Source organism: Janthinobacterium sp. LS2A (genome assembly GCF_036543145.1).
Classification (GTDB): Bacteria; Pseudomonadota; Gammaproteobacteria; order Burkholderiales; family Burkholderiaceae_D; genus Janthinobacterium; species Janthinobacterium aestuarii.
The window spans coordinates 1-57,020 of sequence record NZ_JAZHPB010000002.1; the positions used below are offsets into that span (position 1 = coordinate 1).

Annotated in this window: 52 protein-coding genes and 2 tRNA genes (1 of these 54 running past the window's edge); 39 read left to right on the forward strand and 15 right to left on the reverse strand. The window is 63.4% G+C overall.

Annotated elements, in window-relative coordinates:
* The first annotated feature begins 66 nt into the window (after window positions 1-66).
* On the forward strand, window positions 67-162 hold the full coding sequence (locus V3C40_RS05810; RefSeq protein ID WP_331777334.1) for a PEP-CTERM sorting domain-containing protein: 96 nt from the start codon (window positions 67-69) through the stop codon (window positions 160-162).
* A gap of 57 nt (window positions 163-219) precedes the next feature.
* On the forward strand, window positions 220-1,011 hold the full coding sequence (locus V3C40_RS05815) for a hypothetical protein (RefSeq protein ID WP_331776858.1): 792 nt from the start codon (window positions 220-222) through the stop codon (window positions 1,009-1,011).
* Between the two features lie 27 nt (window positions 1,012-1,038).
* On the opposite strand, the gene rmuC is transcribed toward V3C40_RS05815, so the two are convergent.
* Both rmuC and V3C40_RS05825 read right to left on the reverse strand, forming a co-directional pair.
* The gene (gene rmuC / locus V3C40_RS05820; protein ID WP_072455416.1) at window positions 1,039-2,400 is read right to left on the reverse strand and encodes a DNA recombination protein RmuC; all 1,362 of its coding nucleotides are present in this window, start codon (window positions 2,398-2,400) and stop codon (window positions 1,039-1,041) included.
* A 4-nt stretch (window positions 2,401-2,404) separates the two neighbouring features.
* Entirely contained in the window at window positions 2,405-2,800 is a 396-nt protein-coding gene (locus V3C40_RS05825; RefSeq protein WP_034754244.1) for a group II truncated hemoglobin, read from the reverse strand.
* Window positions 2,801-2,931: 131 nt separating this feature from the next.
* Between V3C40_RS05825 and V3C40_RS05830 the strand changes: the two genes are divergently transcribed.
* From V3C40_RS05830 to V3C40_RS05840, 3 genes are read left to right on the forward strand one after another with little or no spacing between them, the layout of a single operon-like run.
* A complete protein-coding gene (locus V3C40_RS05830) occupies window positions 2,932-4,200 on the forward strand; it encodes an MFS transporter (RefSeq protein ID WP_331776859.1) in 1,269 nt (422 codons plus the stop codon).
* Between the two features lie 12 nt (window positions 4,201-4,212).
* Window positions 4,213-4,560, forward strand: coding sequence for a GIY-YIG nuclease family protein (locus tag V3C40_RS05835; protein ID WP_331776860.1), 348 nt, complete (start codon window positions 4,213-4,215; stop codon window positions 4,558-4,560).
* A gap of 57 nt (window positions 4,561-4,617) precedes the next feature.
* Window positions 4,618-5,085 carry a MarR family winged helix-turn-helix transcriptional regulator gene (locus V3C40_RS05840; protein WP_331776861.1) on the forward strand — a complete coding sequence of 156 codons (468 nt, stop codon included), beginning with the start codon at window positions 4,618-4,620 and terminating at the stop codon, window positions 5,083-5,085.
* Window positions 5,086-5,088: 3 nt separating this feature from the next.
* Here the strand turns inward: V3C40_RS05840 and cqsA are convergent, their stop codons facing one another.
* Complete coding sequence (cqsA, locus tag V3C40_RS05845; protein ID WP_331776862.1) at window positions 5,089-6,333, reverse strand: alpha-hydroxyketone-type quorum-sensing autoinducer synthase; 1,245 nt, start codon at window positions 6,331-6,333, stop codon at window positions 5,089-5,091.
* 163 nt (window positions 6,334-6,496) lie between these two features.
* Between cqsA and V3C40_RS05850 the strand changes: the two genes are divergently transcribed.
* Together V3C40_RS05850 and V3C40_RS05855 are read left to right on the forward strand one after the other, a co-directional pair.
* Window positions 6,497-7,816, forward strand: a complete 1,320-nt coding sequence (locus V3C40_RS05850; RefSeq protein WP_331776863.1) for a sensor histidine kinase — start codon at window positions 6,497-6,499, stop codon at window positions 7,814-7,816.
* 3 nt (window positions 7,817-7,819) lie between these two features.
* Window positions 7,820-8,827 carry a response regulator gene (locus V3C40_RS05855; protein ID WP_070303594.1) on the forward strand — a complete coding sequence of 336 codons (1,008 nt, stop codon included), beginning with the start codon at window positions 7,820-7,822 and terminating at the stop codon, window positions 8,825-8,827.
* Window positions 8,828-8,835: 8 nt separating this feature from the next.
* Here V3C40_RS05855 and V3C40_RS05860 read toward each other — a convergent pair whose 3' ends face one another.
* Window positions 8,836-11,367 carry an ABC transporter permease gene (locus V3C40_RS05860; RefSeq protein WP_331776864.1) on the reverse strand — a complete coding sequence of 844 codons (2,532 nt, stop codon included), beginning with the start codon at window positions 11,365-11,367 and terminating at the stop codon, window positions 8,836-8,838.
* Window positions 11,368-11,403: 36 nt separating this feature from the next.
* Window positions 11,404-12,435, reverse strand: coding sequence for an adenosine deaminase (locus V3C40_RS05865; protein ID WP_331776865.1), 1,032 nt, complete (start codon window positions 12,433-12,435; stop codon window positions 11,404-11,406).
* A gap of 579 nt (window positions 12,436-13,014) precedes the next feature.
* On the opposite strand from V3C40_RS05865, the gene V3C40_RS05870 reads away from it, so the two are divergent.
* The 14 genes from V3C40_RS05870 (at window position 13,015) to V3C40_RS05935 (ending at window position 30,094) form a co-directional block, all read left to right on the forward strand.
* The gene (locus tag V3C40_RS05870) at window positions 13,015-14,937 is read left to right on the forward strand and encodes a PrkA family serine protein kinase (protein WP_034754154.1); all 1,923 of its coding nucleotides are present in this window, start codon (window positions 13,015-13,017) and stop codon (window positions 14,935-14,937) included.
* 72 nt (window positions 14,938-15,009) lie between these two features.
* Window positions 15,010-16,278: a YeaH/YhbH family protein gene (locus V3C40_RS05875; RefSeq protein WP_219327646.1), complete on the forward strand. Its 1,269-nt coding sequence runs from the start codon at window positions 15,010-15,012 to the stop codon at window positions 16,276-16,278.
* Window positions 16,278-17,879, forward strand: a complete 1,602-nt coding sequence (locus V3C40_RS05880; RefSeq protein ID WP_072455730.1) for a SpoVR family protein — start codon at window positions 16,278-16,280, stop codon at window positions 17,877-17,879. Before V3C40_RS05875 ends, V3C40_RS05880 begins: the two co-directional genes overlap by 1 nt.
* A 539-nt stretch (window positions 17,880-18,418) precedes the next feature.
* Complete coding sequence (locus tag V3C40_RS05885; RefSeq protein ID WP_034754161.1) at window positions 18,419-19,075, forward strand: energy transducer TonB; 657 nt, start codon at window positions 18,419-18,421, stop codon at window positions 19,073-19,075.
* A gap of 86 nt (window positions 19,076-19,161) precedes the next feature.
* Entirely contained in the window at window positions 19,162-20,094 is a 933-nt protein-coding gene (locus V3C40_RS05890; protein WP_181878028.1) for a MotA/TolQ/ExbB proton channel family protein, read from the forward strand.
* Window positions 20,095-20,099: 5 nt separating this feature from the next.
* Window positions 20,100-20,528, forward strand: coding sequence for an ExbD/TolR family protein (locus V3C40_RS05895; RefSeq protein ID WP_034754165.1), 429 nt, complete (start codon window positions 20,100-20,102; stop codon window positions 20,526-20,528).
* Between the two features lie 105 nt (window positions 20,529-20,633).
* Window positions 20,634-21,065, forward strand: coding sequence for an ExbD/TolR family protein (locus tag V3C40_RS05900; RefSeq protein WP_176741207.1), 432 nt, complete (start codon window positions 20,634-20,636; stop codon window positions 21,063-21,065).
* Window positions 21,066-21,143: 78 nt separating this feature from the next.
* Window positions 21,144-22,355 (forward strand): tetratricopeptide repeat protein, encoded by a 1,212-nt coding sequence (locus V3C40_RS05905; protein ID WP_034754169.1) that lies wholly within the window; start codon window positions 21,144-21,146, stop codon window positions 22,353-22,355.
* Window positions 22,356-22,597: 242 nt separating this feature from the next.
* Window positions 22,598-23,569, forward strand: coding sequence for a bifunctional riboflavin kinase/FAD synthetase (locus V3C40_RS05910; protein WP_034754171.1), 972 nt, complete (start codon window positions 22,598-22,600; stop codon window positions 23,567-23,569).
* A 67-nt stretch (window positions 23,570-23,636) separates the two neighbouring features.
* Window positions 23,637-26,537: an isoleucine--tRNA ligase gene (gene ileS / locus V3C40_RS05915; RefSeq protein WP_331776866.1), complete on the forward strand. Its 2,901-nt coding sequence runs from the start codon at window positions 23,637-23,639 to the stop codon at window positions 26,535-26,537.
* Window positions 26,538-26,620: 83 nt separating this feature from the next.
* Window positions 26,621-27,130, forward strand: coding sequence for a signal peptidase II (gene lspA, locus V3C40_RS05920; protein WP_034754175.1), 510 nt, complete (start codon window positions 26,621-26,623; stop codon window positions 27,128-27,130).
* A gap of 17 nt (window positions 27,131-27,147) precedes the next feature.
* Window positions 27,148-28,368, forward strand: a complete 1,221-nt coding sequence (gene coaBC / locus V3C40_RS05925; RefSeq protein ID WP_331776867.1) for a bifunctional phosphopantothenoylcysteine decarboxylase/phosphopantothenate--cysteine ligase CoaBC — start codon at window positions 27,148-27,150, stop codon at window positions 28,366-28,368.
* A gap of 35 nt (window positions 28,369-28,403) precedes the next feature.
* Entirely contained in the window at window positions 28,404-28,853 is a 450-nt protein-coding gene (dut, locus tag V3C40_RS05930) for a dUTP diphosphatase (protein WP_034754180.1), read from the forward strand.
* 137 nt (window positions 28,854-28,990) lie between these two features.
* Window positions 28,991-30,094: a M48 family metallopeptidase gene (locus tag V3C40_RS05935; protein WP_331776868.1), complete on the forward strand. Its 1,104-nt coding sequence runs from the start codon at window positions 28,991-28,993 to the stop codon at window positions 30,092-30,094.
* A gap of 31 nt (window positions 30,095-30,125) precedes the next feature.
* Here the strand turns inward: V3C40_RS05935 and V3C40_RS05940 are convergent, their stop codons facing one another.
* Window positions 30,126-30,266, reverse strand: a complete 141-nt coding sequence (locus V3C40_RS05940) for a hypothetical protein (protein ID WP_175444556.1) — start codon at window positions 30,264-30,266, stop codon at window positions 30,126-30,128.
* Between the two features lie 98 nt (window positions 30,267-30,364).
* Between V3C40_RS05940 and V3C40_RS05945 the strand changes: the two genes are divergently transcribed.
* The 5 genes from V3C40_RS05945 to V3C40_RS05965 all read left to right on the forward strand — a co-directional run bounded on the left by V3C40_RS05945 (window position 30,365) and on the right by V3C40_RS05965 (window position 34,118).
* Complete coding sequence (locus V3C40_RS05945; protein ID WP_331776869.1) at window positions 30,365-31,372, forward strand: XdhC family protein; 1,008 nt, start codon at window positions 30,365-30,367, stop codon at window positions 31,370-31,372.
* Between the two features lie 80 nt (window positions 31,373-31,452).
* Window positions 31,453-32,364, forward strand: a complete 912-nt coding sequence (locus tag V3C40_RS05950; protein ID WP_331776870.1) for a DNA-3-methyladenine glycosylase 2 — start codon at window positions 31,453-31,455, stop codon at window positions 32,362-32,364.
* Window positions 32,365-32,421: 57 nt separating this feature from the next.
* Window positions 32,422-32,793 (forward strand): COG4315 family predicted lipoprotein, encoded by a 372-nt coding sequence (locus tag V3C40_RS05955; RefSeq protein ID WP_058050557.1) that lies wholly within the window; start codon window positions 32,422-32,424, stop codon window positions 32,791-32,793.
* A gap of 21 nt (window positions 32,794-32,814) precedes the next feature.
* Window positions 32,815-33,330, forward strand: coding sequence for an RNA polymerase sigma factor (locus tag V3C40_RS05960; RefSeq protein ID WP_331776871.1), 516 nt, complete (start codon window positions 32,815-32,817; stop codon window positions 33,328-33,330).
* Window positions 33,327-34,118, forward strand: coding sequence for an anti-sigma factor family protein (locus tag V3C40_RS05965; RefSeq protein ID WP_331776872.1), 792 nt, complete (start codon window positions 33,327-33,329; stop codon window positions 34,116-34,118). Before V3C40_RS05960 ends, V3C40_RS05965 begins: the two co-directional genes overlap by 4 nt.
* On the opposite strand, the gene V3C40_RS05970 is transcribed toward V3C40_RS05965, so the two are convergent.
* Entirely contained in the window at window positions 34,115-35,335 is a 1,221-nt protein-coding gene (locus V3C40_RS05970; protein ID WP_331776873.1) for an MFS transporter, read from the reverse strand. The two genes, V3C40_RS05965 and V3C40_RS05970, sit on opposite strands and share 4 nt — an antisense overlap.
* Before the next feature lie 137 nt (window positions 35,336-35,472).
* Between V3C40_RS05970 and V3C40_RS05975 the strand changes: the two genes are divergently transcribed.
* Complete coding sequence (locus tag V3C40_RS05975) at window positions 35,473-36,435, forward strand: LysR family transcriptional regulator (protein ID WP_331776874.1); 963 nt, start codon at window positions 35,473-35,475, stop codon at window positions 36,433-36,435.
* Here the strand turns inward: V3C40_RS05975 and mug are convergent.
* A complete protein-coding gene (mug, locus tag V3C40_RS05980; protein ID WP_331776875.1) occupies window positions 36,368-36,889 on the reverse strand; it encodes a G/U mismatch-specific DNA glycosylase in 522 nt (173 codons plus the stop codon). The two genes, V3C40_RS05975 and mug, sit on opposite strands and share 68 nt — an antisense overlap.
* 152 nt (window positions 36,890-37,041) lie before the next feature.
* Here mug and V3C40_RS05985 point away from each other — a divergent pair, with 152 nt between their 5' ends.
* Both V3C40_RS05985 and V3C40_RS05990 read left to right on the forward strand, forming a co-directional pair.
* Window positions 37,042-37,518, forward strand: coding sequence for a (2Fe-2S)-binding protein (locus V3C40_RS05985; RefSeq protein WP_331776876.1), 477 nt, complete (start codon window positions 37,042-37,044; stop codon window positions 37,516-37,518).
* Entirely contained in the window at window positions 37,515-39,821 is a 2,307-nt protein-coding gene (locus tag V3C40_RS05990; RefSeq protein ID WP_331776877.1) for a xanthine dehydrogenase family protein molybdopterin-binding subunit, read from the forward strand. Before V3C40_RS05985 ends, V3C40_RS05990 begins: the two co-directional genes overlap by 4 nt.
* Here the strand turns inward: V3C40_RS05990 and V3C40_RS05995 are convergent.
* Entirely contained in the window at window positions 39,818-41,011 is a 1,194-nt protein-coding gene (locus tag V3C40_RS05995) for an MFS transporter (RefSeq protein ID WP_331776878.1), read from the reverse strand. The two genes, V3C40_RS05990 and V3C40_RS05995, sit on opposite strands and share 4 nt — an antisense overlap.
* Before the next feature lie 110 nt (window positions 41,012-41,121).
* On the opposite strand from V3C40_RS05995, the gene V3C40_RS06000 reads away from it, so the two are divergent.
* Window positions 41,122-41,910, forward strand: a complete 789-nt coding sequence (locus V3C40_RS06000; protein ID WP_331776879.1) for a helix-turn-helix transcriptional regulator — start codon at window positions 41,122-41,124, stop codon at window positions 41,908-41,910.
* Between the two features lie 94 nt (window positions 41,911-42,004).
* Here the strand turns inward: V3C40_RS06000 and V3C40_RS06005 are convergent.
* A tRNA-Met gene (locus tag V3C40_RS06005) sits at window positions 42,005-42,081 on the reverse strand.
* Window positions 42,082-42,210: 129 nt separating this feature from the next.
* Window positions 42,211-42,287: transfer RNA gene (locus V3C40_RS06010), tRNA-Met, on the reverse strand.
* 185 nt (window positions 42,288-42,472) lie between these two features.
* On the opposite strand from V3C40_RS06010, the gene V3C40_RS06015 reads away from it, so the two are divergent.
* From V3C40_RS06015 to V3C40_RS06025, 3 genes are read left to right on the forward strand one after another with little or no spacing between them, the layout of a single operon-like run.
* A complete protein-coding gene (locus tag V3C40_RS06015; protein ID WP_034747557.1) occupies window positions 42,473-43,051 on the forward strand; it encodes an NUDIX hydrolase in 579 nt (192 codons plus the stop codon).
* Window positions 43,052-43,062: 11 nt separating this feature from the next.
* Window positions 43,063-43,779, forward strand: coding sequence for a leucyl/phenylalanyl-tRNA--protein transferase (gene aat, locus V3C40_RS06020; protein ID WP_331776880.1), 717 nt, complete (start codon window positions 43,063-43,065; stop codon window positions 43,777-43,779).
* Window positions 43,780-43,833: 54 nt separating this feature from the next.
* Window positions 43,834-44,556, forward strand: coding sequence for an arginyltransferase (locus tag V3C40_RS06025; protein WP_219327656.1), 723 nt, complete (start codon window positions 43,834-43,836; stop codon window positions 44,554-44,556).
* Window positions 44,557-44,680: 124 nt separating this feature from the next.
* Here V3C40_RS06025 and V3C40_RS06030 read toward each other — a convergent pair whose 3' ends face one another.
* Window positions 44,681-47,992, reverse strand: a complete 3,312-nt coding sequence (locus tag V3C40_RS06030) for a S41 family peptidase (RefSeq protein WP_331776881.1) — start codon at window positions 47,990-47,992, stop codon at window positions 44,681-44,683.
* A gap of 203 nt (window positions 47,993-48,195) precedes the next feature.
* Between V3C40_RS06030 and V3C40_RS06035 the strand changes: the two genes are divergently transcribed.
* The 3 genes from V3C40_RS06035 to V3C40_RS06045 all read left to right on the forward strand — a co-directional run bounded on the left by V3C40_RS06035 (window position 48,196) and on the right by V3C40_RS06045 (window position 53,011).
* Window positions 48,196-49,245, forward strand: coding sequence for a quinone-dependent dihydroorotate dehydrogenase (locus V3C40_RS06035; RefSeq protein ID WP_128142159.1), 1,050 nt, complete (start codon window positions 48,196-48,198; stop codon window positions 49,243-49,245).
* On the forward strand, window positions 49,245-50,291 hold the full coding sequence (locus V3C40_RS06040) for an aldo/keto reductase (protein WP_331777335.1): 1,047 nt from the start codon (window positions 49,245-49,247) through the stop codon (window positions 50,289-50,291). Before V3C40_RS06035 ends, V3C40_RS06040 begins: the two co-directional genes overlap by 1 nt.
* A gap of 296 nt (window positions 50,292-50,587) precedes the next feature.
* Window positions 50,588-53,011 (forward strand): TonB-dependent receptor plug domain-containing protein, encoded by a 2,424-nt coding sequence (locus V3C40_RS06045; RefSeq protein WP_331776882.1) that lies wholly within the window; start codon window positions 50,588-50,590, stop codon window positions 53,009-53,011.
* An 84-nt stretch (window positions 53,012-53,095) separates the two neighbouring features.
* On the opposite strand, the gene V3C40_RS06050 is transcribed toward V3C40_RS06045, so the two are convergent.
* Window positions 53,096-53,647 (reverse strand): PEP-CTERM sorting domain-containing protein, encoded by a 552-nt coding sequence (locus V3C40_RS06050; protein ID WP_331776883.1) that lies wholly within the window; start codon window positions 53,645-53,647, stop codon window positions 53,096-53,098.
* 397 nt (window positions 53,648-54,044) lie between these two features.
* On the opposite strand from V3C40_RS06050, the gene V3C40_RS06055 reads away from it, so the two are divergent.
* The 3 genes from V3C40_RS06055 to V3C40_RS06065 all read left to right on the forward strand — a co-directional run bounded on the left by V3C40_RS06055 (window position 54,045) and on the right by V3C40_RS06065 (window position 55,660).
* Window positions 54,045-54,623 carry a hemerythrin domain-containing protein gene (locus tag V3C40_RS06055; protein WP_175444482.1) on the forward strand — a complete coding sequence of 193 codons (579 nt, stop codon included), beginning with the start codon at window positions 54,045-54,047 and terminating at the stop codon, window positions 54,621-54,623.
* 75 nt (window positions 54,624-54,698) lie between these two features.
* Complete coding sequence (locus tag V3C40_RS06060) at window positions 54,699-55,310, forward strand: immunity protein Imm33 domain-containing protein (RefSeq protein WP_331776884.1); 612 nt, start codon at window positions 54,699-54,701, stop codon at window positions 55,308-55,310.
* Entirely contained in the window at window positions 55,307-55,660 is a 354-nt protein-coding gene (locus V3C40_RS06065) for an MmcQ/YjbR family DNA-binding protein (RefSeq protein WP_331776885.1), read from the forward strand. Before V3C40_RS06060 ends, V3C40_RS06065 begins: the two co-directional genes overlap by 4 nt.
* Here V3C40_RS06065 and V3C40_RS06070 read toward each other — a convergent pair.
* Window positions 55,657-56,589, reverse strand: coding sequence for a CysB family HTH-type transcriptional regulator (locus V3C40_RS06070; protein ID WP_070301441.1), 933 nt, complete (start codon window positions 56,587-56,589; stop codon window positions 55,657-55,659). The two genes, V3C40_RS06065 and V3C40_RS06070, sit on opposite strands and share 4 nt — an antisense overlap.
* Before the next feature lie 14 nt (window positions 56,590-56,603).
* Window positions 56,604-57,020, reverse strand: partial view of a sulfate/molybdate ABC transporter ATP-binding protein gene (locus tag V3C40_RS06075; RefSeq protein WP_072455473.1) — the 3' end only. The gene runs 654 nt beyond the window's last position; only the last 417 of its 1,071 coding nucleotides appear in the window; its start codon lies off the right edge, out of view; the stop codon is at window positions 56,604-56,606.

Sequence of the window (57,020 nt, forward strand, 5' to 3'; positions counted from 1 at the left end):
ATCATCGTGCCGCCCACCGTGATCATCCCTACCTTGCCACCGACCGTGCCGACCGTCTTGCCGGCCGTGCCGGAACCGCAAACCTGGGCCATGCTGCTGGCGGGACTGGCGCTGACAGCCTTCGGCGCCAGAAAACGCCTTGCCAGCAAGCATGCCGCTTGAGGCGTAGCCAGCCGTATGCGGACTTGTTACTATGGTGCATTCCAGACAAGGACCGCCATGCCCGACATCGATAGCCGTTCGACACGTCTCGTTGCACTGCGCAACGAAGGCCGGCACGCGGAAGCGCTGCCGCTGCTGCAACAGCTGTTTGCCGAGGCCGGGCAAACCCTGAATCCGGCAAGGTCGAGCTATTTCATTGTCATGCTGGAGTGGAAGTTTTTGGCCGAGGCATACGCGCCAGCGTACGCCGCCCTGCAGGCGGAGCGTGATGCGCAAATCCAGTTGCTGCTGTCGGGCCAGCATGATTTCGGCCACCACGACAGCCGCGCGCCACAGGCAGGCAGCACGTTTGGCCGCAGGTCGCGCTTCTCTCTCATCGCCGAGATGAACGACACGCTGGGCGATGCCCGCTCCACCGCCGACCTGTTCGCCCAGCTGGACGCCAGCGCCCCCGAACTGGCGCGCCAATACGCTTGGCAAGCCCTGCCAGCTGTTGTCGAGGCGGGCAATTTCGCGCTCGCGGACCGCTATCACCGCGCCCCGCTGGAGCACCTCGATATGGTCAATGCCCTGTCCGCCAGCCTGCCCTTGTTTCCTGCGCCGGGCACGCCTCCGCGCCTGGCGGCGGAGTTGATGAATCTGGCAAAAGACGTGCGGATCGCCGCTGCCATACTGCGTGGACACGGGCAAGGCGCCGAGGCGGACGCACTGGGCGCTGCCTTGCTTGCCGGCCTGGCGAATGACGCCATGCGCACACTGGCACAGCGCGAACTCGAAGCGCCAGGCAGCATCACCGCTGAACTAGTCAACCATCAGATGGCGCAAGAACAGCAAGACCAGCAGACTTAGCCGGCCGCTGCGGCGAACGAAGCGGCGCTATTCGGCGTCCGCCTTACCCAGCAGCAAGGCGGCTGCCTCGCCCGGCAAGGCTTCCACCGATTTCAATTTGCGCGCCATCTGCCGGCTGCGCACTTCCGCGCTTTCGATATTCTTCGCCGCCTTTTCCAGGGTCAGCCGGGTTTGCGACAGCACCTCGCCGAACTTGCCGAATTCCGTCTTGACGGCGCCCAGCACCTGCCACACTTCCGATGAGCGCTTTTCCAGCGCCAGGGTGCGGAAACCCATCTGCAAGCTGTTGAGCAAGGCCGTCAGAGTGGACGGCCCGGCGATGCTGACCCGGTGCACGCGCTGCAATTCGTCGGCCAGTCCCGGGCGGCGCAGCACTTCCGCATACAGCCCCTCGGTAGGCAGGAACAGGATGGCAAAGTCGGTGGTCAGCGGCGGCGCCAGGTATTTCTCGGCGATGGTTTTCGCTTCGCCCCGCACGGCCCGCTCCAGTTCGCGTCCGGCCAGGGCCACGCCGTCGGCATCGGCCCGCTCGGCCGCCTCGACCAGACGCTCGTATTGTTCCTTGGGGAATTTCGCGTCAATCGGCATCCACACGGGCGGCCCGCCGTCGACCATGCCCGGCAGTTTCAAGGCGAATTCCACGCGCGCGCCGCTGCCCGGCAAGGTTTCCACATTCTTCGCGTACTGGTCGACAGTGAGTACCTGCTCCAGCAGCATTTCCAGCTGCACTTCGCCCCACGTTCCCCGCGTCTTGACGTTGGTGAGCACCCGCTTCAAATCGCCCACGCCCAGCGCCAGCTGCTGCATCTCGCCCAAGCCCTGATGGACTTTTTCCAGCCGCTCCGACACTTGCTGGAACGAGGCGGACAGGCGCGTTTCCAGGGTCGCGTGCAGTTTCTCGTCGACCGTCTTGCGCATCTCTTCCAGACGCGCGCCATTGTCGGCCTGCAAGTCGCGGATCTTGTTTTCCAACGTGGCACGCACTTCCAGCATGCGCTGGGCATTCGATTCCGTCAGTTGCGCCAGAGTTTGATTGGTACTCTCGGCAAAGCGCGCCAGGCTTTGCGCCTGTTCTTCGCGTCCGACTTTGCCCTGCGCCTGCATCTGCGTGCGCAGGCTGTCGAGCTGTTGCAGGGTCGCCGCCTGGAATTGCGCCAGGCCCGCCGCCAGGTCTTGCCGCGTGGCCTGTGCCGAGGCCTGCAGCTGCAGCCGCACTTCGCGCTCGACCCGGTCGATGCGCTCCAGGCTTTGCTGCTGGTGCTGCTGCACCAGGGCCAGGGTGGTGGCGCCATCGCCAGCCGCGCCACGCGGGCGCAGCAAGATCAATAGCAACAGGACGATGGCGACGATGGCGGCGCCCAGCAGGCTGTAGAACTCGATTGGGCTCATGGGATCAGTCAGGTTTGTTGCGCATCCAGTCGGCCGTCTGATAGAACGATTCCATCAGGCGCACGCGCAAGGACTCTTCGATACCCGTGTCTTCCATGGCCCAGGCCATGGCGCGCAGCCACTGGTCGCGTTCGCTGGTACCGATGGCATACGGCAAATGACGGGCGCGCAGGCGCGGGTGGCCGAATTTCTCGATATACAAATCCGGTCCGCCCATCCAGCCCGTCAGGAAAAAATACAGCTTGTCGCGCGAGCCGTCCGTCGACGGCGGATGCATGACGCGGATGCCGGCGAACTCGGGCTCGAGCTCCATCAAGTCATAAAAACGGTCGACCATTTCGCGCAGCACGGGGGCGCCGCCGATGGTCTCGTACAGGGTGGGGGCAGTGGTATCAGTCATGGCCGCCATGATAGCGCAAGCGCTGGCGGCCCATGCGGCGCCAGCCCCCTCTGCCACAATAAATGGCAATATACTTGACTAATCAAGCTTTTATCAAATATCATGCAATTTTTAACGAGAGATAAAACAGCATGTCAACCGCCGTCCAACCTCCTTTGCTACGCAATACCAATTTCCGCTGGCTGCTCGGCGGCGGCCTCGTGTCGATGCTCGGTGACCAGTTCAGCATGCTGGCCCTGCCTTGGCTGGTGCTGAGCCTGACAAACGATAGCCTCAGCCTGGGCATCGCCGTGGCCCTGATGGGCGCGCCGCGCGCCGTGCTCATCTTGTTGGGCGGCACCATCGCCGACCGTTACTCGCCCCGGCGCGTGCTGCTGCTGAGCAAATATGCGAACGCCGCCATCCTGCTGGCACTGTCCGGCCTGCTGATGCTGGACCAGGCCAGTGTGGCGCTTGCGTATGCGGCCGCGCTGGCGCTGGGCGTCGCCTCCGCCTTCGGCATTCCCACCGGCACCGCCATCCTGCCGCAAGCCGTGCCGCCGCAAGTGCTGCAAACGGCCAACAGCCTGCAGATGGGCGCGCGCCAGTTGTCCTTGCTGGCCGGCCCGCTGCTGGCGGCGCTCGTGCTCGGCGCCCGCGATGGCGGGCAGCAAACCGGCATGGCGGCGCTGGCCGCCGCCTTTGCCATCGATGCGCTGACGTTTCTGTTCTCGGCCTGGACCTTGCGGCAAGTCAGCCTGCGGCCACTGGCAGCGGCCACGGCGGCGCAAGGCATGTGGCGCGACATGGCGGCGGGCCTGTCCATGGTGTGGCGCGACATGGCCTTGCGCAGCTGCTATGCCTACTGGGCGGTGGTGGCGTTCTTCGTCATGGGTCCGCTGCAAGTGGCCCTGCCCGTACTGGCCAGCGAGCGCCTGCACGGCGCCTCGGCGCTCGGTTTGCTGATGGGCGCGCACGGCGCCGGTACCCTGGCCGGCATGCTGGCGTCCAGCCTGGGTGGCGCCTGGCTGCGCCGCCGCTTCGGCGCCACCCTGCTCGCCGTTGACGCCATCGTCGCCATCCTGCTGATGGCGCTGGGGCAAATCGATACAGCCTGGCAAGGCGCGGCCTTGCTGGCCGTCACGGGATTGCTGGGCGGCTACGTGCAGGTGGCCATCTTTACCTGGATACAGCGGCGCGTGGCGCCCGCCATGCTGGGCCGGGCGATGGCGCTGTTCATGGGTATCTTCCTGGGACTGGCGCCGCTGTCCGCAGCGGCCACGGGCGCGCTGCTGCGCCACCTGAGCGTGGGCGAACTGTTCTGCGCCGGCGGCGCCCTGCTGCTGGCCGCCGCCATCGCCGCCGCCCTGCTCACGGATATTGCGCGCATCGCAAGCACCGATTACATCACCCAAGCTTGAGGACGTCTCACCATGGATAAAACACAGCAAGCTGCCTTGAAAGCAGCTTACCGGCAACAAGCACCCGCGCTGGGCATCATCGCGCTGCACCACCTGCCCAGCGGCCGCACCCTGCTCGAACGCAGCCGCAATGCGCCCGGCGCGCTGAACCGCCACCGCTTCGAACTCGCGCTGGGCTCGCACCGCAATGCGCGCCTGCAGGCGGACTGGCGGCGCGACGGCGAGGCGGCTTTCCGCTTCGACATCATCGACACCGTCAAGCCATCGGCCGATCCCGGTTTCGATGCGGATGCAGAACTGGACGCCCTGCTGGCGCTGCACCAGGCGCAGCTGCTGGAACAGGGGCAATCACGCTATTGAGCGGCCATGCTTTACACTTGCGCACTCACGCACTGCGCAGCAAATGAAAAGGATGTCATGACCGATCTCACTCCCCCGCCGCCGGACGGCGGCAGCGCGCTGGACTTTTGCCTGCGCCTGGCGCGCGCCCAGGCCATGCTCGTGCGCCGCTTCGACAGCACCCTGGGCAATCTGCATGGCCTGAGCTTTGGCGATTATCAATTGCTGTACCACTTGCAGCGGGCGCCCGGCGGACGCCTGCGCCGCATCGACCTGGCCGAGCGCCTGGCGCTGACGGCGTCCGGCATCACGCGCTCGCTGATGCCGCTGGAAAAAATAGGACTGGTGGCGCGCCAGGCCGATGCGCGCGATGCCCGCGTCGGCTACGCCGCCATCACGGCCGCAGGACTGGCATTGCTGACGCATGCGAATACGACGGCGCAGACGCTGGGCCAGGAATTGCTGGGCAATGCCAGCGCGGAACAGCTGGCGCCCCTGTCCCTGCTATTGAACGGCATCGCCGGCAACCAGCCCGGCCAAGTCTGAGGTCTACACCAGCGCCAGCTTGCGCAGGCGCCGCGTCGATGGCCAGCGCGCCATGCCCGTCTCGTCGCGGATGGCGGCGCAGGCGGCCAGCACCCTGGCGCACTCGTCCTCGCGCAAGCCCGCATTCAGGGTCAGGCGCACCAGCGAGCGGTTCTTCGGCGTGGCCGGCGCGCAGAAGACTGCGCCAAAGATGCCGTGCCGTTCCAGCGCCTTGCGCAGGATCAGGGTATCGGGCTCGCTGCCCGCTTCCAGCGCGATGATCTGCTCGGTGCCGTCGCTGACGTTGTAGCCCAGATCCATCAGCCCCTGGCGCAACCGCACGCTGTGGCGGTGCAGCGCGGCGCGGCGGCCATCGGCGGCGCGGATGAAGTCGAGCGCCGCGTCGAACCACGCCAGCTCGTGTTCGAGCAGGCAGGAACTGAAGATGGCGGGCCGCGAGGCGGACAAAAAATATCCCTTGAAACGGGCCGAACAGGTAATCAGCCCGGCCCGGCCCGCAAACGCCTTGGCCAAGGACGCCGTGCGGAAATGCACGCGTTCGGCCAGCCCCAGCTCCACCACCAGCCCCGCGCCCTGCGGGCCGTGCGTACCCAGCGAGTGCGACTCGTCGACGATCAGCATGCTGCCGCTGCGCTCGGCGATTTCCACCATCTCCAGCAGCGGCGCCACGCTGCCATTCGTGCTGTACAGCGCATCAACGATGATGATGCCGGGGCCATGCTTGTCGATCTGGCGCTGCAGGTGGGTGCCATCGTTGTGCAGAAAAGCAACAGGCACGGCTTGCGCCGATTGCACGCCCTCCCACAGCGAAGCGTGCGCCTGCATATCGAGGTACACGGGGATGCCGGGCCCGGCCAGGCTTTGCAGCAAGCCCACGTTGGCGGCCCAGCCCGACTGCGCCAGCACGCACGCTTCGCTGCCCAGATAGTCCGCGAATTTTTGTTCCAGCCGGTGCTGGCGACTGCCTTCCTGCAGGAAGACGGACGACATCAGCATGGCGCCGCCGCCCTGCAAGACGCGCGCCTGGGCCGCCAGCAGCGCCGCCTCGCCGGCGATGTTCAGGTAATCATTACCTGCCAGCATGACCGCACTGGCCGGCATGGCTTGCCATTCATGCAAATGCTGGCCGCCAAGCAGCTTCTCGATGCGCTCGACGTAGTGTTCATCCATGCGCGCATGCACGAAGGCGGGCATCCGTTGTTCGGCGTGGATGGCGCGGGACGACAGGGGGGAAATGGCGTTTAACATAGGAACTCCTGATTGGTTGCGAGGGAACTACCGCATCCAACATGCGCGAGCCATCGGGCAAGAGTTTGATACAGCTCAACAGTTATGCCGATATCCTGCTGATACAGAGGGAACCCGCCGATCATGTTGCATTGACACGCCTCAACGAACGCGCCCCCTGATCATGAAGCATGCGCAGTCCCCTTCCGGAAAACGATGGCAAGGCAAGCTGCTCCAGCCTTTCCTGCATTTCCACGACGCCATCGAACACACGCCTGTGCGGCGCGCACAGGTGCGTAAGCTGGCGCTCATCGGTGCGCTGGGCATGCCCCTGTACTACGCGCTGTGGCATTATTTTTTTCCGCAGGAATATGAATCGTCGCTGCTGCGCATCGTGGCGGCGCTGCTGTTCCTGCCCGCGCTATGGCCCGACCGCTTCAGCAATACCTGGTTCAGCGTCTACCTGTTCCTGGGGCTGACCTTCGAACTGCCGTTTTTCTTCACGTACATGTTCCTGATGAACCATGCCTCGACCATGTGGGTGCATTCGCTGCTGGTGGCGCTGGTCGTGCTGTTTCACTTCGATACGCGTATCGCCATACTCGCCTACCTGAGCGGCACCCTGCTGGCCTGCCTGGCGTTTGCCGTGGCCGGCGATCCCGCCTTCCTGCTCAGCGGCGACGTCTTGCAGCAATTACCCGTGCACTGGTTCACGATTGCCGTGCTGTCCGTGGTCAAGGTGGGGCGCAACGTGGGCGCACAAGAGAAACTGGCCGGGCTGGCGGCTGGCCTGGGCAGCGTGGCACACGAATTGCGCACGCCCCTCGTCAGCGTCGAGGCGAACGTGCGCGGGCTGCAGCGCGGGCTACAGCAAAACATGCAAGACCAGCCACCCGACGCGGCCAGCCTGGAAGCGCTGGCGCGCATCCAGTTCGAAGTGCGCCATATGCACCACATGATCGATCTGTTCCTGCTCAGTGCCAGCGCCGTCAACCGCAAGCTCGAAGCGAACGAAGCGGTGGCCATGCACGACAGCGTGGCGGCCGTGCTGCGCCGCTATCCGTTTACCAGCACGGCCCAGCGCGACATCGTCAAGGTCGACGTGCGCGCCGATTTCACGTTTCCCGGCCAGTCGGAACTGTGCGTGGTGATCCTGCTCAACCTGCTGCGCAATGCCTTGAAAAGCATCCACCGCGCGGGCAAGGGCCGCGTGCGCATCATCATCGATGGCGCCCATCCCGTGCCGCGCCTGCTGTTCATCGACACGGGCTGCGGCATCGCCACCAGCCGCCTGCCGCTGATCTTCGACCGCTTCTATTCGTATCCCTCGCACAACGGCAGCGGCATCGGCCTGGCCCTGTGCCGGCAAATCATGCAAGCCTGGCAAGCGCGCATCCGCTGCGTCGCGCGCGAAGGCGCCTACGCCATCTTCGTGCTGGAATTTCCCCAGCCCCTGCCCGTGCCCACGCACAACCGTTTTCCATCCATCCACCGCGCGAGGTGACGCATGCAACTGCCCGTCTACACCCATCCGACCCTGACCGTACTGATCGACGACAGCGATTCCTTCCTGAAAAGCCTGGCGTTCCAGCTCGATCCCGGCCTGGCGCGCAAGACTTTTCACGACACCAGCAGCGCCCTGCACTGGCTGCGCCAGAGCGCGCAACCGGGCGAAACGCCGCTGCACGTGAACTTCGACACGCAAAACCTGCCGCCCGACCAATGCAACGTGGCGCTCGATATCGAACGCATCTGGCGCATCAGCGGCCAGGCGCAGCGCTTTGCCGTACCCTCCGTGCTAGTGGTCGATTATTCGATGCCGCAGATGAATGGCCTGGAATTTTGCGAGGCCGTGCGCGACCTGCCGTGCAAGAAGATTTTATTTACGGGGGCGGCCGATGAAAAAGTGGCCGTGACGGCCTTCAACCGGGGCTTGATCGACCGCTACATCAAGAAAAGCGACGACGATGCGCTCGACATCCTGGAACAGGAAATCCATGCCCTGCAGCGCGAATTCTTCCTGCAACAAACGGACACCGTGCGCGACTTGCTGATGCTGCACGATTACAGTTTCCTGCAAGACGAGGCGCTGGCCGCCGTCGTGCACGAGCTGTGCCAGCGCCATGGCTTTGTCGAATACTATATTTTTCCCAATCCCAGCGGCATCTTGTTTTTCACGCGCGACGGCCACGCCAAGCTGATGATCATCGAGACGGAACGCAGCCTGCACACGCAATACGAAATGGCACGCGACAGCGACGCGCCCGAATCCTTGCTGCTGGCGCTGCTGGAAATGCGCGTGATTCCCTACTTTTCCGACGCCGACAGCGACGGCATGTACGCGGCGCAGATCGGCGAGAACTGGTTCCGCTACTGCGCCGCGCCCACCATCTGCCTGGGCAGCGTGACGTATTTCTGGGCCCTGTTCGACGTGCCGGCGCACCAGTTGGGGCAAGCAGTCATGTCCTACTCGCAATTTTTGCGCGCGGGCGCGGGCGACAGCATCAGCGCGTAGTAGGCAAATTAGCCCTCACGCAGGGTCTGCAGCGGCGGATGTTTGAGCACGTTGCGCAAGCCCAGCCAGCCGCCGGCGATCGCGCACAAGGCGCCGGCCAGCAGGCCGAACGCCCACACGCCGGGCGCGAAGCTCCAGGCGAACTTGAACTGGTACGTGGCCAGGGCCCAGCCCATGGCGGCCGCGCCCGATGCGGCCAGCAAGCCGGCCAGCGCGCCGACGAGGGAAAACTCGATCAGCTGCGCCTGCGCCAGCTGGCGCCGCGTGGCGCCCAAGGCGCGCAGCAAGCCCGCTTCGCGCGTGCGCTCGTCCTGCGAACCCATCAAGGCCGCATACAGCACCAGCAAGCCCGAGGCCAGGGTGAAGGCGAAGAGGAATTCCACGGCCGTCACCACCTGGTCCAGCACGCCCTGAATCTGTTTGAGCACGCCGCCCACGTCGACCACCGTCAGGTTCGGGTAGTCGCGCAGCAGAGCATTCCCCAGGTCCGCCTGCGCGGGCGGCAGGTGAAACGCCGTGATCCACGTCTGCGGCGTGTCCGCCATGGCGGCAGGGTTGATGATGACAAAGAAATTGACGCGCATCGAACCCCATTCCAGCTTGCGCAAACTCGTGATGGCCGCTTCCACGGGCTGGCCGGCGATGTCGAAGCGCAGCTTGTCGCCCAGTTTCAGCTTCAGGGTCTTGGCGATGCCCTCTTCCACCGACGCTTCGGCAGGCGCGCCTGCCGCATTGGCGAACCACTTGCCGGCCACCAGCTTGTTTTCTTCCTGCATGGTGGCCATCGTCGACAAGTTGAATTCGCGGTCCGCCAGGCCCTTGGCGCGGTCATCCTCGTAGGTGCTTTCCGTGATGGCGTTGCCGTTCACGGCCACCAGGCGCCCGCGTATCATCGGATACAAAGGCGCGTTGGCCACGCCCGCTTGCGACAGGCGCGCGGCGATCGGCTCTTTCTGTTCGGGCAGGATATTGATCATGAAACGGTTCGGCGCGTCCGGCGGCGTGGCATTACGCCAGGCCACCATCAGGTCGCCGCGCACCACCGTCAGCAGCAGCAAGGCCATCAAGCCCAGGGCCAGCGACACCACCTGGATGACGGTGGCGCCCGGGCGGCGCTGCAAGGACGTGACGGCAAAGCGCCAGCCCTGGTGGTTGAAAACGCCGCGCAGGGTTTTCAGCGACTTGATGCCCAGCCAGCCGGCCAGCGCGAACAGGGCGAAGCCGCCGAGGAAACCGGCCGCCGTCAGCAGCGCCAGTTTCACGTCGCCCGCCTGCCACAACAGCAGCACGACGAAGGCGGCGATGCCCAGGCCATACGTGGCCACGGCCAGCGCCTGCGGCGGCTCCTGCTCGCGGCGGATCACGCGGTTGTGCGGGACATTGCGCAACTGCAAAATCGGCGGCAGGGCAAAACCCAGCAAGAGCAGCATGCCGGTGGCCACGCCTTGCAGCGCGGGCAGCATGGACACGGGCGGCAAGTCGTTCTGCACCAGTTTTCCCAATAACTCCAGCAGCACCAGGTGGCCGCCGAAACCCACTATCACGCCGACGACGCTGCCAGCCAGGCCGACGAGCAGAAATTCGATCACGTACATGGCCGTGACCTGGTTTTGCGTCAATCCCAGGCAGCGCAGCATGGCGCACGCGTCCAGGTGGCGCAGCATGAAGCGGCGCGCGGCCATGGCCACGGCGACAGCCGCCAGCATGGCCGACAGCAAGCCGACGAGGGACAGGAAACGGTCGGCGCGGTCCAGGGTCGACTGCATCTGCGGGCTGCCCGATTCCAGCGATTCGATGCGCACGCCCTTGATGGCCTGCGTCTTGATCTGGCTTTCCAGCCTGGCTTGATACTGCGCAAGCTCGGCGGCCTTGGCCGGTGGCGCCGACAGCAGCAGCCGGTACGACACGCGCGAGCCGTTCTGCACCAGCGCCGTGGCGGCCAGGTCACCGAGGGGCAGCATGACTCTCGGGGCGAAGTTCAAGAAGGACGCGCCGCGGTCCGGTTCGCTGGCGATCAGTTGCGTGACCGTAAATGCCTTGTCACCGAGGGTCAGGGTGTCGCCCAGCTTGGCGTTCAGGCTGGACAGAATCGCCGCATCGACCCACAGGGTGCCGGGCGCCGGCACCAGGTCCGTGGGCCGTCCCACGGCATCCTGCGCTTCGCTCAGTTTGGTCGTGATTTTCAGCTTGCCCCGCTGCGGGTAGCCGGGCGAGACGGCCTTGATGGACGCCAGCTGCGACAGCGACTGCTCGCCCTCGCCCGCTTGCGCCATGCTGGGAAACGTCACCGTATCGGCCAGGATGAAGCCGCGCTTGAGCGCCTCGGCGCGCCACGCCGCATTGACGGGCTGGTCGGCGTTGATGACGAGATCGGCCCCCAGCAGCTGGTGCGCGTCGCGGTTCAAACCCGCGCGCAGGCGGTCGACGAAGAAGCCGACGGCCGACAGGGCCGCCACGGCGACGATCAGCGCGACGAGCAGGAAACGCAGTTGCCCGGCGCGCCAGTCGCGGCCGGTCATTTTCAGGGAGAGGCGGAACATGGGCGGCGGGTCTTTATGCGAGTTGGTTGTGATGCGTTATTGCGCGATGCCGTGGGCGGCTGCGTGCTGGGCGAAATACGCATCGACAGTGGCGAGGAAGGCGTCTTTCTGCGCCTGCGGCAGGAAGGCGGCGATGAAACCGTTGCGCGCCAGGCGATGCGCGTGGGACAGGCCCAGTGGCAGCGCGTCGAAGATGGCGTCGAAATTGTCGTTCATGTAGCCGCCGAAATACGCGGGATCGTCCGAGTTCACCGTCACCAGCAGGCCGGCGTCGAGCAGTTGCACCAGGTTATGGTCATGCATCTGGTCGAACACGCGCAGCTTGGTGTTCGACAGCGGGCAGACGGTCAGGGCGATCTGTTCGCGCGCCAAACGGGCCGTCAGTTCCGCGTCTTCCAGGCAGCGCACGCCATGGTCGATGCGTTCGACCTGCAAGTCGTCGAGCGCCGTGCGGATGTAGGCTGGCGGACCTTCCTCGCCCGCGTGGGCCACCAGGTGCAGGCCCAGCTCGCGGCAACGGGCGAATACGCGCGAGAATTTCTCGGGCGGGTTGCCCACTTCCGACGAGTCGAGGCCGATGCCGATGAATTTGTCGCGGTGCGGCAAGGCGTCTTCCAGGGTCTCGAACGCTTCTTCCTCGCTCAGGTGGCGCAGGAAGCACAGGATCAGGGCCGCGCTGACGGGGCTGTCCTGGCAGGCGCGGTGGATGCCGTTGATCACGTCGGCCATGGCCACGCCGCGCGCCGTGTGGGTTTGCGGATCGAAGAAGATTTCTGTGTGCAAGACCTTATCGGCCTCGGCGCGCTGCAGGTAGGCTTGCGTCATGTCGTAGAAATCCTGCTCTTTCAAGAGCACGCTTGCGCCAGCGTAATAAATGTCGAGAAAAGACTGCAAATCCGTAAAAGCATAGGCGCTGCGCAAGTGTTCCACGGATTCATAGCCAAGCGGCACGCCATTGCGCGCTGCCAGTGCGAAAATCAGTTCCGGCTCCAGCGAGCCTTCGATATGGATATGCAGTTCGGCCTTCGGCATGCCGCGGACGATTGCGCGCAATTGGGGGTTCATCATGGGTGTTCCTTATAGGGTGACGATAAAAATGCTGGCTCGCGCACGCGCACGCGCGGCGCGCAGGGCCATCAGACATGCAGGCATCTTAGCGCAAGATGGCCAGCCTCACCGGCGACCGGCCGCCATGGCGCCGGCTGCGGCAGCGCCACGGCCGGCATCGGCACGCGCTGGCGAATTGTCGTATGATGGTTTAAAAGGCCTACAAAGGTTCATTGAAATTGAGGAAAAATTTGATGATTTATCCAATTAAATCAACAATTTACAAACAAGTATTAAGGATATGCTGACATATCTTTTGACTTCCTGATCCTTTAGAGCAATAATTAATTTCATGGGGTAAAGGTAAGTGCAACAAGCGCTATCAACAGTGAAAAAATAAGCCGGCTGGCCACGTCAGCACACGGCATCAAGCGCCAGTTTTTTGGTCCGGGCAATCCGGACTCGCAAAGACAGCCGGGCTTGAAACAACAATAAAAATCGGTACGGGGTACAGAAAAAATTCAGACGGCAAGCCCAGGCGAGTGCCAGGCGGGCGGCCATGGTGACTGGCAGTTCAGGTTTACATTAAAGGACATTGACATGACCATTTTTGATAACTATGCAGCACGCTACGAGCGCACCCGCGAAGAGGAAATGTCGCTCACCGAATACCTGGCCCTGTGCAAGAAGGACAAGCTGACGTATGCCAGCGCGCCCGAACGCATGCTGGCCGCCATCGGCGAGCCGCAGCTGGTCGACACGCGCAACGACACGCGCTTGTCGCGCATCTTCGCCAACAAGGTGATCAAGATCTATCCCGCCTTCCGCGAGTTCTACGGCACCGAGGAAGTGATCGAGCAAGTCGTCTCGTATTTCCGCCACGCGGCGCAAGGCCTGGAAGAACGCAAGCAGATCCTGTACTTGCTGGGGCCTGTCGGCGGCGGCAAGTCGTCCATCGCGGAAAAACTCAAGTCGCTGATGGAACACGTGCCCTTCTATTGCCTGAAAGGCTCGCCCGTCAACGAATCGCCGCTGGGCCTGTTCAACGAGGAAGAGGACGGCACCATCCTGGAAGAGGATTACGGCATCCCGCGCCGCTACCTGCGCAACATCCCCAGCCCGTGGGCCGTGAAACGCCTGCATGAATACAATGGCGATATCAACCAGTTCCGCGTCGTCAAGCGCTATCCTTCCGTGCTGAAACAGATCGCCATCTCGAAAACGGAGCCGGGCGACGAGAACAACCAGGATATTTCCTCGCTGGTGGGCAAGGTCGACATCCGCAAACTGGAAGATTACGCGCAGGACGACCCGGACGCCTACAGCTATTCGGGCGGCCTGTGCCTGGCCAACCAGGGCTTGATGGAATTCGTGGAAATGTTCAAGGCCCCGATCAAGGTCTTGCACCCCTTGCTGACGGCCACGCAGGAAGGCAACTACAAGGGCACGGAAGGCTTCGGCGCGATTCCGTTCGACGGCATCATCCTCGCGCACTCGAACGAGTCGGAATGGAAGACGTTCAAGAACAACCGCAACAACGAGGCGTTTCTTGACCGTATCTATATAGTCAAGGTGCCGTATTGCCTGCGCGTGTCCGATGAAATCAAGATCTACGACAAGCTGGTGGCCAATTCCTCGCTGGTCAAGGCGCCGTGTGCGCCCGGCACCCTGCGCATGATGGCGCAGTTCGCCATCCTGTCGCGCCTGAAAGACCCGGAAAACTCGAGCATCTTTTCGAAGATGCTCGTCTACGATGGCGAAAACCTCAAGGATACGGACCCGAAAGCCAAGTCCATGCACGAATACGTCGATTACGCGGGCGTGGACGAGGGCATGAACGGCCTGTCGACGCGCTTTGCCTTCAAGATCCTGTCTAAGGTGTTCAACTTTGACAATTCCGAAGTGGCCGCCAATCCCGTGCATCTATTATATGTACTGGAACAGCAGGTCGAGCGCGAGCAGTTCGCGCCGGAACTCGAGCAGCGCTACTTCTCGTATATTAAAGAGCACCTGGCGCAGCGCTATGTGGAATTCATCGGCAAGGAGATCCAGACGGCCTACCTGGAAAGCTATTCGGAATACGGACAGAATATCTTCGACCGCTACGTGACGTTTGCCGATTTCTGGATACAGGACCAGGAATACCGCGATCCGGACACGGGTGAAAGTTTTGACCGCGAGTCGCTGAATAATGAACTGGAAAAGATCGAGAAGCCGGCGGGCATTTCCAATCCGAAGGATTTCCGCAACGAAATCGTGAACTTCGGCTTGCGCGCGCGGGCCTCGAACGGTGGCAAGAATCCCGCCTGGACCAGTTATGAAAAGTTCCGCACCGTGATTGAAAAGAAAATGTTTTCGAATACGGAGGAATTGCTGCCCGTGATTTCCTTCAATGCCAAGGCCAGCGCCGACGATGCCAACAAGCACGCCGACTTCGTGGCCCGCATGGTGGAAAAAGGCTATACGGCCAAGCAGGTACGCCTGTTATGCGAATGGTACTTGCGCGTACGCAAGTCGTCATAGCGCGGACAGCGGAGGCGCGTTCCCGCCTGACGACCGGCGGGGCGCGCGAGACGAGAGGCAAGGAGGCACCCTTTGACATACCTTATCGACAGGCGCTTGCAAAGCAAGAATAAATCCGCCGTCAACCGCGAGCGTTTCCTGCGGCGTTACAAGGGCCAGATCAAGGATGCCGTGGGGCGCGCCATCAAGGGGCGCTCGATCACGGACGTCGAGAATGGCGAGAAGGTCAGCATCCCCGTCAAGGACGTGGGCGAACCGTCGTTTGGCCACGCGCATGGCGGCGTATGGGAAGTGGTCAATCCCGGCAACAAGGAATACCTGAAAGGCGACCAGATCGCCCGGCCGAAAGGCGGCGGTGGCGGCGGGCGGGGCAAGGCGGGCAATAGCGACGAGACGACGGAAGACGACTTCATCTTTGAGTTGTCGCGCGAAGAATTCATGAATTATTTCTTCGAAGACCTGGAATTGCCGCACATGGTGAAAACCCAGCTGACGGCCACCACGGAATTCAAGAACCAGCGCGCCGGCTACAATATGTCGGGCACGCCATCGAACATCCACGTGCTGCGCTCCTTGCGCGGCGCGCTGGGCCGGCGCATCGCCGTCGGCGGTGGCGCCCGCAAGCAGCTGGCGCAGGCCGAGGAAGACCTGGCAACACTGCTGCACGAAGGGGCGCCCGACAGCGACCCGCTCGTCACGGAACTGCGCCGCCTGATCCACCACCTGCACACGCGATTGCTGGCCATTCCCTTCATCGATCCGTTCGACTTGCGCTACAGCAACCGCATCAAGGTACCGAAGCCGATGACGCAAGCCGTCATGTTCTGCATCATGGACGTCTCCGGCTCCATGGACGAGTCGCGCAAGGACACGGCCAAGCGCTTCTTCATCCTGTTATATCTTTTCCTCAAGCGCGTCTACGACAAGATCGAGGTGGTCTTCATCCGCCACCATACGGCGGCGGCCGAAGTGGACGAGCATGAATTCTTCAATTCGCGCGAGTCGGGCGGCACCGTCGTGTCGTCCGCGCTGCACTTGCTCAATACCATCATCGACGAACGCTATGGCGCCGGACAATGGAACAGCTATGTAGCGCAGGCATCGGACGGCGACAACTGGGACAACGATTCCATGCTGTGCCGCCAGTTGCTGATCAATACCATCATGCCCAAGGTGCAGTACTACACCTATGTCGAGATCACCGACGGCCCGCAGCAAAACCTGTGGGAGCAATATGCGGGCGTGCTCGACCATCACGCCCATTTCGCCATGCAAAAGATCGTCACGCCGGCCGATATCTACCCGGTCTTCCGCGAACTGTTCAAGAAACAGGTGAAATGATGAGTGCAGCCTTTGACCGCGCCAGCAATACTCCGGGCGAACCGTTCGTGCGCCTGCGCCACCCGAACGCCCTGCCCGAGCAGTCGGAATGGACGTTCGAACTGATCGAGCAAATCCACGAGGAAATCCGCCGGGTGGCGAAACAATTTGGCCTCGACACCTATCCGAACCAGCTGGAAATCATCACGGCCGAACAGATGATGGATGCCTACACGTCGGTGGGCATGCCCGTCTCGTACAACCATTGGTCGTTCGGCAAGCATTTTTTGTCTACCGAGAAAAGCTACAAGCGGGGCCAGATGGGCCTGGCTTACGAGATCGTCATCAACTCGAATCCGTGCATCGCCTATTTAATGGAGGAAAACAGCCTGACCATGCAGTCGCTGGTGATCGCGCATGCAGCGTACGGGCATAACTCCTTCTTCAAGGGCAACTACCTGTTCCGCGCCTGGACGGATGCGGACGCCATCATCGACTATATGGTGTTTGCCAAGAATTACATCGCCGAATGCGAACAGCGCCATGGCGTCGATGCCGTGGAACTGCTGCTCGATTCGTGCCACGCCATCCAGAACTATGGCGTGGACCGCTACAAGCGCCCGGCGAAACTGTCGATGGCGAAGGAATATGCGCGCCAGAAAGAGCGCGAAGCCTATGTGCAGTCGCAGATCAACCAGCTGTGGCGCACCCTGCCCCGGCGCGACGAAGACGAGGAGGAGGACGACCAGCGCAAGGCCGCCCCCCGCTTTCCGCCCGAACCCGAGGAAAACCTGCTGTACTTCATCGAGAAGTACGCGCCGCTGCTGGAACCGTGGCAGCGCGAGATGGTGCGCATCGTGCGCAAGATTTCCCAGTATTTCTATCCGCAGCGCCAAACCCAGGTCATGAACGAAGGCTGGGCCACCTTCTGGCATTACACGATATTGAACCAGCTCTACGACGAAGGCGTGGTGGGCGACGGCTTCATGATGGAATTCCTCAAAAGCCATACCAACGTGGTCTACCAGCCGCCCATCGACAGCCCCTATTACAGCGGCATCAACCCGTATGCGCTGGGTTTTGCCATGATGAGCGACATCCGCCGCATCTGCGAGCACCCGACGGACGAAGACCGCGCCTGGTTCCCCGACATGGCCGGCAGCGATTGGCGCAAGAGCCTGGACTTTGCCATGCGCAATTTCAAGGACGAAAGCTTCATCGCCCAGTATCTGTCGCCGCGGCTGATCCGCGAATTCCATTTCTTTGCCGTGCTCGACGACGACAAGAATGAAAAGCTGGCCATTTCCGCCATCCACGACGATGCCGGCTACCGCTACGTGCGCCAGCAGCTGGCCGAGCAGTACAACCTGGGCAACCGCGAGCCGAACATCCAGGTCTGGTCCGTCAATACGCGCGACGACCGTGCATTGACCCTGCGCCACACGCAATTCCAGCGCCGCCCGCTGAACCAGCAGGCGGCCGAGGTGCTCAAGCATGTGGCGCGGCTGTGGGGCTTCGATGTGCACCTCGATACGGTCGACCCGCAGGGCGTCGTCCTGGGCACCCTGAATTGCCGACGGGAAAAACGCAACCGGCGCGACGACCCCGTCGTCCGGCCATGAAATGATTTGTTGATAATAATCAATGGCAAGAATATAAGCGTTTCCTATGCCTACATAGGAATTCAGTATGGCCTGGCGGCCTCAAATGGACCCTCAGGACCGCCTTTTTTGACCTGAGTGAAGTGGCTTCCGCACCCGTTTGGTGCGCGCGTGCCGCTAAGTGGTCTGGTTCCGAGGTAAAACATTTCCAAAAGGAAAGATTTTCCTCCAAATTTAGCAGTTTCCATATTGAATATCACGAAATATAATTCCGCCATATGGGCACATCGGAGAACTTAGCAGTGGTAGCCCAAAACGGCTGTAAAAAACCGATAAGACCGCCTTTTTTTCTGTCCGAAAGCGTGCAAAGATGACATAAGCAAGTACGTTTTCAGGGCGCAAAAGCGCCAAAAATTTAACCGGTTTTAGGCGTTAAAAATCTGTGTAAAATAAAGAATTCGTATGTATAATTCGGCGACGTCCCGGATACGGCTGGAGCTTTGTGTCGTCATTTTGGGGTTCAGTTGCAAGACAAGAGATGGTATTTGGAGAAAGCAGGCATGAATTTTTCGAACGAGAAAAGTCCCAAGAACTACACAGGCATCACTATCGTTGTCCTGCTGCACGTTCTCGCGGCTTACGGGATCGTGACGGGCTTGGGCAAGCGGTTGGTCACCAAAATGATGGAACCGGTTGAAACCAAGATTATCGAGGAAGTCAAACCGCCTCCACCGAAGGATCTTCCACCGCCACCACCGCCGCCAGAAATGAAAGCGCCACCGCCGCCATTCATTCCGCCAGTCGAGGTGAACGTGCAGCAGCCGCCACCACAGCAAAACGTGATTGCAAATACGACTGCTGTGAAGCCAGCCACGAATGTATTGGCACCGCCAGCACCGCCTGCACAGCCTGCGCCAACTCCTGGACCAGCCAAATCGGTGCGTACGCCGGCCGTGGTTGACTTCAGTGTCTGCGAAAAGCCGGCTTATCCAAAGTCGTCGCAGCGCAATGAGGAAACCGGTGTGGTGACACTGTCGTTCCTGATCGGTGTAGACGGCAAGGTCGCTGATTCGAAGATCGTGAAGTCCAGCGGCTTCAGAGACCTGGACAAAGCCGCGGTGCAAGGTATCAGCCGCTGTACATTTAAGCCGGCAACAGTTGACGGCAAGCCGGAACAAGGCTGGCAGCAAATGCAATACGTTTGGTCGCTGGATTAAAACCCGAGACAGTTATCCCCTGTCTCACACTATGATTTCGTTGTCATTACGTTCAGCGATCTGTTATTTTTAATTTTGGAGGAAGCATGTTTAAGAATACCCGTTTGTCCGCATTTTTTGCCGCGGTTCTGTTGTCCGTTACCGCTACTACCGCTCTGGTAGCAGCTCCGGCATTCGCTGACGCGCCAGCATCGGCAGCAGCTACGGCTCCAGCGGCAGACGCTGCAGCAGCACCAGCACCAGCTGCTGACGCAGCAGCTCCAGCAGCAGACGCAGCCGCTCCAGCCGCTGACGCAGCAGCTCCAGCCAAAACCGAAGAAGTCCACAACCCGTTCGGCCTGCAAGCAGTGTGGGACGGCGGCTTCGTGCCACGCGCCACCCTGATCATCCTGGCCATCATGTCGATCGGCAGCTGGTACATCATCATCACCAAGCTGATGGATCAAATGAAGATCTTCAAGCAAGCTAAAGAAACCGCTGCCAAATTCTGGAAAGCACCTTCGATCGCTGCTGGTTCGGCAACGCTGACCGAAGGCTCGCCATTCCGCTTCATCGCTGAATCGGGCACCAAGGCAACGGCTCACCATGACGGCGCCCTGCTGGAACAAATCGATCTGTCGACCTGGGTGACGATGTCGATCCAGCGCGCTTCGGACAAAGTCCAATCGCGTCTGCAAGATGGCCTGTCGTTCCTGGCAACCGTTGGTTCGACCGCACCGTTTATCGGTCTGTTCGGTACCGTTTGGGGTATTTATGGCGCGCTGACCAACATCGGCATGACCGGTAACGCTTCGATCGATAAAGTTGCAGGTCCAGTTGGTGAAGCACTGATCATGACCGCTTTCGGTCTGCTGGTCGCCGTTCCTGCCGTTCTGGGCTACAACTGGCTGGTGCGTCGTAACAAAACCGCAATGGAAGACGTACGCTCGTTCAGCGCCGACGTTCACTCGGTACTGATCTCCGGCGCAATGTCGACCAGCGAAGCTGGCCGTGCTGCCGGCGCTAAAAAGATCGGATAAGAATCATGTCGATGTCCGTCGGCTCCGACAGCGGAGATGAAGATCAAGTAATGTCAGAAATCAACACGACGCCGCTCGTCGACATCATGTTGGTTTTGCTGATCATTTTCTTGATCACCAGTCCGGTTGTCCTCAAATTGCAGAAAATCGATCTGCCGATCGAGGCCAATCAAGCCCTTCAAAGCAAGCCAGAAAACGTCAACATCGTTGTCAACAAGGATGGCGAGATTTATCTGGGCCAGAAGAAACTGAAAGATACGAGCGAACTGTTCGATTATCTGAAAGTTGAAGCAGTGAAAGTACCGCAGCCGGAAGTACACGTTCGTGGCGACCAAGAAACACGCTACGAATCGATCGGCCGGGTTATTTACACGACCCAACGTGCCGGGATCCAGAAGGTCGGCTTCATCACCGAACCACCTGACAAGGGCTGATAGCGACTGGCAGCGGCGCCCCGGCAACAAGGGCGCGCCACTGCCGGAAGCTGACCGGGCGGCAGTTTCGCCCGGTGCTTCGTTGGACTTCTTAAAGGAAACACTATGAGTATGAATGTCGGTTCGGGAAGCGCTCCAGGCGCGGATCCGGAACCAATGATGGAACTGAACATGACGCCCCTCATCGACGTGATGCTGGTGCTGATTATCATGTTGATCATCACGATTCCTAAGCAAAACCACTCGGTGAACTTGAACATGCCGGTCGGCACCCCGCCGCCACCGACAACCGAACCAGTGGTCGTCACGATCGATGTCGATTTTGACGGTACGATCTTGTGGGACAATCAGGTCGTTCCTGACCGCGCTTCGCTGGAAGCCAAGCTGAGCAACGTCGCTGCGCAAGCAGACCAGCCGGAAGTGCATCTGCGTCCGAACAAGCTGGTGGAATACAAAGTCGTCGCCGGTGTGATGGCGTCGGCGCAGCGTCTGGGCGTGACCAAAATCGGTCTGGTCGGCAACGAGCAATTCCAGTAAGCTGCAGCAATCAGGTTCTCTTTACATCCGAATAGGCAGGACTTCCTGCCTATTCGCTTTTTACTGAAAGACTTTCTTATGTCCAAGTTTCGTCTCGCTCATCTCGGCCTCGTCATGGCCGCTATCGGTTTTACCGCAGCAACTCCCGTAATCGGCCTGGGCTCGCTGGCATACGCCGCGGACACCGTGCGTGCCGAAGTGGGCAAGCCACTGCAAGAAGCGCAAAAACTCGCTAGCAGCGGCAAAAACAAGGAAGCGCTGGCCAAGCTGCGCGAAGCTGACAGCGTCGGCGGCAAGACCGCCTTTGAAAGCTACCAGATCGAGCGCGTGCGCGCCTCGGCCGCTGCTGCCGCCGGCGACAATGGCACCGCCATCAAGGCGTTTGAAGCCGTCATCAATTCCGGCCGCCTGAGCGCCGCCGAAGCCCCCAAATTCACGCAAGCGCTGGCAGGCATGTACTACCGCGCCAAGGACTGGCCGAACACCATCACCTGGATCAAACGTTCGCTGAAAGACCGCGAAGATCCACAGATGCGCGAACTGCTGATCCAGACCTACTACGTCAGCGGCAACTACGCCGAAGCGGCGAAGGAACTGCAATCGCGCGGCGGCAACTCGGAAGCGAGCCTGCAAATGCTGGCCAACATCCAGCTGAAACAGAACGACAAGGCCGGCTATGTCGCCACCCTGGAAAAACTGGCATCGAGCTATCCGAAAACCAGCTACTGGGCCGACCTGCTGAACCGCGTTTCCGGCAAACCTGGCTTCTCGCAGCGCCTCGGCCTGGACGTCCAGCGCCTGCGCCTGGCCAACGGCCTGTTCACCAAGCCATCCGAATACATGGAAATCAGCCAGCTGGCCCTGCAAGCAGGCAATCCTGGCGAAGCGCTGGCCATCATCGAGCAGGGCTACAAAAAAGGCGTGCTGGGCACCGGCACCGATGCCGCCCGTCACCAGCGCCTGAAAGACCTGGCCCTGAAGACCCAGGCTGACCTGAAGGCCAACGCCGCCAAGTCGGAAGCGGAATACGTCAAGAACAAGGACGCCGACAGCTTGAGCAAGCTGGGCTTCGCCCTGGTCTACGATGGCCAAGCCGACAAAGGCCTGGGCCTGATGAATGACGCCGTGAAAATGGGCACCGCCAAGTATCCGGAAGAAGCCAAGCTGCATCTGGGCATTGCCTACATCCACGCCGGCAAGAAATCCAACGCATCGACCGCGCTGAAAGCCGTCAAGGGCACGGATGGCGCGGCTGACCTGGCTCGTTACTGGGCATTGATGAACAAATAAGACAACACGTCCAGGGCGTTGTTGCCGCGTCTCGCCGTACATTCGTACTGTCTTCGACGCGGCGCCTAGCCCTGAACATGTTGTCAAGTCCTTAGTTCGCGAAAAGCGTTGCCAGCACACCCGCCGGCAACGCTTTTTATCATTTCAGCAGGGAAATTTCCCCTGCGCCCGCCCTGCCGGGTGTGCATCCCTGAAACAGTCCGTATAATCCCCCTTTTGGCACAGTTTTTCATCAGATTCCTATGAAGGTATTCCGCGGACTTCCCAATGCCCAGGCACGAGCGCCTTGCGCTCTGACCATCGGCAATTTTGACGGTGTCCACATCGGCCATCAGGCCTTGCTGGCGCGCGTGCGCGAAGCTGCAACCGAACTCGGCATCGAAGCGGCCGTGATGACGTTCGAGCCGCACCCGCGCGAATTCTTCGCGCAGCGCGCGGGCGACCTGTCGAAGGCGCCGCAGCGCATCGCCAACCTGCGCGACAAGCTGCAATCGCTGGACGACGCCGGCATCGACCGTGTCGTCGTCGAGCACTTCAGCGCCCAGTTTGCCGCCCTGACGCCGCAGGAATTCACTGAAAAAGTCCTCGTCGACGGCTTGCACGTGAAATGGCTGATGGTCGGCGACGACTTCTGCTATGGCGCCCGGCGCGCCGGCGACGTCGCCATGCTGCAGGAAGCGGGCCGCCAATACGGTTTCCACGTAGAAACTTTACCGACGGTGATGAATGGCAGCACGCGCATCTCCTCGTCGGCCGTGCGCCTGGCCCTGGCCGCCGGCGATTTCCCGCTGGCCACGCAACTGCTCGGCCATCCGTACGCCATTTCCGGCCACGTCATCCACGGCCAGAAGCTGGGCCGCACTCTCGGTTTCCCCACCCTGAACCTGCGCGTGGCGCACCGCCCCGCCCTGTCCGGCATCTTCATCGTGCAGGTACACGGCCTGGGACCGGCACCGCTGCCGGCCGTGGCCAGCCTCGGCGTGCGCCCCACCGTCGACGACAGCGGCCGCGTCTTGCTGGAAGTGCATCTGTTCGATTTCGCCCAGTCCTGCTACGGCAAGCTGGTACGCGTGGAGTTTTTGGAAAAGCTGCGCGACGAAGAAAAGTACGACGACTTGCCCACCCTGACGGCCGCCATCGAGCGCGACTCGAACCAGGCGCGCGCCTACTTCGAGCAGCGCAGCGGCGCCATTACCGCCACCGACCGAATTTGACGCCGGCCAACTCCGCCGACTGGCGGCACCTGCCGCCGCAAACCATTCAATATCATTAAAGAAGATTATGTCCGATCAAAACAAGCCAGCCACGCCCAAGCAGAACAAGAAGCCTGAAAGCAAATACCCGGTCAACATGACGGAAACCCCATTCCCGATGCGCGGCGACATGGCCAAGCGCGAGCCGCAATGGGTACAGCAATGGCAAGACAAGAAAATCTACGAGCGCGTGCGCAAGGCTGCCGCCGGCCGTCCGAAATTCATCCTGCATGACGGCCCGCCGTACGCGAATGGCGATATCCACCTGGGCCACGCCGTCAACAAGATCCTGAAAGACATGGTCGTCAAATCGCGCTCGCTGGCCGGCTTCGACGCGCCCTATGTACCGGGCTGGGATTGCCACGGCATGCCGATCGAGATCCAGATCGAAAAACTGCACGGCAAGAACCTGCCTACGGCCGAAGTGCTGGAAAAAGCGCGCGCCTACGCCAACGTGCAGGTCGAGCGCCAGAAGAAAGACTTTATCCGCCTGGGCGTGCTGGGCGAGTGGGACAACCCCTACCTGACGATGGCGCACGGCAATGAAGCGGACGAATTGCGCGCGCTGGGCAAGCTGCTGGAAAAAGGCTATGTCTACCGCGGCCTGAAACCGGTCAACTGGTGCTTCGACTGCCAGTCGGCCCTGGCCGAAGCGGAAGTGGAATACGCGGAAAAACGCGATCCCGCCATCGATGTCGGCTTCAAGTTCGCCGAGCCGGCCAAACTGGCGGCTGCCTTCGGCCTGCCATCGCTGCCGACCGATAACGGGTTCATCGTCATCTGGACCACGACGCCGTGGACCATCCCGTCGAACCAGGCGCTGAACGTGCACCCGGAAGTCAAATACGCGCTGGTGAAAACCGAGCGTGATGGCCAGCCGCTGCTGCTGATCCTGGCGCAAGACCTGGTCGTGGCCAGCCTGGCGCGCTTCAAGCTCGAAGGCACGACGATCGCCACCTGCGACGGCGCGGCCCTGGCCGGCATCAGCTTCCGCCACCCGCTGCATGCGAGCGACGCTTTCTATGACCGCCTGTCGCCCTTGTACCTGGCCGAATACGTGACCACGGAAAGCGGCACGGGCGTGGTGCACTCGGCGCCAGCCTACGGCCTGGACGACTTCATCTCGTGCAAGGCGCACGGCATGAAGGACGACGACATCATCAAGCCCGTCATGGGCGACGGCAAGTTCGCCTCGACCCTGCCCCTGTTCGGCGGCATGACCATCTGGGAAGCGTCGAAGCCAATCTGCAACGCCTTGCGCGAAGCGGGCGCGCTGTTCGAAGTCAAGATGTTCGACCACAGCTACATGCATTGCTGGCGCCATAAGACGCCGATCATCTACCGCGCCACCTCGCAGTGGTTCGCCGGCATGGACGTGACGCCGAAAGACGGCGGCGCGACCCTGCGCGAGACGGCCCTGAAAGGCATCGCCGACACCGAGTTCTTCCCGGACTGGGGCCAGGCGCGCCTGCACGGCATGATCGCCAACCGTCCTGACTGGACCCTGTCGCGCCAGCGCCAGTGGGGTGTGCCGATGGCCTTCATCGTGCACAAGGAAACGGGCGACCTGCATCCGCGCACGCCGGAACTGCTGGAGCAAGTGGCCAAGCTGATCGAAAAGAACGGCATCGAGGCATGGCAGGCGCTCGATCTGAAAGACCTGATTGGCGACGAAGCGGCCATCTACGCGAAAAACAAAGATACCCTGGACGTGTGGTTCGATTCCGGCGCCACGCACCAGACGGTGCTGGGCGGCCCGCAAGGCCACGGTTCGCATTCGACGCAGCTGCAATTCCCGGCCGACCTGTACCTGGAAGGCTCGGACCAGCATCGCGGCTGGTTCCACTCGTCGCTGCTCGTGTCGTCGATGCTGAACGGCCGTCCGCCATACAAAGCCCTGCTGACGCACGGTTTCACGGTCGATGGCGAAGGCAAGAAGATGTCTAAGTCGCTGGGCAACACGCTGGCGCCGCAAAAGATCTCGGACACCCTGGGCGCGGACATCCTGCGCCTGTGGATCGCCTCGACCGACTACACGGGCGAGCTGTCGATCTCCGACGAGATCCTGAAACGCGTGACGGAATCGTACCGCCGCATCCGCAACACCCTGCGCTTCCTGCTGGCCAATACGTCGGACTTCAATCCGGCCACGGACGCCGTGCCGGTGGCGCAGATGTTCGAGATCGACCGCTATGCGCTGGCCAACATGGCATCGCTGCAAACGCAGATCGAGAACAACTACGCGCGCTACGAGTTCCACCCGGTCGTGTCGAAGCTGCAGACGTACTGCTCGGAAGACCTGGGCGGCTTCTACCTGGATATCCTGAAAGACCGTCTGTACACCTCGGGCCTGACGTCGCATGCGCGCCGTTCGGCGCAGACGGCCCTGTGGCACATCACGCAAAGCCTGCTGCGCCTGATGGCCCCGGCCCTGTCGTTCACGGCCGAAGAAGCATGGGCTGTCTTCGCAGGAAGCGAAGCGTATGCCGCCAGCGATGAAACCATCTTCACGCAAACGTGGTGGCAACTGCCGGAAGTGGCGGATGCCGCCGGCCTGCTGGAGAAATACACGGCCCTGCGCGCCGTACGCACGGACGTGACGAAACAGCTGGAAGACTTGCGCACCTCGGGCGCCATCGGTTCGTCGCTGCAGGCGGAACTGACGATCAAGGCCGCGCCGATGAAGTACAAGCTGCTGACCACCCTGGGCGAGGACTTGAAGTTCGTCTTCATCACCTCGCAGGCAACCGTGGCTGAAGTGGCCGACGAAGCAGCCGAGGAAGTGATCGTGGCCGCGTCGACGGCGCCGAAGTGCGAGCGCTGCTGGCACTACCGTGCGGACGTGGGTACGGACGCCGCGCATGCTACCCTGTGCGGCCGCTGCGTCAGCAATCTGTTTGGCGCCGGCGAGAAACGCCGCTTCGCATAACACAGCGCGGGACTGGCTCCTGCGCCGCTTCCCACCGCCGCTGCCCGCAAGGGTGGCGGCGGCTTTATCTTCCCTGGAAAAATATGGCCACTAAAAACCGTTTTTCATCGAAATCGTCATCGTCGGCGTCGCTCGTGCCATGGCTGGGCATTGCCGCCATCGTCATCCTGTTCGACCAGATCACCAAGATCACGATCCTGAAGACCTTCCGCTATGCGCAAGAGATGGTCATCACCTCGTATTTCAACCTGGTGCTCGCGTATAACAAGGGCGCCGCGTTCAGCTTCCTGTCCGACCAGGGCGGCTGGCAGCGCTATTTCTTCACCGGCATCGCCCTGGCGGCCGCCATCTACATCATCTACCTGCTGAAAAAGCACGCGGGACAACGCATGTTCTGCTGGGCCCTGGCGCTGATACTCGGCGGCGCGCTGGGCAACGCCATCGACCGCCTGATGTACGGCCACGTGGTCGACTTCCTCGACTTCCACTGGAAAAGCTGGGGCCATTTCCCCGCTTTCAATATCGCCGACAGCGCCATCTGCATCGGCGCGGCCCTGTTCATCATCGATGAACTGCGCCGGGTAAACAAATAGACACGCGGGAGAACGGCATGGAATTGTCCGGCAAAAAAATCGTCCTGGGACTGTCAGGCGGCGTCGCCTGCTACAAGGCGGCGGAACTGTGCCGCGCGCTGACCAAGGCCGGCGCCTCGGTGCAAGTGGTGATGACGGATGCGGCCAGCCACTTCATCACGGCCGTCACGATGCAGGCGCTGTCCGGCCACCCCGTGCACACGAGCCAGTGGGATGCACGCATCGACAACAACATGGCGCATATCGATTTGACGCGCCATGCGGACGCCATCCTGATCGCGCCGTGTTCGGCAGACTTCATGCGCAAGCTCGCGCATGGCGTGTGCGACGACCTGCTGTCGACCCTGTGCCTGGCCCGTCCCGCCCACCTGCCCCTGCTGGTGGCGCCGGCCATGAACGTGGAAATGTGGCAGAACCCGGCCACGCAGCGCAATGTGCAGCAGCTGCGCGACGACGGCATCAAGCTGTTCGGCCCGGCCGCCGGCGAACAGGCGTGCGGCGAAGTTGGCCTGGGCCGCATGCTGGAACCGGAGCAATTGCTGACGGAGCTGATCGCTTCCTTCCAGCCGAAAGTCCTGGCGGGCAAGCGCGTGCTGGTCACGGCCGGCCCCACGTTCGAAGCCATCGACCCCGTGCGCGGCATTACCAATCTGTCCTCGGGCAAGATGGGCTATGCGGTGGCGCGCGCGGCGCGCGAAGCGGGCGCCGAGGTGCTGCTCATTTCCGGCCCGACGGCCCTGGACGCGCCATTCGGCGTGCGCCGCATCGACGTGCAAAGCGCGCAGCAGATGCACGATGCCGTGCTGGCCCACGTCGACGGCCAGCATGTCTTCGTCGCCGTGGCCGCCGTCGCCGACTGGCGCGTGGCCAACGCCAGCAACCAGAAGATGAAAAAGCAGGCCGACGGCTCCGTGCCCGAACTGCAGTTCGCGCAAAACCCCGACATCCTGGCCACCGTGGCGGCACGCACCAACCTGGCCGGCTATCCGTATTGCGTGGGCTTTGCCGCCGAATCGGAAAATCTCGTGGAATTCGGCTCGACCAAGCGTGAAAAGAAGGGCATTCCCCTCCTCGTCGGCAATATCGGCCAGAACACCTTTGGCCAGGACGACAACACCATCATCCTGTTCGACGAGGAAGGCCATACCGTGCTGCCGCGCGCCTCGAAACTGAACCTGGCGCGCCAGCTGATTTCGGAAATCTCGAAGCGCATTGCCAAGAATTCGCTGCTCAAATAATCCCATTAAACGACTTAGCTTAGTTAGTTAGATTCATGAAAAATATCGACATCAAGATCCTCGACGCCCGCATGAAAGAACTGCTTCCGGCCTACGCCACGCCCGGCAGCGCCGGTCTGGACCTGCGCGCCTGCATAGCCTCAGCGATCACCATCGAAGCCGGCCAGACCGTGCTCATTCCCACTGGCCTGGCCATCCACATCGGCGACCCGTCGTATGCGGCCATGATTTTGCCGCGCAGCGGCATGGGCCACAAAAACGGCATCGTATTGGGGAATCTGGTAGGCTTGATCGACTCCGATTACCAGGGCCAGCTGATGGTATCGACCTGGAACCGGGGCCAGAGCGCTTTCACGCTCAATCCCATGGAACGCCTGGCGCAACTGATTATCGTGCCGGTGCTGCAAGTGGGCTTTAACGTCGTCGAGGAATTCGGCGACAGCGAACGCGGTGTTGGCGGTTTCGGCAGCACCGGCAAACATTAACAGCGACTGACAAACCGTAGCGAGCGGATGTGAGTTGTGGCTGAGAAGCGGAGCTGTGCGAATGCACAGTGAGCATCGGAGGCCGCAAATCGCGCCGCGCAGTAGGTTTTGTCAGGAGCTACACGAAGGAATAGTCCATGCCAGGTTTCCGCCATCTGATCCCAGCCCCAACTTCGCTGCGCCGATTGGCCACTCCTCTCCTGTTGGCCAGTGCGGCCATCCTCGCTGGTTGCACCACCCCGATGACGAATGTCAGCGGCCCGTTCAACGTCGTGCCGGCGCCCGATGCGCCCGCGCCGACGGCGCAGCAAAAGGCGGCGCAGGAAGAACTGGTGAAGATGGTGTCGCTGCAGGATCGCCTGTCGAAAGTCTCGGCGCCCCTGCTGATCAACAATGCGGACCTGTGCAAGACGTATGCGCGTAATCTGCTGGGCTTCACGGCGCAGAACAAGTATTCCTACCCCGGCATCTATGCCGACGCGGCGCAGGCGGCCCTCGGCTACGGCGAACAGATGCAGGTGTCCGGCGTCTTGCCGGGCAGCGGCGCCGCGCGCGCCGGCTTGCGCAAGGGCGACGGCTTGCTGGCCGCCGAAGGCAAGCCGCTGCCGGCCGGCCCGAAAGCGGAAGGCCCGTTCGGCGCCATCGTCGGCCCGCTGGCCTCGAAAAGCGCGAGCCTGAACATGACCATCGCCCGCGACGGCCAGCAGCAGGACATCAAAATTCCCGTCACGCGCGCCTGCGCCTTCCGCGTCGCCCTGGGCAATGCGGACAATATCAACGCGTACTCGGACGGCGGACGCATCATGCTCACGCGCGGCATGGTCAATGCGGCGCAAAACGACGAAGGCATCGCCTTCGTGATCGCCCGCGAAATGGCGCACAACATCCTCGACCACGCGCGCAGCCAGCGCACGGCAGGCACGGCAGGCAGCATCATCGATAGCCTCGGTGCTGTGCAGCCCGACGTGTCGATGCTGACGGGCGCCGCCGGCATCAAGGCCATGCCGCAGGAACTCGACGTGCAAGCCGACACCCTGGCCATCTACCTGCTGGCGCGCGCCGGCTACAACGTCGACAACGCCGCGCGCTTCTGGCAGCGCCTGGCCGCGCAAGTGCCGGCGACGGTCGCCAACGGCTACACGGCCCTGCACCCGGGCACCAACTCGCGCATGGCGGCCGTCAACCGCGCCGTCATCGACGTGCGCGCGAAGCAGGCGGCGAAGAAGCCGTTGAAGCCTTAAACGCCAAAGGCGCCTGATGCAGCAGGTTTGCTCAGGCGCCGGGGAAGTTCGGGAAGTAGGTGCCCATGATCCAGGTCAGGGCGCCGCAAAACACCACCGCCAGGAACAGGGCGATGAGCAGTTTGCCAAACTTGGGGATGCCGTCATCTTGCGTCTTTTGGTCGTTCGACATGAAAACTCTCCGCAGGCTGTTGGAGAGCGTAGTATAGCCACAATATTGAAAAATATTCCATACTTTGCCGCGTTCCTGCGGCTTTCCTTCCGCGCCCCATGGACAGCATCGACCTTGAAGTTCTGAAAACCAGCGCCGCCTGGCTCGCCGCCGGCCACCGCTGCGAACTCGTCACCGTCATCAAGACGTGGGGTTCCAGCCCCCGCCCCGTGGGCGCCACCCTGGCTATCTGCGACGATGGCACGGTGGTCGGTTCCGTTTCCGGCGGCTGCATCGAAGATGATTTGATCGATACCGTGCGCGTGCACGGCATCGTGCGCACGCAGCCGGAAATCGTCAGCTACGGCATCAGCGCGGACGAGGCGCACCGCTTCGGCCTGCCCTGCGGCGGCACCATCGAACTGGCCATCGAACCGCTGCATGCGGACAGCAAGGTGGCCGAACTGCTGGCGCGCCTGGAAGCGCATGAACTGGTCGAACGCCGCCTGGATCTCGATAGCGGCGCCGTCACCCTGCGGCGCGCCACGCCGGGGGCCGTGCTGGCCCTGGAAGACGGCATGCTCACCACCCAGCACGGCCCGCGCTGGCGCTTGCTGATCATCGGCGCCAGCCAGCTGTCACGCTTCGTGGCGCAGATCGCCACGGCCATGGATTACCACGTCATCGTCTGCGACCCGCGCGAGGAATACCGGGGCGGCTGGAACGTGCCCGGCGTGCCCCTGCTGCACGCCATGCCGGACGACCTCGTGCTCGAACTCAAGCTCGATAGCCGCAGCGCCGTCGTCGCCCTCACGCACGACCCCAAGCTCGACGACCTGGCCCTGATGGAAGCGTTGAAATCGCCCGCGTTCTACGTGGGCGCGATCGGCTCGCGCGCCAACAATGCCAAGCGCCGCGAACGGCTGCTGCAGTTCGAAGTCAGCGCAGAACAGCTGGCGCGCCTGCACGGCCCCATTGGCCTGTACATCGGCAGCAAGACGCCGGCCGAAATCGCCATTTCCATCCTGGCCGAACTGACGGCCGTGAAAAATGGCGTGCCCGAGACTCTGCAGATCCAGCACGCGGCGGCCCTGAGCCCGCCCAGCACCGACATCTGCGCGCGCTAAGGCAAAAAGCAAGAAACGCGGTGCGCCCGCATCGCCTCCCTGATACCGTCCCTGATACGCTGCCTGATTCCCTGCCCACCATGACCCTGCTGCACTGGACCCTCCCCCTGCCCGCCGGCTACCGCCGCGACGACGTCATCGCCTTCCACAGCCGCGATGGGGAAGCCGTGGCCGAACAAGTCACGCCAACGGGCCTGCGCAAGGGCATCCTGATGCAGGGCGTGCCGGTCGTGCTGGACGTCGCCTTCACGGACGCTGCGGCCGTCTGCCAGGCAGACATCGATGGCGATACCGATGCCGGCCTTCAAACACCGCTGCACGGCGCCTTGCTGAACATCCTCGGCCTGCGCATCGACCCGCAGCCGTTCGCGCAACTGGCCGCCGGCGACCCGCTGCTGGCGCCTCTGGTCAGCGTCAATCCGGGACTGCGCATCGTGCAATCGGCCAGCCCCTTCGAAGCGCTGACCTGGGCCATCATCGGCCAGCAGATCAACCTGCCGTTCGCCATTTCCCTGCGCCGTACTTTCATTCTGCAGGCGGGACGCCGGCACGGCAGCGGCTTGTGGTGCTATCCCGAGGCGCGCGACGTGGCACGGTTGTCGGTGGAAGAGCTGACCAGCCGCAAATTCTCGCGCGCCAAGGCGGAAACCGTGCTGCGCCTGGCGCGCCTCGTCGATGAGGGAGAACTGTCGCTGGAGCTGCCGCCCTCCGGTGACGTGGCGGCGATATCGCAAGCGCTGCTGGCCGTGAAAGGCATCGGCCCGTGGACCGTCAACTACGCGCTGCTGCGCGGCTACGGCTATGCCGACTGCTCGCTGCACGGCGACGTGGCCATCCGCGCCGCCCTGCAAAAGCTGCTCGGCGAAGTAACGAAACCGGACATGGCGCGCACGGAACAGTGGCTGCGCCAGTACGCGCCGCACCGCACCATGGCGGCGGCCCACCTGTGGGCCAGCCTGCATCCAAAAAATAATCCGCCAGCGCGGGAATAAACGGCGGGCGGCACGCGTCTATCCCTTGCAAGCCCCCAAAACCTCAAGGAGACCATCATGCGCTTTACCACTTTTGCCGCCACCGCCCTGTTCACCGCCTTGTCCGCCCCGCTGGCGTTCGCCGCCGACGTCATGCCCGCCAACGGCATGCTGGTCAACGCCAGCGGCATGACCGTCTACGTGTTCGACAAGGATGTCGCCGACAGCGGCAAGAGCGCCTGCAGCGGCGGCTGCCTGGTGGCCTGGCCCGCCGTCATCGCCACCGAAGCGGCGCCCGCCGCCCCGTATGGCAGCATCAAGCGCGAAGACAACGGCGCCATGCAGCTGACCTACAAGGGCAAGCCTCTGTACCTGTACAAGGAAGACAAGAAGCCGGGCGACGTGGCCGGCGACAATTTCAAGAACGTGTGGCACGTCGTCAAGCCGTAAGCAGCCCTTCCCGCCGCCACGATGGCCACGCAAGACGATAGCCGCCAGCTGCAAGCGTGCCTGCCCGGCCTGCGCCGCTATGCGCGCGCGCTGGCGGGCGCCCTGCATGCGGACGACCTGGTGCAGGACACCGTGGAGCGGGCCTGGCGCAAGCTGAACCAGCGCGGCGGCGAGATGCGGCCCTGGCTGTTCTCCATCATGCACAACCTGCACGTGGATCAATTGCGCCGCCCCGGCCTGGCGCTGCAGGAGCTCGACGACGACGCCCTGCTGCCCGCGCCCGAGCGCACGCCGGGGCAGTCCATCGCCATCGGCGAAATGGATGCGGCGCTGGCCCGCTTGCCGCTGGGGCAGCGTGAAGTGATCCTGCTCGTCGCGCTGGAACAGATGCCGTACGAGCAGGTGGCGGCCACCCTGGACATCCCCGTCGGCACCGTCATGTCACGTTTATCGCGCGGGCGCGAGCGGCTGCGCGAACTGCTCGACGGCCGCCCCGTTGGCAGCCATGGCGCCCCCACCCTGAGAGTCGTGAAATGACAACGCAAGCCATCAGCGAAGCGCAATTGCACGCCCTGGCCGACGGCGTCCTGCCCGAGGAACAGCGCGCGGCCATCGACGATCACCTGCGCGCGCATCCCGAAGACGCCGCCCGAGTCGACGCCTGGCGTGCACAGAACCGGCAATTGCGCGCCCTGTTCGACCCCGTGCTGGACGAAACCGTGCCACCGGCCCTGCTGCAAGCGGCATCGCCACCGGCGGCGAACGGCGCCTGGCAGCGCCCCGCCATGCAGGCAGCAGCGGCCGTAGTGCTGGTGATCGCTGGCGGCGCGGGCGGCTGGCTGCTGCGCGGCGATGGTGGCGACAGCATCACCGCCAGCGCCAGCCCGATCTCCCTGGCGCGCAGCGCCGCCATCGCCCATGCCGTCTACACGCCCGAAGTGCGCCACCCCGTCGAGGTGGGCGCGGAACAGGAGGCGCACCTGGTGCAATGGCTGTCGAAACGCCTGGGCACGAAATTGCAGCCGCCCGCGCTGTCGCCGCTCGGTTATCACTTGATCGGCGGACGCTTGCTGCCCGGCGATGGCGACGGCCCCGTGGCGCAATTCATGTATGAAGATGGCGGCGGCAAGCGCCTGACCCTGTACGTGGCGAAAGAGCGGGCCGGCAGGCAGGAAACGGCCTTCCGCTACACGCAGGAAAAGGAATTGAGCGTGTTTTACTGGATCGACGGCCAGCTCGGTTATGCCCTCTCGGCGAACCTGCCCAAGCAGGAACTGGGCAAGATCGCCGGCGCCGTGTACGCGCAGCTGGAACAGCCGCGTTAAGTTAAGGTTGGCGCGCGCCGCTGTGCGCGTGATCCGGCCAGGTGGATCGCTCCGGCCAGCAAGCCCAATACAACGCCAAACACCGCCACGCCCGTCCAGCCGAAACGCTGCATCAGCCAGCCGCTCACCGCCACGCCGGCGGCGCCGCCGATGAAGGTCGCCGTCATGTACAGACTGTTGATGCGGCCCTGGGCGGCCGGATCGACGGCAAAGGCGCGCGTCTGGTTGGCTACCAGGGCGGCCTGCACGCCGATGTCGAGCACGATGACGCCGATCACCAGCAAGACCAGCGACGAGGCGGCGCCCGCCAGCAGTACGTAGGACAAGGTCACGATGGCGATGCTCAGGCCAATGACCGTGCGCGAACCGAGTCTGTCGGTGGCCCTGCCGCCCACGGTGGCGGCCAGCGCGCCGGCCGCGCCGATGATGCCGAAGGCGCCAGCCCAGGCGCTGCCCAAGTGCCATGGACCGTTGGCCAGCAGCGAGGCCAGGTTGACCCAGAACGCATTGAAGCAGGCCCACAACAGCGCCTGGATCAGCATCGATTCGCGCAGGGGGCGATGGTCGCGCGCCAGTGGCCACAACGACGCCAGCAAGCCAAGGTAGGAGAGCTGGCTACCCGGTTTCCCGCGTGGCAGCAAGGCCGCCGCCGCGATCCACACGGGCACCATGAATGCCGCTTCCATGGCGTACACGGCGCGCCAGCCCCAGGCCTCGCCCACCACGCCGGCCACCGTGCGCCCGAGCAGGATGCCCACCATGATGCCGCTGACCACCGTGCCGACGGAACGGCCGCGCTCAGCGGGCGGCGACATGCTCGCGGCGAGCGGCACCAGTTGCTGCGGCACGCAGCTGACGATGCCCAGGCCAAACGAAGCGCCGATCAGCGGCCAGATGCCCGGTGCCAGCGCCGCCGCCAGGGCGCAAACGAAAGCCAGCGCGATCTGCCCCAGCACCAGGGTGCGCCGGTCGACGCGGTCGCCCAGCGGCAGCAGCAGCGCCAGCCCCGTGGCAAAGCCCAGCAGCGCCGCGCCGGCGACCAGGTTGACGGCCGCCAGATCGACACCGAGGCCGGACTGGATCAGGGGCAGGATAGGCTGGGTGCAATAGATGTTGGTGATGACCGCACCAGCGATTACCGCCATCATGAGGATCTTGCCGCGCGGCGCGGACGCCACGGTGTGTGCATCGGGCGGGGGAATGGGTGTGGGGCGCATGGCGCTCTCCTTTCAAGTTGCCGCGGCGACGTGCCGCAGCGAAGGAGACCAGCTTACTTACTTGCACCAACAAAGAGAATCCCATAAGATTGAGAATCATTCTTCCAATATTTGACAGGATCACATGAGAGCAAGCGATGGATAGACTGGAATCCATGACCATCCTGCTGGCCGTGGTGGACGCGGGCAGCCTGTCGGCCGCCGCACGCCATCTCGGCATGCCGCTGGCCAACGTCAGCCGCAAGGTGGCGGCGCTGGAAGCGCACCTCAACACGCGCCTGCTGCACCGCACGACGCGCCAGCTGTCGCTGACGGAGGCGGGCCACTCCTACGTGGCCGCGTGCCGCCGCATCCTCGAAGAGATCGGCGAAGCGGAGCGTATTGCGACGGGCGAATACGCGGTGCCGAAAGGCGAACTGACGATCACGGCGCCCGTCATGTTCGGACGCCTGCACATCGTGCCCGTGGTGGCGGCGTTCCTCGCCCGCTATCCGGACATCGAGATCAAGCTGGTACTGACGGACCGCGTCCTGCACCTGATGGACGAGCAGGTCGACGTGGCCGTGCGCATCGGCGACCTGCCCGACAGCAGCTTCGTGGCGACGCGGGTCGGCACGGTGCGCCGGGTCGTCTGCGCCAGCCCCGGCTACCTGGCCGCGCATGGCACGCCAACTGCGCCGGGCGACCTGGCCGCGCATGCCTGCATCAGTTTTGAGGTGCTGGAATCGCGGCGCGCCTGGGTCTTCGGCACGGGCAAGGCTGCGCAGTCCGTGCCCGTGCACTCGCGCCTGGCCGTCAATACGGTGGACGCGGCAATCGCCGCCGCCACCCTGGACGCGGGCGTGATCCGCGTGCTGTCATACCAGGTCATGGACGCCCTGCGCGGCGACAGGCTGCGCATCGTGCTCGCACCGTTCGAAGCGGCGCCCTTGCCCGTCAGCCTGCTGCACAAGGGACAAGCGCCGCTGCCCTTGAAATTGCGCGCCTTCCTCGATTTCGTCACGCCGCTGTTGCGCGCCGTGGCACTGGACGTCAGTCCAGCGCGCGTTGGAGTTCCGTATACGCGTCGACCAGCCGCTCCTTCGAATAGCCGCGATTGAGGCCACTCGGATTGGGCAAGATCCACACGCGCGCGCCGCCGAAGCGCTCCGGCTGTTCGCCCCACTCCAGCTGGCGCTTGCCCGTCATCGCCGCGTAGGCGGCTTTGCCCAGGAAGGCGATCCACTGCGGCCGCATCGACGCCAGTTTATGTTGCAGGCCCGCCGCCGCCTGCGCGAATTCGTCCGCCCCCACCTGGTCCGCGCGGCTGGTCGGGCGCCCGACGGCCGCCGTCAGTCCCAGTCCGAAACCGAGCACGCTGGCATCGTCTTGCGGCGCCACCAGATGCGGCGTGAAGCCGGCCAGGTGCAGCACGGGCCAGAAGCGGTTGCCGCGGCCGAGAAAATGGTGGCCGGCCGCTGCCGCGTCCACGCCGGGATTGAGGCCGCAAAAAACCACCCGCAAGCCGGGAGCGAGGATGTCCGGCAAGCCTTGCGCCGCTGCGATGTATGTCATGGAGAACTCCCATATCAGAAGCCGCAGTATGCCACCGGGCCCCACGCCCTGCAGCGCATGGCGGCTGGTGCTACCATCCCATACTGATGAGCTAATCCGTTTGGCGGATGGCCGTCGCGCGTCCCCGCACCATCCCCCACAGAGGAATACACATGACGACCCTGACCATCAATGGCAAGCAGCACGACCTTGCACTGCCTGAAGACACGCCCCTGCTGTGGGCCTTGCGCGACGAACTGGGCATGACCGGCACCAAGTTCGGCTGCGGCATGGCCCTGTGCGGCGCCTGCACCGTGCACCTCGATGGTGTAGCCATCCGCTCCTGCGTGACGCCGGTGTCGGCCGCCGCCGGCAAGAAGATCACCACCATCGAAGCCGTGGGCGAAGACAAGGTGGGCCAGGCCTTACAACAAGCGTGGCAGGAACACGGCGTGCCCCAATGCGGCTACTGTCAGGCCGGGCAAATCATGTCGGCCACGGCCCTGCTGCACAAGACGCCCAAGCCGAACGACCAGCAAATCCGCGAAGCGATGAGCGGCAATATCTGCCGCTGCGGCACCTATACGCGCATCCACGCGGCCATCAAGCAGGCCGCCACCAGCATCAACGCAAAAGGAGCGGCCAAATGAGCATCCATGACACTCCGACTTTACATTCATCCGCGCGGCGCAACTGGCTCAAGGCGGCCGGCGCGCTGGCCGGTTTGACTTTGCTGGCCGGTCCTTCCGGCCTCGTGATGGCGGCCGACGCCGTCAAGTACGGCGGCGACAAGATGGCCGGCGGCGTGGTCGACGACACGTTGGTCTTCCTGTCGGTGGCCGCCGACGGCATCGTCACCATCGTGGTGCACCGCTCCGAAATGGGCCAGGGCATCCGCACCAGCCTGCCCATGGTGGCGGCCGACGAACTGGGCGCCGACTGGGCGCAGGTGCGCGTGCAGCAGGCGCCGGCCGACGAGGCGCGCTACGGCAGCCAGGATACGGACGGTTCGCGCAGCATGCGCCACTCGTTCCGCGCCATGCGCCACGTGGGCGCCACGGCGCGCCTGATGCTGGAAACGGCGGCCGCCGTGCGCTGGGACGTGCCAGTCACCGAGGTGAAAGCCGTCAACCATGCGGTCGTGCATGCGGCCAGCGGACGCTCGCTGTCGTTCGGCGCGCTGGCCGAGGAAGCGGCCAAATTGCCGGTGCCGCCACGCGCGCGCATCAGCCTGAAAACGGTGGACGAGCTGCGCTACATCGGCCAGACCAGCACGCGCGGCATCGACCTGCGCGACATCGTCACGGGCAATACCCACTTCGGCATCGACACGCGCCTCGATGGCATGGCGTATGCCGTCATCGCCCGTCCACCCGTCTTCGGCGGCAAGCTGAAAAGCGTGGACAAGACGGCGGCCCTGAAGGTGCCTGGCGTGCTGCGCATCGTCGAACTGGCGGGCAGCCCGCCGCCGGCCATGTTCAATCCGCTGGGCGGCGTGGCCGTCATCGCGCGTAACACCTGGGCCGCCATCAAGGGCCGCGAAGCGCTGGTGCTGGAATGGGAAGATGGCCCGAACGGCGATTACGACTCGAAAGCCTTCCGCAAGACGCTGGAAGCGGCCGTGCGCCAGCCGGCCAGCCCGGCGCGCGACCAGGGCAAGACGGTGGCTACCCTGGCCGCCGCTCCCGCCGCGCGCAAACTGAGCGCCGAATACTATCTGCCCCACCTGGCCCACGCCACCATGGAGCCGCCCGCCGCCACCGTGCGCATCGCCAACGGCAAGGCCGAAGTGTGGGCCTGCGTGCAGGCGCCGCAAGCGACGCGCAGCAACGTGGCCAAGGCCCTGGGCTTGTCGTACGACGATGTGACCGTCCACGTGACCTTGCTGGGCGGTGGCTTCGGGCGCAAATCGAAACCCGATTTCGCCGTCGAGGCGGCGCTGCTGTCGAAGGCCATGGATGGTGCGCCCGTCAAGCTGACGTGGACGCGCGACGACGACCTGCAGCACGACTATCTGCATACGGTGTCCGTCGAACGGCTGGAAGCGTCGCTGGACGCGAAAGGCATGCCGACGGCCTGGCTGCACCGCACTGCCGCCCCCACCATCACCTCGACCTTTGCCGCCGGCGCAAACAAGCAGGCGCCGTTCGAGCTGGGCATGTCGGCCATCAACGTGCCGTTTGCCATCGCAAACATCCGCGTCGAAGTGCCCGAAGTGCCGGCCCATACGCGCATCGGCTGGTTCCGTTCCGTGTCGAACATCCCGCACGCGTTTGCCATCCAGTCGTTCACGGCCGAACTGGCCCACGCGGCAAAGAAGGACCACCGCGACTACCTGCTGTCGCTCTTGGGCCCCGCGCGCAAGATCAACCCGGCCGACCTGTCCGACGGCTGGAACTATGGCGAAGACCCGGCGAAGTATCCGGTCGATATCGGCCGCATGCGCCACGTGATCGAGCTGGCGACGGCCAAGGCGGGCTGGGGCCGCAAGCTGCCCAAGGGACGGGGACTGGGCCTGGCCGTGTCCTACAGTTTCGTCACCTATGTGGCGGCCGTGATCGAAGTGGAGATCAATGCGGCCGGCGAAGTCATCGTGCCGAGAGTCGACATCGCCATGGATTGCGGCCCGCAGATCAACCCGGACCGCGTGCGCTCGCAGATCGAGGGCGCCTGCATCATGGGCCTGTCCTTGGCCATGAGCGGCGAGATCAGCTTTAAAAATGGCCGGGTGGAGCAAAGCAATTTCCACGACTACGCCGTGCTGCGCGCCGCCGACGCGCCGCGCGTGATCCACACGCATCTGGTGCCGGGCACCCTGGACATGGAGCTCGGCGGCGTGGGCGAACCGGCCACGCCGCCGATCGCCCCGGCCCTGTGCAACGCCATCTTCGCCGCCACGGGCAAGCGCATCCGCGCCCTGCCCGTGGGCATGCAGCTGGCGAAAAAGGCTTAAGTCCGCCGCGCGGCAGGCCACTGCAGCAGCAACGCCGCAGTGGCGACCAAGGCGGCGCCTGCCGCCAGCAGCCACATCGGCCAGTTGAGCAGGAGCAGCAGGCCGCCCGTGGCGGCGCCGATGGCGCTGCCCAGGTACAGCGCCGATTCGTTGAGGGCGATGGCCAGATTGCCGTCGCCCTGCCGCGCGCGCACGGCCAGCAGTTGCTGGTTTTGCGGCACTTGCAGGGCCCAGCCAGCCGCGCCCCACAGCGCGATCGGCGCCAGCATCAGCCAGGCCGACCAGCCGGCCGCCAGCGGCAGCGCGCACAAGGCCAGCGCCAGCAGCAGCAAGATGATGCAGGTCAGCTTCGGCGCCGCCACCTTGTCCGCCCATGGCCCGACCAGCACACTGCCCACGATCCCTCCCACGCCCCACGCCCACAGGAAGGGCGTGGCGGACATCGCCATACCGTTCGCGGACCACGCCAGCAGCGGCGCGATAAACGTGTACATGCCCAGGCTGGCGATGGCCGCCAGCAAGGACACGAGCAAGATGGCCAGCACCTGCCCATCGGCCAGCAAGGCCAGTTTGCGGCGCAGAGAAATCGCCGGTGCCGCCGGCAGCGCGGGCAGCTGCCACAGCAAGCCCGCCAGCGCCAGCCCGCCCAAAAGAGTCACCAGCCACAGGGCCGCCGTCCAGCCCAGCTGCTGCGCCAGCAGCAAGCTCAATGGCACGCCCAGCACCGTGCCGCCCGCCATGCCGCCCATGATCACGCCGATGGCCTTGCCCCGCTGCTGCGGCGCCGACACACCCGCCGCCGCCGCGATACCGAGCGCCAGGTAGACGCCGGCACCGATGCCCGCAATGGCGCGCCATGCGAGCAAACCGCTGAAACCGGACGCCAGCGCGCTAGCCCCGTTCGCCAGCACGAACACGGCCAGCGCGATCAGGAGGCCGGAGCGCTGCGCGCGCGCCGGCAGCAAGGCCACGGCCAAGGGCGAGCCGAGGCCATAGGCCAGGGTGAACGCCGTCACCAGTTGCGCGGCCATCGCCAGGGAAACGGAAAACGCCCCGGCGATCATCGGCATCAGGCCCGCCGTCACATACGACGCCATGCCCAGCGCGAACGCGCCAATGGCGATCAGGTAGACGGCGGCGGGAAGCGCGGTAGTGCCAACTGCGGGGGCGCTGTGGAAAGAGTCAGACATGGGCAAGCCTTCGGAAAGAAAGCAGGCATTCTGGAATACAATATAAACAATTACAATTTAACTGTTTATGCTATTACTGATAGCAACAGGCTCACCGGAAAGACCGCAACATGCGCACTTTAGCCCGCACCCGCCACGAACTGGCCGCCTACCTGCAGGCGCGGCGCGCGCGGCTGTCGCCGGAAGACGTGGGCTTGCCCGGCGGAGGACGGCGGCGCACGCCCGGCCTACGCCGCGAAGAAGTGGCGGCGCTGGCTGGCGTGGGGCTGACCTGGTACACGTGGCTGGAACAAGGGCGCGACATCGGCGTCTCGAGCGCCTTTCTCGACAAGCTGGCCGAAGTGCTGAAACTGGACGCGGGCGAGCGCCGCCACCTGTTCCTGCTCGCGCATGCGCGCCCGCCGGCCGAAGAAGGCAAGACGTTTTGCGTGGTGCCGCCGCCGGTGCGCCGCCTGATGCACGAACTGGCGCATCCGGCCTATGTGCTCAACCTGCGCTGGGACGTGCTGGCGTTCAATGCGGGCACGGACGCGCTGTTTGGTTTCGGCGCGCATGCCGCCTCGCGCCGCAATCTGCTGTGGCTGTTGTTTACGGATCCGCTGCTGCGCGCACGCTTCACGGCCTGGGAAGAGCAGGCGCCACTGATGCTGTCGAGCTTTCGCCGCGACTATGCGCGCGCCACGCAGGAAGCCGATATCCACGCGCTGGTGCAGGAACTGGAAAAAGTCTCGCCCGAATTCAAGCTGTGGTGGCGCCGCCACGACGTGCATGCGCCGTGTGCAGGCGTGCGCCAGCTGACAATCGACGGCGAGCAGGTCGCGTATGAGTACACCTCGCTGACCATCGATGCGGACCGCCACTTGCGCCTGGTCGTGTATGCGCGCCAGGCGCCGGAGTAAACGGGACGCACAACGGGGCGCACAACGGGGCGCACAACGGGGCGCACAACGAAAAAACCGCTGGCCCTCTTGCGAGGAACCAGCGGCTTCGAATTGGTTGCGGGGACAGGATTTGAACCTGTGACCTTCGGGTTATGAGCCCGACGAGCTGCCAGACTGCTCCACCCCGCAGGCGAATTATATACCAGTTTGCTGCACTGCGGGGAGCTAATCGCGGCAGCGGGCTGGAAGAGCTGCGTGGGCGGCTTGAGAATGAAAAAAGCCGCTGATCTTTTGCAAGAGTCAGCGGCTTTCCGGTATTGGTTGCGGGGACAGGATTTGAACCTGTGACCTTCGGGTTATGAGCCCGACGAGCTGCCAGACTGCTCCACCCCGCACAAGAATTATAAGGGCAAACGGGTGGCTTAGGCAATAGCTATCTCAAATTCAACCGTAATAGACCAATCTAATGAATACGCAGGCGGCATGAGCGGCAGCCAATCGTGCCTGCGCTGCTCGCCACGCGGCACGCAATCGGTGTACAGTAAGCGTTACACGAGACATCTCTTATCCTAAGCTGCCCATGAAATTCTGCTCCGAATGCGCCCATCCTGTCAGCCTGTCCATTCCGGAAGGCGACAACCGTCCCCGCTATGTGTGCGCCAACTGCGACGCCATCCATTACCAGAACCCGAAAATGGTGGTCGGCTCGATTCCCGTCTGGGAAGAAGATGGGCAGCTGCAGGTCTTGCTGTGCAAGCGGGCCATCGAGCCGCGCCTCGGTTACTGGACGCTGCCGGCCGGCTTCATGGAAAACGATGAAACGACGTCCGACGCGGCCGAACGCGAAACGGTGGAGGAAGCGGGCGCGAATATCGAACTGGGCCCCCTGTTTTCGCTGCTGAACGTGCAGCGCGTGCACCAGGTGCACCTGTTCTACCTGGCGCGTTTGCGCGACCTCGATTTCGCGCCCGGCATCGAAAGCCTGGACGTGCAGCTGTTTACGGAAGCGCAGATTCCCTGGGATGACCTGGCCTTCCCCACCATCCGCGCCACCCTGGAACTGTTCTTTGCCGACCGCGTGAAAATCCGCGAAGGCGGCAGCTACGGCGTCCATACGGGCGACATCACGCGCCCGATGGCGCGCGCGGACGCAGAATAAGCAACTGCCGCATGATTCCCTGGCTCGACATCCACACCCCGTTCCCCGACGTCTCGCACGCCCTGACCGACGAGGCGCCCGGCCTGCTGGCGGCCGGCGCCGACCTGTCGCCCGCGCGCCTGCTCGACGCCTACCGGCGCGGCATCTTCCCCTGGTTTTCCGAAGGCCAGCCCATACTGTGGTGGAGCACCGATCCGCGCATGGTGCTGATGACGGAAGATTTCAAGGTGTCCGACAGCCTGGCCAAGGCGATCCGCAAGGTCGAGCGCAGCGCCGCCACGGATGGCCGCTGGCAGCTGCGCTTCGACGGCGATTTCGAGGCCGTCATGCGCGCCTGCGCGGCGCCGCGCAAGGATGGCCCGGGCACCTGGATTTCGGACGAAATCATCGCCGGCTACACGGGCTTGCACAAGCTGGGCTACGCGCATTCGTCGGAACTGTGGTTTGACGGTGAACTGGTGGGCGGCGCGTATGGCGTGTCGATCGGCCGCATGTTCTATGGCGAATCGATGTTCGCCCGTGTTTCCGATGGCTCGAAGATCGCGCTGGCCCACCTCCTACGGTTTTTGCAGGCGCGCGGCGTGGCCATGATTGACTGTCAGCAAGAAACCAGACACCTGGCCTCGCTGGGCGCGGCGCCCATTTCGCGCGCACGCTTCCTGGCCCATGTACGGATCGCCATTGAAGCAGCGCAAATCACCGATTGGCATGCTGCGCCACCGACGTAAAAAAGCTATGATAGCTCAAGGCACACCGCCGCGGACAGACCAGACAGGATCAGCATGACGCACCTGAACGAACTACCGTTTGCCACCCTGCAGTTCTATACGACGGCACCGTACCCGTGCAGCTATCTGGACGACCGCCAGGCCCGCTCGCAGGTAGCCACGCCTTCGCACCTGATCAACAGCGACGTGTATTCGGAACTGGTGCGCAACGGCTTTCGCCGCAGCGGCATTTTTACCTACCGCCCGTATTGCGATGGCTGCCAGGCCTGCATCCCCGTGCGCGTGGTGACGGGCGATTTCACGCCCAACCGCAACCAGCGCCGCGCCTGGAGCCGGCACGCCGGCCTGCAAGCGGGCGTAGCCACCCTGTCCTTCCTCGACGAACACTACGAACTGTATCTGCGCTACCAGAGCACGCGCCACGCGGGCGGCGGCATGGACCAGGACAGCCGCGACCAGTATGCGCAGTTTTTGCTGCAAAGCCGAGTCAACACGCGCCTGGTGGAGTTCCGCGATGCCGACGGCATTCTGCGCATGGTCAGCATCATCGACGTGCTGGCCGACGGCCTGTCGTCCGTCTACACGTTCTTCGACCCGGACGTGCCGGGCGCCTCGTACGGCACCTACAACGTACTGTGGCAGATCGCCCAGGCGCGCGAGCTGGGGCTGCCGTATGTGTATCTCGGCTACTGGATCGAACAGAGCCCGAAGATGGCCTATAAAATCAACTTCAAGCCGCTGGAAGCCAGAATCAAAGGACAGTGGGTGGTGATGTAAAACCAAGCGCATGTCGCTGGGAGGGTAGCTGGTAGGTCGGATTAGCGCGCAAGCGCGTAATCCGACACCACCGGCGGCGCCAACAATATTGTCGGATTACGCTCCGCTAATCCGACCTACTCTTTCACTTGCTCTTGTCCGGAAACGCCGGACGCTTGGGCAGCACGGGCGGATTCTTCGCCAGCTCGGCCTGGATCACTTCAATCGCTTTTTCCAGCTGCGGATCGCGGCCGGCGATGACGTCGGCCGGCGTTTGCTCGACTTCGATATCGGGTGGCACGCCTTCGTTTTCCACGCCCCAGCCGTTTTCGCGGGTCCAGAACGCCAGGTTCGGCGCCGTGATGGTGCCGCCATCCATCAGCACGGGGAAGCCGAGGATGCCCACCAGGCCGCCCCACGTGGCCTTGCCGATCAGCGGGCCCAAGTTATTTTTGCGGAACATCCACGGCAGCAGGTCGCCGCCCGAACCGGCCGTCTCGTCGATCAGCATGGCGCGCGGTCCCTGGATCGACGCGGACGGCGTCTTCATGTCGGCGCCGTAGCGCATGGTCCACCAGGCGATTTCCTTCTTCTGCAGGATCTCGATGTAGTAATCGGCCACGCTGCCGCCGCCATTGAAACGCTCGTCGACGATGATGGCCTGCCTGTCCGCCTGCGGGAAGAAATAGCGCTTGAAGTAGGTGTGGCCCAGGCCCGCCGTATTCGGCACGTACACGTACGCCACCTTGCCACCCGTGGCCGCATTGACCTTGCGCATATTGCCTTCGATCCAGTCGCGGTTGCGCAAGGCATCCTCGGTCGGCACGGGCACGACTGTGATCGTGCGCGCGCCCTTGCCGTCGGCCGATGGACCGACGGTCAGGTCGATGGCCTTGCCGGCCGTGTTCTCGAAGGCGCTGTACAAATTGGTGGGCGGCGCCAGCGGGCGGCTGTCGACGGCCAGCAGGTATTCGCCCGCCTTGACGTTCAGGCCCGGCTCCGTCAGCGGCGCGCGCAGGGCCGGGTTCCAGTTCAAGCCGCCATACACTTTCTTGAAGCGGTAATGGCCGTCGCTCACTTCATAGTCGGCGCCCAGGAGCCCCCCCGGCACCTTCTTCGCCTCGATAAAATCGTCACCGCCACCGCCGCGGTGATGGCCCACGGCCAGTTCGCTGCACATCCACTGGATCAGGCGGTTCAGGTCGGCGCGGCTCGACAGCTCAGGCAGGAACACGGCGTACTTGTCGCGCATGGCTTTCCAGTCCACGCCATGCATGCCCGGGTCATAGAAATAATCGCGGTTGATGCGCCACACTTCGTTGAAAATCTGCGTCCATTCGGCGCGCGGGTCGGCTTTTACTTCGATGGCGTCGACCTTGATCTTGCCTTCGCCCGGCATCAGCAGCTTGCCCGTGGCGGAACCCATGGCCCAGTTATCCTTCTGGCGGTACAGCAGCTTCTTGCCGTCGGCCGAGACCTCGAAATCGTCGGCCTCCGCGACCACGGTTTCCGCCTTGCGCTCCTTCAGATCGAAGCGCTGCACGGCCTTCTTGCCATCGCTTTCGCGCAGCAAAAAGATCTGCCCGGCGGCGCCGGCAGCCAGGCTGGAAAACTGCGCGGCCGGCAGCGGCAAGTCGACGATGCGCGTGGCGATGCCGTCGAAGTCGATGCTGATCGGCGCCACCGGTGCGACTACCACTTTCGGATCGTCGCGGCCCGTCTTCGGATCGATCTTCGGTTCAGTCTTCGGCTCCGCTTCCGCCTTCGCCGTGTCTTTTTTACTCTCCGTGCTGGCGGCCTTTTCCTCGTCGCTTTCCTTGATCAGGGGCGACGGCAAGTCGCGCCGCAACACGGCCATCCACACGGTGCGCGTCACCAGATTGTCTTCGTTCTGCTGCGAGAACCAGTTGTTGCTGGGGCCCGCATTCGTCGACGCGAAGAAGTACAGGTACTTGCCGCTCTTGTCGAACACAGGTTCGGCCACGTCGGACAGGCCATCGGTCACCGGCATCGACTTGTTCTGCTCGACGGAATAGATGTAGGCGCTGCGCGTGTAGGTGGGCGAGTTGAGCGTGTAGGCCAGCCAGCGCGAGTCGGGCGCCCATGAGGCGCGCATGCTCTTGTCGACGCCATACATCGGTTCCGTGGCGACCTTCTGCACCTTGCCCGTGCCGACGTCGATCACATACATGCTCCAGCCATTGTCGGCAAACGCGATCTTCCTGCTGTCGGGCGACCAAACGGCGTTGTCATAGAAGCCGCTGCCATTGAGCTTGAACTTGCGCACCGCGCCCTTGCCATCCTGCGCCCGCACATGCAGTTCATATTCGCCCGACTCGTCCGAGAAATATGCGACCGAGCGGCCATCGGGCGACCAGATCGGCGTGCGCTCGTGGGCGCCGGCCGTCTGCGTCAGGTTGCGCACGTCGCCCTTGTCGGCGGGGATGGTGACGATCTCGCCCCGGTACTCGAAGGCGATGCGCGCGCCCGATGGCGAGATCGACGCGTCGCGGATGTATTTCGCATTCTTGACCCAGCGTGGGCGCGTCTGTCCCAGGTCGCTGGCCACGGCGATGGTCAGCTTGTGCGCCTGGCCGCTGGCGATGTCGAACGCGTGCAGATAGCCGGCCTGCTCGTAGACGATGGTGCCGTTCGCGGCCGACGCGTTCAGCACGGGGAAGTCCGCATGCCGCGTCAGCTGGCGCACGGCCTTCGTTTTCACGTCGTAGGCGAACAGGTTGAATTCGCCATTGCGGTCGGAGCGGAAGTACACGGTGTCCTTGATCCACATGGGATCGACGTCGTTCGAGCGCGTCGTCGGCTGGGGGATTTTCTCGATCGATTTGTCGCTGGACGAAAATAGCCACAACCAGGAATTGGTGCCGCCCCGGTAGCGCTTCCACTGCTTGAAGGCGGGCGCCAGCGGGTTGTACGCGATGCGCTTGCCATCGGGCGAATACGTGGCGCGCGAGGCATTCGGAATTTCCAGCTGCGTTTCCACGCCGCCCGCCACCGGCACCGTAAACAGCTTCTGGAAGCGGTTGTTGAAGGCGGCGCGGGGCGAGGTAAACATCACGGACCGGCCATCGGGCGTGAACGACTGCGCCAGGTCCACGCCCGGGTGGAAGGTCAGGCGGCGCGGCACGCCGCCGGCCGCCGCGATCACATACACGTCGATATTGCCGTCGATATTCGCGCTATACGCGATCAGGCTGCCGTCGGGCGAAAACACGGGGTTGGACTTGTCGCCCAGGTCCGAGGTCAGGCGCCGCGCGCCGCCGCCATCGAGGTTCGACAGCCACAAATCGCCCGCATAGATGAAGGCGATGTGGCGGCTGGAGACGGCCGGTTCGCTCAGCATGCGGGTGTCTTGCGTATTGGGCAGGGCCAGGGCCGGGTGGCTCAGCAGCAGTGCGCTGGCGGCCGCGATGGCCGTCAAGATGCGTGTCTTTTTCAATCGATGTCTCGCTTATGAAGTCAACAGAACAGAGAAAAAACAGGAAGGTCGGCGGCCCGATGCGAATTATGAATGAATTAATGTTGCATTAGACCAAAGAGAACTATACACCCGGCAGCCGCGCGGAACACGGTAAAATACGGCACTTATTTCGCGCGCCGCCAGCCCTTCCCGGCAGCCCGCACACCTACTCAAAGCGCCCCATGTCTGAAAAATTCCTGTACTCCCTCGCCCGCCCGCTGCTGTTCTCGATGGATGCCGAAGCGGCCCACCATCTCACCCTGCCCGCCCTGAAACGCGCCAGCGCGCTGGGCCTGACGAAGCTGGCCGGCAAACCGGCGGCGGACCCGCGCACGGTGATGGGCATCACCTTCCCCAACCCGGTCGGCCTGGCCGCCGGTCTGGATAAGGATGGCGCCTACATCGACGCGCTGGCCGACCTGGGTTTTGGTTCCATCGAAGTGGGCACCGTCACGCCGCGCGCGCAGGCGGGCAATCCGAAACCGCGCATGTTCCGCCTGCCGCAGGCGCAGGGCATCATCAACCGCATGGGTTTCAATAATGGCGGCGTGGACGCCTTTGTCGCCAACGTGCAGGCGTCGAAGTTCTACCAGAACCGCGCGGGCGTGCTGGGCCTGAACATCGGCAAGAACGCCGACACGCCCATCGAGCGCGCGGCCGACGATTACCTGCTGTGCCTTGAAAAAGTCTACCCGTATGCCAGCTATGTGACGGTGAACATCTCGTCGCCGAACACGAAGAATTTGCGCCAGTTGCAGGGCGCGTCCGAACTCGACGCCCTGCTGTCGCAGCTCAAGGAAGCCCAGGCACGCCTGGCGGACAAGCACAAGCGCTACGTGCCGCTGGCCCTGAAAATCGCGCCGGACATGGATGGCGAACAGGTGAAAAGCATCGCCGAGTCGCTCACGCGCCACCAGATCGACGGCGTCATCGCCACCAACACGACCCTGTCGCGCAGCGCCGTCGAAGGCATGCCGCACGGCGCGGAAGCGGGCGGCCTGTCGGGCGCGCCCGTGTTCGAACTGTCGAACAATGTCATCCGCTTGCTGAAAGCGGAACTGGGCGACGCCTTGCCCATCATCGGCGTGGGCGGCATCATGCAGGGCCTGGACGCCGTGGCCAAGTTCGAGGCTGGCGCGCAGCTGGTGCAGCTGTACAGCGGCCTGATCTACGCGGGCCCCGCCCTGATCAAGGATTGCGCCCGCGCGTTGCGCGGCAAGCAGGCGAAATGATCGACAAGGTCAAGCTGGGTTCCAGCAGCCTGGAAGTGAGCACGATCTGCCTGGGCACGATGACCTTCGGCGAGCAGAATAGCGAAGCCGAAGCGCACAGCCAGCTCGATTACGCGCTGGAACGCGGTATCAACTTCATCGACACGGCCGAGATGTATCCGGTGATGGCCAGCGCGCAAACGCAGGGCAGCACCGAGCGCTACATCGGCAGCTGGCTGAAGAAAAGCGGCAAGCGCGGCCAGATCGTGCTGGCCAGCAAGGTGGCCGGGCCGAACTCGCGCATGCACTGGATACGCAATGGCAAGACGGACCACGACGCCGTCAACATCCGCGCCGCCGTCGAGGACAGCCTGCGCCGGCTGCAGACGGAGCACATCGACCTGTACCAGTTGCATTGGCCCAGCCGCAACCTGCCCATCTTCGGCGCCAGCGTGTACAACCCGCGCAAGGAACACGCGTCGGTCGCCATCGAAGACACGCTGGCCGTGCTGGGCAAGCTGGTCGACGAGGGCAAGATCGGCCACATCGGCGTGTCGAACGAATCGTCGTGGGGCGTGTGCGAATACATCAAGCAGGCCGAGCTGAAGGGCTTGCCGCGCATCGCCTCGATCCAGAACCTGTACAACCTGACGGCACGCCATTTCGAGACGAGCTTGCTCGACGAAACCTGCCACCGGGAAAATGTCAGCTTGCTGGCCTACAGCCCGCTGGCGTTCGGCCAGCTGACGGCGAAATACCTCGACAATCCGCAAGCCAGGGGCCGCCTGACGATTTTCCCGCCCGGCTGGAGTCCACGCTACGTGCGCCCCGCTACCATAGCGGCAGCCGCCCAGTATGCGGCGCTGGCCCGCGCGCACGGCTTGACGCCGGCGCAGCTGGCCCTGGCCTGGTGCTACTCGCGCTGGTTCGTGGCCTCGACCATCATCGGCGCCACCAGCGTGGCGCAGTTGCAGCAAAATATCGACGCCCATCAAGTCAGCCTGTCGCCAGACCTCGTGGCGGCCGTCGACGCCATCCACGCCAGCCTGCCCAACCCTGGGCAGTAAGCGCGCTCCGTCTGGCGGCGCAGGCCGCCGCCAGGCTTCCCACTCTCATCGCAGATAGTCGTATTTATACAACAGCTGGCAATTTACTGCTGTGCAGCATTGCGGCCTTGCCTTGCCCGGTCGTATGCTGGAAACGAGGCCATATGCGCTACTCGCGCCATGTTGACGTCTTTCAGATATTTATTGCATATCGATAGACAGAACGATTCGTAAGCACGCCGCGTGCCCACTGTTAATCTGATTGCATCATCGGACCGCCATGGTCCGCGCAACCACCAACCGAAGAGATATCGTCGATGAGTTCAAGCACCGCCCGCTCCCAGCTTCCCGCCCTCCCCGTCAAAACCGTTATCGCCGTCAGCCTGGTCGCCTGCTTCAGCCTGCCGATGCAGGCGCAAGCGCAGCAAGAGCTGCCGGCCGAAGGCGAATTGCAATCGGTGGTAGTCACCGGCACCTTCGCCAAGAACCGCCGCACCATCGATTCCGAATCGCCGATCGACATCCTCACCTCGCGCGACCTGCAAAGCACGGGTTCGGGCGAACTGGCGACCGTGCTGGCGCGCCTGCTGCCATCGCTGAACTTTGCCCGCGCCACGGGCGCCGACGCCAGCGACGCCGTGCGTCCGGCCCAGCTGCGCGGCCTGTCGCCCGATCAGACCCTGGTGCTGGTGAACGGCAAGCGCCGCTACACGTCGGCCGTCGTCAACGTCAACGGTTCGCTGGGCCGCGGCTCGGCGCCCGTCGACCTGAACGCCATCCCGCTGGCCGCCATCGACCACGTGGAAGTGCTGCGCGATGGCGCGGCGGCCCAGTACGGTTCCGACGCGATTGCCGGCGTAATCAACATCATCCTGAAAAAAGGCGCGGCCGGCGGCGACGTCGAAGTGGGCTATGGCCAGACGCAGGAACGCGACGGCAAGCAGAAATCCATCAAGGGCTCGGCCGGCTTCGCGCTGGGCGACGACGGCTTGGTGCGCGTCTCGGCGGAAGTGGCGGAACGCGATCCGACCAACCGCGCCGGCGCCGACTTCCGCAATCCGGCCGAGCCGCGCTACGGCAAGGTCAACCAGCGTTATGGCGATCCGGAAAGCAAGCCGGCGACGATTTTCCTCAACAGCGAATACCGCATCAACGACAATATCGACTGGTATGCCTTCGGCAACTATGGCAAGCGCGATACGTCGGCCGCCGCCACCTGGCGCACGGCGCTGATCGCGGACCCGAATAATTCGAAGCAGTTCATCCAGCGCACGCCGCTGTTCCCGGAAGGCTTCCTGCCGCTGCAAAACAGCACCCTGACGGACCAGTCCATCGTCACGGGCTTGCGCGGCGAGGCGGCCGGCTGGCGCTGGGATGCCAGCCTCAATTACGGCAGCAACAAGTTCGAACTGGACCTCGACAACACGGTCAACCAGTCGCTGGGCGCGAACAGCCCCACGCATTTCTATGCCGGCTCGCTGAAAAACGAACAAACGGTATTCAACCTCGATGCGGCGCGCGAATTTCCCGTCTCTTACTTTACGGGTCCGCTGACGGTAGCCGTGGGCGCCGAAGCGCGCCATGAAAAGTACAGCATCGGCGCCGGCGACGAAGCGTCGTACACGGGCGGCGGCTCGCAAGGCTTTGCCGGCTTCCGCCCGGCCAATGCGGGCAGCCATTCGCGCCACAACGAGTCGATCTATGTCAACCTGGAAGCGGAAGCGACGAAGAAACTGTCGGGCGGCGTGGCCCTGCGCCATGAGCGCTACAGCGATTTCGGCAGCACCACCTCGGCCAAGGGTTCCGCGCGCTATGCGTTCACGGACGCCCTGTCCCTGCGCGGCACGGTGTCGAGCGGCTTCCGCGCGCCATCGCTGGCGCAGCAGTACTACACCATCACCACCACCAACTTCCAGGTCGTCAACGGCGTCAACACACCGATCGAGACGGGTACCTTCGCCGTCAACACGCCGCAGGCGCGCGCCCTCGGTGCACAGGATCTGAAACCGGAAAAGGCCCGCAACTACAGCCTGGGCCTGCAGTTCCAGCCTAACCGCAACTTCACGACGACGGTGGATGCCTACCGCATCGACATCGACAACCGCATCCTGTTCTCGGCCAATCTGGTCCTCAACAATGCCTTGAAAAGCGTCCTGGCCGCGCAAGGCACGCCTGTGGGCTCGGGACGCTATTTCACCAACGCCGTCGATACGCGCACGGAAGGCGTCGACATCGTCAGCACCTACCGCATCGACCTGCAGGACAAGGACCGCCTCGACCTCACCGTGGCGTACAACCACAACAAGAGCAAGGTACAGAAAATCGCCGACAATCCGGCCATCCTGACGGCCAACAACCTGAAACTGATTGACCGCCAGAGCATCGACCGCATCACGGTGGCGTCGCCGAAGGACAAGTTCAGCCTGGCCGCCGACTACGGTTTCGGCATCTGGAATGCGCACGGCGTCGTGACGCGCTACGGCAGCTTCACCGTGCCGCAGAACGACGTCAAGCTGGACCAGACGTATGACCCGCAATGGGTGCTGGACGTGTCCGGTTCCGTGAAACTGGGCAAGAACTGGCGCCTCGTGGCCGGCATCGACAACGTGACCAACCGCTACCCGGCGCAAGTGACGAGCGCGGGCAACCTGAACGTCAACGGCACCCAGCCCTACAGCATCTTCGCGCCGAACGGTTTCAACGGCCGCTACTACTACGCCAAGGCTGGCTATAGCTGGTAAATAGCGCTCTGCCATGTAAAAAGCCCGGAACGCATAACGCGTTTCCGGGCTTTTTCATGTCTTGCGCCCGCAGGCGCATCAGGCTCAGGCGCGGCGGCGGCGCGCGGCAAAACCGACCAGGCCCAGGCCCAGCAGCAGCATGCCGTAGGTCGCTGGCTCAGGCACTGCCGAGACCGAATTGAACGCGCGGAAATTGCTCAGGCCACGCGGCAGGTTGCCCAGGCTGAAAACCGTATTGGCGGCCAGCGGCGTGTCCCAGTGGAACAACAGTTCGCCACGGCCATAATGCACGGCCAGGTAGTCGAAGCTGGAGTTGACAGTGAACGAACCGGACTTGCTGCTGACCAGGTCGCCTTGGGCGGCCAAAACCAGCGAACCGGTGCCGCTCGATGGCAGACCAAATTTGCTGCTGACCAAGCTCTTGATGGCGGCCGCACTTTGCGCGCCCGACGGGTTGGCGCCGTCATAGACCCAGACCGAGTCCGCTGCCACGCTGCCGTAGGTGACGGTCTTGCTGTCCACAGCGAAGCCGCTCATGGCAGGATCGGTAATTTCCACCCAGCTCGCAGCTTGGGCCAATGGCGCCAGGCAAGCCGAGACAGCAAGGCAGAGACCCAGCACAGCACGTTTAGTCATGTTCATAGTTTCCCCTAGTGATAAATTTCAAAAATTACAATGTTGTTTATATTTTTATTACACTTCTTTGCGATTGGACAAAAGATATCATTCAGGAAATCAAAATGCAATAAAAGAAACATCTTGAGTCATTGAAAATTTCAATCGGTCTCATGCATTGAATGCATGAGCCTGCTTTGCGTAGTGTCATGCTTCGTACAACCGGGACGACGAAACCTGCTGACTGGATGGAAGTGTTGTTAATTCACACAGACGCATGCGCCGTTCAGGCAAGCCCGGCCGGCGTTATCGCACGCCGTCTTGCGCCAGCGCAGACAAACGCCATGCTTCCTGCCGGACGGCCCCTCGCCGCGCCCTATCATGCATGCTCCTGCCGACATCCATCACGGAGCACGCCATGCTGACTTTAAGCAAATTGAGTCCCTCCATCACCGACATGATCCGCTTCGACCATAGCCACGTGCTGCTGGCCTTCCATCAGTACACCACCAGCAAAAAGCCTGCCGTCAAAAAAGCCCTGGCAGAAACCATCTGTAGCGCACTGGACATCCACGCGCAGCTGGAAGAGGAAATTTTCTATCCGCAGATGCGCCAGCTGGACGGCGATGCCGCGGTTCGCCAGAAAAGCGTGCCCGAGCACCAGGAAATGCGCCGCCTGATCGCCGAATTGCGCGCGACCGATGCGGCGACCACGCGCCATGACACCCTGCTGCTGGAAATGATGCGCGGCGTGCTGCACCATGTCGCCGATGAAGAAACCGTGCTGCTGCCGGAAGCCGAGACGCAGCTGACAGCAAGGCGCTTGAGCGAACTGGGCGCACAGATGACGCAGCGCCGCATGGCCCTGGTCAAGCCGCAAGCGGGCAAGATCGCCGCCAATACGCTGGTCGGTTTTTCCAGCAGCACTACGGCCTGGGTCATGGGCGCGGCCGGCGTACTGCTGGCGGCCCGGCTGTTTGCCCGCAAGGCGGCCTGAACTGGCGTGGGGAGTAGCCAGGCCGGCGGGCAATCAGCTACCATGGGAGCTCTTCGACTCCGATGACGGACCACCATGCCCAGCTGGCACCTGGCCGACGCCGCCGAACTGGCGGCGCGCCATCCCTATACTTTTTATAAATCACCGCCCGAGGCCATCGCCCAGGTGCGCCCCGGCGAAGTGGTCAAGCTGATCTTCGCCTTCCACAGCGACGACCCGCAAGCGCCGGGTGCCGAGCGCATGTGGGTGCTGGTCGATACGGTCGAGCCGCATGGGCACTTCACCGGCAAGCTCGACAACATGCCCGGCTACATCGCCGATTTGCAGGCCAAAGACCCCATCGCCTTCGCGGCATGCCACATCATCAATACGCAGCACGACGATGACGATAACCTCGTCAACCGCTACGCGGGCCTGTGCTTCGTGACGAAAAAAGTGCTGGAAGACGGCGCGCCCGTCGGCTATCTATACCGCGAGGAACCGGACAACGACGACGACAGCGGCTGGCGCTTCACGGCCAACGACGAAAGCGACGACTACATGAACGACAGCGCCAACGTGGCCCTCGTGTCGCTGGGCGCCGTGCTCAGCGTGGACGATCGTTGTATTGCGCTGCTGGATTCTCCGGCCGGATCGGCCTATGCCTTCGACCACAACACGCAACAATTCATCGCGGTGGACGAATGACAACAGATGAACTGAAGCAATTTTGCACGGCCCTGCCCGGCGCGCAAGCCGTGCTGCATGGCCCGCCGTCGAACATCCTCGTGTGTGAAGTGAGCGGCAAGAAATTTGCCTATTTCAAGACCAGCGCGCCCGAGCAGTGGCGCTTTAGCCTGCGGGTCAGCGCCGAGCGCTTTATCGAACTGACGGACATGCCCGGCATCAAACCGGCCCGCTACATGGGCCGCTTTCACTGGGTGACCATCGTCGACGTGGCGCGCTTCCCCGCCGATTACCTGGCGGAACTGGTGCGCGATAGCTACGCGCGCGCCGTGGCCAGCCTGACGCGCGCGCAGCGGGCGGCCATCGCCTAGAGCGCTTCCTCTCCCGCCATGGCGCGGTCGATGTCTTCGCGCGTCAAGTCCGGCGCCAGCTGCAGGATGAACTCGTAGGCGTAGGCGCGCAGGTAGGCGCCGCGCCGCACGGCCAGGCGCGTCGTGTTGGTGGCGAACAGGTGCGACGCTTCCACGGCCCTTAGCCCCTTGTCGCGGCCATGGTCGAAGGCCATCGAAGCCACGATGCCCACGCCCAGGCCCAGCGCCACGTACTGCTTGATGACGTCCGAATCCATGGCCGTCAAAATGATGTCGGTCGTCACGCCCGCCTTGGCGAACGCATCGTCGATATGGCCGCGTCCCGTGAAGCCCTTGTCGTAGGTGATCAACGGGTATTTCGCCAGGTCTTCCAGACGGATCGGCGAGTGCTCGAGCAGCGGGTGGCCGTCCGGCACGACGATCAGATGGCTCCAGCGGTAGCACGGAAACGACACGAGGTCGGGAAACTGGCTCAAGCCTTCCGTGGCGATGCCGATATCGGTCTTACCCGACAGCACCCATTCCGCGATGTGTTCGGGCGCGCTTTGCTGCAGCGCGATGCGGACCTCGGGGAAAGCGGCGCGGAAGCCCTGCACCACTTTCGGCAACGCATAGCGCGCCTGTGTGTGCGTGGCCGCCACGGATAACGTCCCGCTGGTCTGGCCGCTGTATTCGAGACTGGCCTGCTGCAGGTTTTCCGCCTCGATCAAGAGGCGGTCGACGATCTTCAGGATACCCTTGCCCGGCTCCGTCAAGCCCGTCAAGCGCTTGCCGTTGCGCTCGAAAATCACCACGCCCAGCTCATCTTCCAGTTCGCGGATTTGCCGGCTCACGCCCGGCTGCGACGTGAACAGGGCGTTGGCCACTTCCGTCAGGTTATAGCCGCGGCGGGCCGCTTCGCGGATCGAACGCAGTTGTTGAAAATTCATAGTGTCCCAGCCTCTCAGGTTCTTGTCGGTTCAACGAATACGTGCAGACGTTTCGGGCGGACAACTAACGTCTCGCCTTCTTTCAGCTGCAGATGCGTAAAACGCTCGTTCGACATCACCGCTTCGATCAGCTCGCTGTTATCGACGCGCTGCAAGTCCAGCTGGGCCAGCGGACCGATGGCATGCGCGCGGCTCAGCTTGACGACGATGCCTTCCGCGCCCTGCGTGTAGCGGTCGATTTCCAGGTCGTGCGGACGCACATAGGCCGTGCCCTTGCTGTCGCTCACGCCCGCATAATCGGGAACCTCGAAGCTGGCGTCGCCGGTGGCCATCACGCCGTCATGCACGCGGCCGTGGAACAGGTTGACGTTGCCGAGGAAGCCGTAGACGAACGGGGACGCCGGGTGGTTGTAGACTTGCTCGGGGGAGCC

Coding starts and splice junctions, on each gene's coding strand:
- V3C40_RS05815 (WP_331776858.1), top strand. CDS start 220: ATGCCCGACATCGATAGCCGTTCGACACGTCTCGTTGCACTGCGCAAC.
- rmuC (WP_072455416.1), bottom strand. CDS start 2,400: ATGAGCCCAATCGAGTTCTACAGCCTGCTGGGCGCCGCCATCGTCGCC.
- V3C40_RS05825 (WP_034754244.1), bottom strand. CDS start 2,800: ATGACTGATACCACTGCCCCCACCCTGTACGAGACCATCGGCGGCGCC.
- V3C40_RS05830 (WP_331776859.1), top strand. CDS start 2,932: ATGTCAACCGCCGTCCAACCTCCTTTGCTACGCAATACCAATTTCCGC.
- V3C40_RS05835 (WP_331776860.1), top strand. CDS start 4,213: ATGGATAAAACACAGCAAGCTGCCTTGAAAGCAGCTTACCGGCAACAA.
- V3C40_RS05840 (WP_331776861.1), top strand. CDS start 4,618: ATGACCGATCTCACTCCCCCGCCGCCGGACGGCGGCAGCGCGCTGGAC.
- cqsA (WP_331776862.1), bottom strand. CDS start 6,333: ATGTTAAACGCCATTTCCCCCCTGTCGTCCCGCGCCATCCACGCCGAA.
- V3C40_RS05850 (WP_331776863.1), top strand. CDS start 6,497: ATGAAGCATGCGCAGTCCCCTTCCGGAAAACGATGGCAAGGCAAGCTG.
- V3C40_RS05855 (WP_070303594.1), top strand. CDS start 7,820: ATGCAACTGCCCGTCTACACCCATCCGACCCTGACCGTACTGATCGAC.
- V3C40_RS05860 (WP_331776864.1), bottom strand. CDS start 11,367: ATGTTCCGCCTCTCCCTGAAAATGACCGGCCGCGACTGGCGCGCCGGG.
- V3C40_RS05865 (WP_331776865.1), bottom strand. CDS start 12,435: ATGATGAACCCCCAATTGCGCGCAATCGTCCGCGGCATGCCGAAGGCC.
- V3C40_RS05870 (WP_034754154.1), top strand. CDS start 13,015: ATGACCATTTTTGATAACTATGCAGCACGCTACGAGCGCACCCGCGAA.
- V3C40_RS05880 (WP_072455730.1), top strand. CDS start 16,278: ATGAGTGCAGCCTTTGACCGCGCCAGCAATACTCCGGGCGAACCGTTC.
- V3C40_RS05885 (WP_034754161.1), top strand. CDS start 18,419: ATGAATTTTTCGAACGAGAAAAGTCCCAAGAACTACACAGGCATCACT.
- V3C40_RS05890 (WP_181878028.1), top strand. CDS start 19,162: ATGTTTAAGAATACCCGTTTGTCCGCATTTTTTGCCGCGGTTCTGTTG.
- V3C40_RS05895 (WP_034754165.1), top strand. CDS start 20,100: ATGTCGATGTCCGTCGGCTCCGACAGCGGAGATGAAGATCAAGTAATG.
- V3C40_RS05900 (WP_176741207.1), top strand. CDS start 20,634: ATGAGTATGAATGTCGGTTCGGGAAGCGCTCCAGGCGCGGATCCGGAA.
- V3C40_RS05905 (WP_034754169.1), top strand. CDS start 21,144: ATGTCCAAGTTTCGTCTCGCTCATCTCGGCCTCGTCATGGCCGCTATC.
- V3C40_RS05910 (WP_034754171.1), top strand. CDS start 22,598: ATGAAGGTATTCCGCGGACTTCCCAATGCCCAGGCACGAGCGCCTTGC.
- ileS (WP_331776866.1), top strand. CDS start 23,637: ATGTCCGATCAAAACAAGCCAGCCACGCCCAAGCAGAACAAGAAGCCT.
- lspA (WP_034754175.1), top strand. CDS start 26,621: ATGGCCACTAAAAACCGTTTTTCATCGAAATCGTCATCGTCGGCGTCG.
- coaBC (WP_331776867.1), top strand. CDS start 27,148: ATGGAATTGTCCGGCAAAAAAATCGTCCTGGGACTGTCAGGCGGCGTC.
- dut (WP_034754180.1), top strand. CDS start 28,404: ATGAAAAATATCGACATCAAGATCCTCGACGCCCGCATGAAAGAACTG.
- V3C40_RS05935 (WP_331776868.1), top strand. CDS start 28,991: ATGCCAGGTTTCCGCCATCTGATCCCAGCCCCAACTTCGCTGCGCCGA.
- V3C40_RS05940 (WP_175444556.1), bottom strand. CDS start 30,266: ATGTCGAACGACCAAAAGACGCAAGATGACGGCATCCCCAAGTTTGGC.
- V3C40_RS05945 (WP_331776869.1), top strand. CDS start 30,365: ATGGACAGCATCGACCTTGAAGTTCTGAAAACCAGCGCCGCCTGGCTC.
- V3C40_RS05950 (WP_331776870.1), top strand. CDS start 31,453: ATGACCCTGCTGCACTGGACCCTCCCCCTGCCCGCCGGCTACCGCCGC.
- V3C40_RS05955 (WP_058050557.1), top strand. CDS start 32,422: ATGCGCTTTACCACTTTTGCCGCCACCGCCCTGTTCACCGCCTTGTCC.
- V3C40_RS05960 (WP_331776871.1), top strand. CDS start 32,815: ATGGCCACGCAAGACGATAGCCGCCAGCTGCAAGCGTGCCTGCCCGGC.
- V3C40_RS05965 (WP_331776872.1), top strand. CDS start 33,327: ATGACAACGCAAGCCATCAGCGAAGCGCAATTGCACGCCCTGGCCGAC.
- V3C40_RS05970 (WP_331776873.1), bottom strand. CDS start 35,335: ATGCGCCCCACACCCATTCCCCCGCCCGATGCACACACCGTGGCGTCC.
- V3C40_RS05975 (WP_331776874.1), top strand. CDS start 35,473: ATGGATAGACTGGAATCCATGACCATCCTGCTGGCCGTGGTGGACGCG.
- mug (WP_331776875.1), bottom strand. CDS start 36,889: ATGACATACATCGCAGCGGCGCAAGGCTTGCCGGACATCCTCGCTCCC.
- V3C40_RS05985 (WP_331776876.1), top strand. CDS start 37,042: ATGACGACCCTGACCATCAATGGCAAGCAGCACGACCTTGCACTGCCT.
- V3C40_RS05990 (WP_331776877.1), top strand. CDS start 37,515: ATGAGCATCCATGACACTCCGACTTTACATTCATCCGCGCGGCGCAAC.
- V3C40_RS05995 (WP_331776878.1), bottom strand. CDS start 41,011: ATGTCTGACTCTTTCCACAGCGCCCCCGCAGTTGGCACTACCGCGCTT.
- V3C40_RS06000 (WP_331776879.1), top strand. CDS start 41,122: ATGCGCACTTTAGCCCGCACCCGCCACGAACTGGCCGCCTACCTGCAG.
- V3C40_RS06015 (WP_034747557.1), top strand. CDS start 42,473: ATGAAATTCTGCTCCGAATGCGCCCATCCTGTCAGCCTGTCCATTCCG.
- aat (WP_331776880.1), top strand. CDS start 43,063: ATGATTCCCTGGCTCGACATCCACACCCCGTTCCCCGACGTCTCGCAC.
- V3C40_RS06025 (WP_219327656.1), top strand. CDS start 43,834: ATGACGCACCTGAACGAACTACCGTTTGCCACCCTGCAGTTCTATACG.
- V3C40_RS06035 (WP_128142159.1), top strand. CDS start 48,196: ATGTCTGAAAAATTCCTGTACTCCCTCGCCCGCCCGCTGCTGTTCTCG.
- V3C40_RS06045 (WP_331776882.1), top strand. CDS start 50,588: ATGAGTTCAAGCACCGCCCGCTCCCAGCTTCCCGCCCTCCCCGTCAAA.
- V3C40_RS06050 (WP_331776883.1), bottom strand. CDS start 53,647: ATGACTAAACGTGCTGTGCTGGGTCTCTGCCTTGCTGTCTCGGCTTGC.
- V3C40_RS06055 (WP_175444482.1), top strand. CDS start 54,045: ATGCTGACTTTAAGCAAATTGAGTCCCTCCATCACCGACATGATCCGC.
- V3C40_RS06060 (WP_331776884.1), top strand. CDS start 54,699: ATGCCCAGCTGGCACCTGGCCGACGCCGCCGAACTGGCGGCGCGCCAT.
- V3C40_RS06065 (WP_331776885.1), top strand. CDS start 55,307: ATGACAACAGATGAACTGAAGCAATTTTGCACGGCCCTGCCCGGCGCG.
- V3C40_RS06070 (WP_070301441.1), bottom strand. CDS start 56,589: ATGAATTTTCAACAACTGCGTTCGATCCGCGAAGCGGCCCGCCGCGGC.